General features: G+C 58.9%; 37 protein-coding genes, 1 tRNA gene and 1 other annotated feature. Of the genes, 9 read left to right on the forward strand and 29 right to left on the reverse strand.

Annotated elements, in window-relative coordinates:
- Positions 1-16: 16 nt before the first annotated feature.
- The 19 genes from U0L91_RS04250 to ylxM form a co-directional block, all read right to left on the reverse strand.
- Positions 17-1,282 carry a cell division protein FtsQ/DivIB gene (locus U0L91_RS04250; protein WP_330044975.1) on the reverse strand — a complete coding sequence of 422 codons (1,266 nt, stop codon included), beginning with the start codon at positions 1,280-1,282 and terminating at the stop codon, positions 17-19.
- A 45-nt stretch (positions 1,283-1,327) separates the two neighbouring features.
- The gene (gene murG / locus U0L91_RS04255; RefSeq protein ID WP_330044976.1) at positions 1,328-2,455 is read right to left on the reverse strand and encodes an undecaprenyldiphospho-muramoylpentapeptide beta-N-acetylglucosaminyltransferase; all 1,128 of its coding nucleotides are present in this window, start codon (positions 2,453-2,455) and stop codon (positions 1,328-1,330) included.
- Positions 2,456-2,491: 36 nt separating this feature from the next.
- Positions 2,492-3,757 carry an FtsW/RodA/SpoVE family cell cycle protein gene (locus U0L91_RS04260; protein WP_330044977.1) on the reverse strand — a complete coding sequence of 422 codons (1,266 nt, stop codon included), beginning with the start codon at positions 3,755-3,757 and terminating at the stop codon, positions 2,492-2,494.
- Between the two features lie 28 nt (positions 3,758-3,785).
- Positions 3,786-4,799 (reverse strand): phospho-N-acetylmuramoyl-pentapeptide-transferase, encoded by a 1,014-nt coding sequence (gene mraY, locus U0L91_RS04265; protein WP_330044978.1) that lies wholly within the window; start codon positions 4,797-4,799, stop codon positions 3,786-3,788.
- 17 nt (positions 4,800-4,816) lie between these two features.
- Positions 4,817-6,196 (reverse strand): UDP-N-acetylmuramoyl-tripeptide--D-alanyl-D-alanine ligase, encoded by a 1,380-nt coding sequence (locus tag U0L91_RS04270; protein ID WP_330044979.1) that lies wholly within the window; start codon positions 6,194-6,196, stop codon positions 4,817-4,819.
- Between the two features lie 32 nt (positions 6,197-6,228).
- Positions 6,229-8,790, reverse strand: a complete 2,562-nt coding sequence (locus U0L91_RS04275) for a penicillin-binding transpeptidase domain-containing protein (protein WP_330044980.1) — start codon at positions 8,788-8,790, stop codon at positions 6,229-6,231.
- A 151-nt stretch (positions 8,791-8,941) separates the two neighbouring features.
- Positions 8,942-9,421: a hypothetical protein gene (locus tag U0L91_RS04280; RefSeq protein WP_330044981.1), complete on the reverse strand. Its 480-nt coding sequence runs from the start codon at positions 9,419-9,421 to the stop codon at positions 8,942-8,944.
- A gap of 39 nt (positions 9,422-9,460) precedes the next feature.
- Complete coding sequence (rsmH, locus tag U0L91_RS04285) at positions 9,461-10,384, reverse strand: 16S rRNA (cytosine(1402)-N(4))-methyltransferase RsmH (protein WP_330044982.1); 924 nt, start codon at positions 10,382-10,384, stop codon at positions 9,461-9,463.
- 22 nt (positions 10,385-10,406) lie between these two features.
- Entirely contained in the window at positions 10,407-10,823 is a 417-nt protein-coding gene (gene mraZ, locus U0L91_RS04290; RefSeq protein ID WP_330044983.1) for a division/cell wall cluster transcriptional repressor MraZ, read from the reverse strand.
- Positions 10,824-11,065: 242 nt separating this feature from the next.
- Positions 11,066-11,548 carry an ATPase gene (locus U0L91_RS04295; protein ID WP_330044984.1) on the reverse strand — a complete coding sequence of 161 codons (483 nt, stop codon included), beginning with the start codon at positions 11,546-11,548 and terminating at the stop codon, positions 11,066-11,068.
- Positions 11,545-12,126: a 16S rRNA (guanine(966)-N(2))-methyltransferase RsmD gene (gene rsmD, locus U0L91_RS04300; protein WP_330044985.1), complete on the reverse strand. Its 582-nt coding sequence runs from the start codon at positions 12,124-12,126 to the stop codon at positions 11,545-11,547. Before rsmD ends, U0L91_RS04295 begins: the two co-directional genes overlap by 4 nt.
- A 47-nt stretch (positions 12,127-12,173) precedes the next feature.
- Complete coding sequence (uvrC, locus tag U0L91_RS04305) at positions 12,174-14,018, reverse strand: excinuclease ABC subunit UvrC (RefSeq protein WP_330044986.1); 1,845 nt, start codon at positions 14,016-14,018, stop codon at positions 12,174-12,176.
- Between the two features lie 88 nt (positions 14,019-14,106).
- Entirely contained in the window at positions 14,107-14,370 is a 264-nt protein-coding gene (locus tag U0L91_RS04310) for an HPr family phosphocarrier protein (RefSeq protein ID WP_113999630.1), read from the reverse strand.
- 243 nt (positions 14,371-14,613) lie between these two features.
- Positions 14,614-15,855, reverse strand: coding sequence for a tRNA (guanosine(37)-N1)-methyltransferase TrmD (gene trmD / locus U0L91_RS04315; protein ID WP_330044987.1), 1,242 nt, complete (start codon positions 15,853-15,855; stop codon positions 14,614-14,616).
- Positions 15,856-15,858: 3 nt separating this feature from the next.
- Positions 15,859-16,389, reverse strand: coding sequence for a ribosome maturation factor RimM (gene rimM / locus U0L91_RS04320; RefSeq protein ID WP_330044988.1), 531 nt, complete (start codon positions 16,387-16,389; stop codon positions 15,859-15,861).
- Positions 16,390-16,487: 98 nt separating this feature from the next.
- The gene (locus tag U0L91_RS04325) at positions 16,488-16,721 is read right to left on the reverse strand and encodes a KH domain-containing protein (protein WP_330044989.1); all 234 of its coding nucleotides are present in this window, start codon (positions 16,719-16,721) and stop codon (positions 16,488-16,490) included.
- 21 nt (positions 16,722-16,742) lie between these two features.
- Positions 16,743-16,982, reverse strand: coding sequence for a 30S ribosomal protein S16 (gene rpsP, locus U0L91_RS04330; RefSeq protein ID WP_330044990.1), 240 nt, complete (start codon positions 16,980-16,982; stop codon positions 16,743-16,745).
- A gap of 105 nt (positions 16,983-17,087) precedes the next feature.
- A complete protein-coding gene (gene ffh / locus U0L91_RS04335; RefSeq protein ID WP_330044991.1) occupies positions 17,088-18,431 on the reverse strand; it encodes a signal recognition particle protein in 1,344 nt (447 codons plus the stop codon).
- The gene (gene ylxM / locus U0L91_RS04340) at positions 18,421-18,822 is read right to left on the reverse strand and encodes a YlxM family DNA-binding protein (protein WP_330044992.1); all 402 of its coding nucleotides are present in this window, start codon (positions 18,820-18,822) and stop codon (positions 18,421-18,423) included. Before ylxM ends, ffh begins: the two co-directional genes overlap by 11 nt.
- Before the next feature lie 211 nt (positions 18,823-19,033).
- On the opposite strand from ylxM, the gene U0L91_RS04345 reads away from it, so the two are divergent.
- Positions 19,034-19,927 carry a PLP-dependent cysteine synthase family protein gene (locus U0L91_RS04345; protein WP_330044993.1) on the forward strand — a complete coding sequence of 298 codons (894 nt, stop codon included), beginning with the start codon at positions 19,034-19,036 and terminating at the stop codon, positions 19,925-19,927.
- Positions 19,928-19,972: 45 nt separating this feature from the next.
- Here the strand turns inward: U0L91_RS04345 and U0L91_RS04350 are convergent, their stop codons facing one another.
- A complete protein-coding gene (locus U0L91_RS04350; RefSeq protein WP_330044994.1) occupies positions 19,973-20,329 on the reverse strand; it encodes a DUF1622 domain-containing protein in 357 nt (118 codons plus the stop codon).
- 111 nt (positions 20,330-20,440) lie between these two features.
- On the opposite strand from U0L91_RS04350, the gene U0L91_RS04355 reads away from it, so the two are divergent.
- From U0L91_RS04355 to leuB, 7 genes are all read left to right on the forward strand, one after another.
- Entirely contained in the window at positions 20,441-20,722 is a 282-nt protein-coding gene (locus U0L91_RS04355; protein WP_330044995.1) for a sporulation transcriptional regulator SpoIIID, read from the forward strand.
- Between the two features lie 74 nt (positions 20,723-20,796).
- Positions 20,797-21,276 (forward strand): deoxycytidylate deaminase, encoded by a 480-nt coding sequence (locus U0L91_RS04360; RefSeq protein ID WP_330044996.1) that lies wholly within the window; start codon positions 20,797-20,799, stop codon positions 21,274-21,276.
- Positions 21,277-21,295: 19 nt separating this feature from the next.
- The gene (udk, locus tag U0L91_RS04365) at positions 21,296-21,913 is read left to right on the forward strand and encodes a uridine kinase (RefSeq protein ID WP_330044997.1); all 618 of its coding nucleotides are present in this window, start codon (positions 21,296-21,298) and stop codon (positions 21,911-21,913) included.
- A 117-nt stretch (positions 21,914-22,030) separates the two neighbouring features.
- Positions 22,031-22,298, forward strand: a binding site (T-box leader).
- A gap of 77 nt (positions 22,299-22,375) precedes the next feature.
- Complete coding sequence (locus tag U0L91_RS04370; RefSeq protein ID WP_330044998.1) at positions 22,376-24,046, forward strand: 2-isopropylmalate synthase; 1,671 nt, start codon at positions 22,376-22,378, stop codon at positions 24,044-24,046.
- 33 nt (positions 24,047-24,079) lie between these two features.
- Positions 24,080-25,339 carry a 3-isopropylmalate dehydratase large subunit gene (gene leuC / locus U0L91_RS04375; protein ID WP_330044999.1) on the forward strand — a complete coding sequence of 420 codons (1,260 nt, stop codon included), beginning with the start codon at positions 24,080-24,082 and terminating at the stop codon, positions 25,337-25,339.
- Between the two features lie 2 nt (positions 25,340-25,341).
- Entirely contained in the window at positions 25,342-25,830 is a 489-nt protein-coding gene (gene leuD / locus U0L91_RS04380; protein WP_330045000.1) for a 3-isopropylmalate dehydratase small subunit, read from the forward strand.
- Position 25,831: 1 nt separating this feature from the next.
- Positions 25,832-26,902, forward strand: a complete 1,071-nt coding sequence (gene leuB / locus U0L91_RS04385) for a 3-isopropylmalate dehydrogenase (protein ID WP_330045001.1) — start codon at positions 25,832-25,834, stop codon at positions 26,900-26,902.
- Positions 26,903-26,978: 76 nt separating this feature from the next.
- Here leuB and U0L91_RS04390 read toward each other — a convergent pair whose 3' ends face one another.
- From U0L91_RS04390 to U0L91_RS04420, 7 genes are all read right to left on the reverse strand, one after another.
- Complete coding sequence (locus U0L91_RS04390; RefSeq protein ID WP_330045002.1) at positions 26,979-28,022, reverse strand: acyltransferase family protein; 1,044 nt, start codon at positions 28,020-28,022, stop codon at positions 26,979-26,981.
- Between the two features lie 26 nt (positions 28,023-28,048).
- A complete protein-coding gene (locus U0L91_RS04395) occupies positions 28,049-29,008 on the reverse strand; it encodes a serine hydrolase (RefSeq protein ID WP_330045003.1) in 960 nt (319 codons plus the stop codon).
- A gap of 190 nt (positions 29,009-29,198) precedes the next feature.
- On the reverse strand, positions 29,199-30,617 hold the full coding sequence (gene glgA, locus U0L91_RS04400) for a glycogen synthase GlgA (protein WP_330045004.1): 1,419 nt from the start codon (positions 30,615-30,617) through the stop codon (positions 29,199-29,201).
- 152 nt (positions 30,618-30,769) lie between these two features.
- On the reverse strand, positions 30,770-31,894 hold the full coding sequence (gene glgD / locus U0L91_RS04405; protein WP_330045005.1) for a glucose-1-phosphate adenylyltransferase subunit GlgD: 1,125 nt from the start codon (positions 31,892-31,894) through the stop codon (positions 30,770-30,772).
- Positions 31,888-33,111, reverse strand: a complete 1,224-nt coding sequence (locus U0L91_RS04410) for a glucose-1-phosphate adenylyltransferase (protein WP_330045006.1) — start codon at positions 33,109-33,111, stop codon at positions 31,888-31,890. Before U0L91_RS04410 ends, glgD begins: the two co-directional genes overlap by 7 nt.
- A gap of 58 nt (positions 33,112-33,169) precedes the next feature.
- Positions 33,170-35,248: a 1,4-alpha-glucan branching protein GlgB gene (gene glgB / locus U0L91_RS04415; RefSeq protein ID WP_330045007.1), complete on the reverse strand. Its 2,079-nt coding sequence runs from the start codon at positions 35,246-35,248 to the stop codon at positions 33,170-33,172.
- 313 nt (positions 35,249-35,561) lie between these two features.
- Entirely contained in the window at positions 35,562-36,560 is a 999-nt protein-coding gene (locus tag U0L91_RS04420) for a GDSL-type esterase/lipase family protein (RefSeq protein ID WP_330045008.1), read from the reverse strand.
- Between the two features lie 235 nt (positions 36,561-36,795).
- Between U0L91_RS04420 and U0L91_RS04425 the strand changes: the two genes are divergently transcribed.
- Positions 36,796-37,635, forward strand: coding sequence for a DegV family protein (locus U0L91_RS04425; protein WP_330045009.1), 840 nt, complete (start codon positions 36,796-36,798; stop codon positions 37,633-37,635).
- A gap of 67 nt (positions 37,636-37,702) precedes the next feature.
- Here the strand turns inward: U0L91_RS04425 and U0L91_RS04430 are convergent, their stop codons facing one another.
- Positions 37,703-40,135 (reverse strand): hypothetical protein, encoded by a 2,433-nt coding sequence (locus U0L91_RS04430; protein ID WP_330045010.1) that lies wholly within the window; start codon positions 40,133-40,135, stop codon positions 37,703-37,705.
- Positions 40,136-40,477: 342 nt separating this feature from the next.
- Positions 40,478-40,552, reverse strand: a tRNA-Glu gene (locus tag U0L91_RS04435).
- Positions 40,553-40,635 lie beyond the last annotated feature (83 nt).

The raw sequence follows: 40,635 nt of genomic DNA on the forward strand, positions 1-40,635 counted from the left end.
ACGCCGCCTTGTTGGTTTATTCGGTCGGTTCGGGGGTCGGCTCTGTCTCGGCAGAGTCCGGGGCAGCGGAGTCTGCGCCGTCCTCCCCTGCCGTGCCGGCATCGTCCTGGGATTCCGGCTCGGTGGTCGTATCCTCCGCAGGCAGGAACCGGGCCTCAATCGAGCCGTCCTCCATCTGATTGGAGACATCCAGCGTGCCGCGGTCACTGGAGGTAAGACCGTCTCCGCCTGTATCGAGCACGATATAGGCGGCCAGACGCACCTTATAGTCCAGATTGTTGGAGGTGCCCAGTTTGATGGAGACACGGCCCTGATACAGCAGGTTCAGTTCGCTGAGGTCGGTCAGCGAGATGACCGATGTGCCATCCAGCAGGCCGTGGGAGTCCAGCTCATCCAGCACTTGATACAGCACCTCGTTGGCGGTCTCGGTGGGTTCTGCGGCTGTCTCAGGCGTTTTCTGGCCGGGTTCCACGGTGGGTACCGGTGTGGCCAGGGAGCTGTCGGATTCCAGGTTGAGCAGCGCTCCCGGGGCCACCGACTGACCATCCGGAAGATTGGCTTCCAGCAGAATCAGCCCGGAAGGGCCTTCCGCCTCGGTGCGCAGGACCTTGAGTTTGTCGCTGAGGATCAGCCAGCTGCCGTTGTATTCGAGCTTGAAGCGTTCCACGGCAGGCTGGACTTGCAGAATCACCGTTCCTGGCAGCTGAACGCGGACCTGCACCGAATCCAGATAAGGCAGCTGCGAAAGAATCTGGGCGGCTTTTTCTTTGGTGGAAAAGCCGAGCAGGTTATCCCCCACCTGGATGCCGGACGCATCGATGATCTGCTGTTCGGTATAGATGCCGGTATTGGCCGGGGTCACGCGGTCGGGGTTTTCGACCCGGAAATCCGTGACCTTGAACAGCAGATTGATGGAGAGGATGATGCCCACAATCAGGACGATGAGCACACAGATGGCACCGCCAAGGGCTTTGCGGCGGCGCCGCCGAAGCTGTTCAGCGCGGGTGACCCGGCGGGCAACGCGGGGTGCGCCGCTGCGGTATCCGGCTTTCTGAGGATTCTGCTGCGGGCGGGGCGCATTTCGATGCGCAGGTGTGTTCTGCATCCGCCGCGGCTGCGGGCCTGTGGCGGGGTGCCGCTTGGCGGACGTGCTGTTGCGGCGCGGCGGGGCCGGTCTGCCGGCAGCCCGCTGAAGCCCCACCCGATCCTGCATGCTGCGCGGTCTCTTTACCTGGGGAGGTACTCGGTTTTTCTGACGGCGGCTGCGCTGGTCGCGGTCCATGACGGAGCCTCCTTTGGTTCGGATTTATACATGGGGGTCTGCCTTTCAGAAGGAATCGCTGCCCATCAGTTCCCGGAGTCTGGCAATGATCAGCTCCAGGCTCTTGGGGTTGCCAAGGGTGGTGGCAGCTTTGCCCATCGCCGCCAGGCGGCCGGGCTGTTCCAGCAGCGTTTTGACCGTCTCGATCAGCTTGTCGCCGGTCAGATCTTTTTCCTCGATCACCACCGCCGCCCCGGCTTTCTGCAGTTCCAGAGCGTTATAGTACTGATGGTTCTCCGCCACATTGGGGCTGGGAATCAGGATGGATGCCCGGCCCATGGCTTCGAGTTCCGCCAGCGTCAGCGCTCCCGAACGGGAGATGACAAGGTCGGCCGCTGCCAGCATTTCGGGCATATTATCAATATATTCCCGCACCACGAGGTTGCGGCCGGTGGTAAAGCCCTCCTTGGCGGCCAGATCCTGGAACAGTTTGACGCCGCGGCTGCCCGTGGCATGCAGGTGCAGGATGGGCTGGGAGGTCTTCTGTTCCCAGGCGCAGAGCGAGGCAACGACCTCGTTGATGCGGCGGGCACCCAGGCTGCCGCCAAAGCTCAGGATCACGGTACGGTCGCCGGCATCCAGCTTGGCGCGCGCCGCCGCACGGTCCTGGGTGAGAATCTCGGGACGGACCGGATTGCCCACCACCACAGTCTTCTGGGGAGCGCCGAGTTTTTCCACTGCGGCAGCCGACGCCGCAAACACCACGTCCACTTCCTTGGCCAGGAGCTTGTTGGTCACGCCCGGGAAGGCATTCTGCTCATGGATGGCAGTCTTGATTCCCTTTTTGGCCGCCGCACGGACCACCGGGCCGCTGACATATCCGCCGCAGCCGATCACAAGATCGGGGCGGACTTCCCGCAGGATGGCCGCCGTGCGCGGTCCCGAAAGAGCCAGATGATACACCGCCACCAGGTTGCGTCCCACATTGCGCAGCGTCAGTTTGCGCTGGAAACCGTTGATCTCGATATGATGGAACGGATACCCGGACTTGGTGACCAGGCCGTATTCCATGCCTTCCCGACGGCCCGCAAAATGAATCTCGGCGGTCGGGTCGGCGGCCTTGATCGCCCCGGCAATGGCCAGGGCCGGATTGATGTGACCGGCCGTGCCGCCGGCTGCAATCAGAACACGCATCGTAACACAACTCCTATCCGAAAATTTCCGGTGTCATCACACCGTTTTGCGATGACGGCGCAGTCCGGGAGGCGTTCCGCCGTTCATTCTCCGGACCAGTTCCTGTTGTTCGCGCCGCTGCTGCGCCAGGGCCCGCGCATTGCCTGCCCTGGATATACTGAGCATGACGCCCATCTCACATAGCAGGATCAGCAGACTGGTGCCGCCCGACGAGAAGAAGGGCAGGCTGATGCCGGTATTGGGCAGCGTGGCGGTAACCACGCCGATGTGACAGAAAGTCTGCCAGGCGATCTGGGCCATGATGCCGATTCCGATCATGGTACCGAAATAGTCCGGCGCACGCAGCGCAATGAAGATGCCCTGGATGATGAGGGCCGCAAAGAGGCCGATGCAGAGCAGCGCCCCGATAAAGCCCAGCTCCTCGCACAGCACCGAGAAGATAAAGTCGTTGGTGGCTTCCGGCAGCCACAGATGTTTCTGACGGCTGTTGCCGATGCCGAGACCGGTCAGCCCGCCCGAAGCGATGGAATACAGACTCTGCTGGGTCTGGTACAGGACCTGTTCATCCTCGCCGCCCGAAGTCAGACCCCAGGCGCCCAGACGCTGCTGGACGTAGTTTTCCTGTCCGGTCAGCATCAGGTAGATGGCCATGGCGCCCAGTGCGGCCATGAGCGGCAGCCAGCGCAGACCGATGCCGCCGCAGACCATCATGGTACCGGCAATCAGCACGATCAGGATAATGGCCGAGTTGTGCGGTTCCTTATAGAGAAGGTAGATATACGGCAAAAGCGGCAGCAGCGTGCCAAAAATGCCGTACAGCAGGGAGCCGCGTTTCTCGTAATGGTTATCGGACCAGCAGGCGATGCCGAGGATTGTGGACAGCTTGGCAAGCTCGGAAGGCTGAAGCGAGGTGCCGAACATGTAGACCCAGCGGTTGCAGTTGTTCTGCGGTTCGCTGAACAGGGCCCAGACCAGCAGGACCAGCGTAAGTACATACAGGTACCAGTGCACATGCCGCAGACTGCGGTAGTTGATGTTGGAGATCAGGAACATCAGAACAAACCCCACCAGTGCCAGAATGGCCTGCTGACGGATGTAATAGTAGATGTCCCCTTCGCGTCGATAATACCCGGTGGCATAGCTGGCAGAAAACAGCATGATGAGTCCGTAAATCTGAACCAGCGCCAGGACGCCGACAAAGTTCCAGGAAATGGGACCGCGCTCTTCTTTGCGGAAACTGACTTCCTTGAAAAACCGAACAATATTGCCAAATGCCAAATCCAAGACCTGGGCAATCGTCATGCGCTGTCCCCTTTCTGTGAGAGCTGTATCAGCCGAGATAAATGTACATCAGACCCAGCACCACGCCGATCAGCGCAATGAGGCTGAAGAAGAAGTCAATCTTGACTTCCCGCCAGCCGCGCATCTCGAAGGCATGATGGATGGGGGTCATGCGGAAAATCCGCTTGCCGTGGGTGGCCTTGTAATACACACGCTGGATGACCACGGTCATGGCATCCCAGATATAGACGATGCCGAAGAAGAAAACCAGCTCGGGCCGGCCCATGATGAAGGCCAGCGCCGTGACCATACCGCCGAAGAACATACTGCCGGTATCGCCCATAAAGACCTTGGCGGGGTAGAAGTTCCAGACCAGGAAGCCCGCCGCCGCAGCCGCCGTGGCCGTGGCCAGCACCGCCACATGGTAGAAGCTGAGCATACTGGCCGCCAGCAGGTAGCCGAGCATCGAGACAAAGGTCACGCAGGAGCACAGGCCGTCGAGGCCATCCGTCAGGTTGACGGCATTGACCAGGAAGATAATGCCGAGGAAGGCGATCGGATAAAACGCCACGCCCAGATCCACGGCCCCCACGAAGGGCAGCATAACCACCGTCGTGAGCAGGCCCTGCATCTGAAGGCCCGCCATGAAGCAGCCCGTCACCGCCACCTGCATGACAAGTTTCTGCCAGGCCAGCAAGCCCAGGTTCCGGTGTTTGACGACCTTGATATAATCATCCAGAAAACCGATGAGGCCGGAACCGAACGCCAGGAACAGTGCCAGCATGGCTGCACGGACCTGAATGATGCCCAGCAGGTCGGCCGCGTACCGCTGGAACCCGGCGTAGACCAGGCCGCAGGACAGCAGAATGCCGAAGATGAAGCACAGGCCGCCCATCGTCGGGGTACCCTGTTTTTTGTTGTGCCAGGTCGGGCCGTCCTCACGGATGGTCTGGCCGAAATGCAGTTTCCGAAGAGCCGGGATCACGAAACACCCCGACAGTGCCGTAATGGCAAACGCACCGATCGCAGCCGCAATCAGCATCCAGGAGACAATCATCCCCATATGGAATTCCTCCAAAATCAGGTATTTGGCAGATCCTCATACAACGTATGAAGCACTTCGTCCAGTTTCATGGCGTGGCTGGCCTTGGCCAGGACGACATCTCCGGGACGGACCGTCTGCCGTAGATATTCTACTACTTCCTCGCTGGTTTGGCAATGGATGGTTGTGATTCCTTTTTGTCTTGCTGCGTCCGCCATAGCCGCGCTGCGGGGACCGAACGCGACCAGCAGATCTGCGGCCTGTGCGGCCCATTCGCCGGTCTGGCGATGGCCGGATTCACTGGCCGAACCAAGCTCGAGCATGTCGCCCAGAACGGCAATGCGCCGTCCGCCCGGGGCCGGTGTGCGGTCCCGCAGAATCTGCAGTGCCGCCTTCATGCTGTCCGGGCTGGCATTGTAGCAGTCCTCGATGAAGGTGACGCCGCCGTGCTGCACAATGTTCTGCCGCATACCGGTGGTACGGTAATTGGCAAGTGCCGCCGCACATTTGGCACGGTCCAGACCCAGCCGGGTCGCCGCCGCATAGGCTGCCAGCGCATCATAGACCGTATGGACGCCCGCCGAGGGAATCCGCACCTCAAAGCGGAAGGTCTCCCCTTCGGCGCGGTCCAGCAGCGTGAAGGCGGTCCCGTCACCGTCCGGACGGATGTTCTCGGCCGAGACATCCGCATTCCGGGACTTGATTCCGAACCAGACCGGGTTGAGCCGGCCGGGAAGTGCCGCGCCGGGCAGCAGGTCATCGTCGGCGTTGAGCACCAGCGGGGCACCGTCCGGCAGACCCTGACAGATCTCCAGCTTTGCTTTCAGTATATTCTCGCGGCTTCCGAGATTTTCCAGATGGGAGACGCCGATCATCGTGATGATGCCGGCCGAGGGCCGGGCCGTGCGGGCCAGGCGGGCAATCTCGCCGGCGTGGCTCATGCCCATCTCGACCACCGCATACTCGGTGGTATCTTCGAGGCGGAAGAGGGTGTTGGGCAGACCGATTTCATTGTTCTGGTTGCCCTCCGTCTTGAGGGTGTTGCCGAAAGCGGAGAGGATCGCGTAGCAGAATTCCTTGGTAGTCGTCTTGCCCACGCTGCCCGTCACACCGATCATGAGCGGGCTGAACAGCATCCGGTAATTGGAAGCCATCCGGATCATTGCCATATGGCTGGACGGCCAGATCACCAGATGATCCTGAGGGACGCCCTCCACGTCGTGGTTGGCAATGATATATTCCGCCCCCGCCCGGTAGGCTGCGGCGGCGTAGTCATGTCCGTCCACCCGTTCCCCGGGGAAACAGACGAAGATGCAGCCGGGTACCACTTTGCGGGAATCCGTCACCACGGCGGTGATCGGAACCGGACGGGCCAGGGTCAACCCGGCCAGCAGCTCGTTGGCGTTCATGGGTTTCATGGGGTCACTCTCCTTCTTTCGATGGCGGTCCTTCACTCCGAATCGGAGGAAGCCGCATTGTCACTGTCTGCATCCTGCGGGGATTCATCGGTTCCGGAGTCGGAGGTTTGCTGTGATTCCTCTCCGGACGTATCGGACGATGTGTCGGCGGACGACGATGCCGTGGAATCCGCCGCATCGGCGGAGGTGGTCAGGGTGACGACGGTGCCAAGAGGAACCGAGGTTCCCGCTGCCACATCCTGGGATATGACACGGCCGGATTCATCCCCCGCAATGCTGACGTTGACGCCCGCGGCCTTGAGCATCTGCTCGGCAAAACTGCCGGTCTTGCCGGCCGCATCGGGAACGGTGGTCATACTGCTGGTTTCGGACTGCGTGTAGCAGTAGACGGTGGACCCGGCCGGAACTTCGGTTCCGCCGGCCGGATACTGGAAGATCACATCGCCGTCGCTGCTGTCCACAAACCGGTGGGACAGGCCGGCGGCATTCAGCTTGACCTGGGCCGAGGTCCAGCGGGTGCCGATCAGGTTGGGCACCGTGACCGTGCCGTTCTCGTCATAGGACGGATCGCGCTCAATGCCAAGATACGGCGCGATCTGACGGATGATGTTGCCGGTGACCGGGGCCACAATCTGCGACGCATAGTCATAGATCCAGCGCGGGTCGTCCAGCATGACCAGAACCAGGATTTCCGGGTCATCGGCCGGCAGGATCGCCGCGAAGCTGATGGCCTTGCGGTAGTCTCCGTCCGGACGGTATTTGTAAGGCTCTTTCCAGTCCAGTTCCTCTGCCGTGCCGGACTTGCCGCCGATGCGGTAGCCGGCCACATAGGCATTGCGGCAGCTGTGGCTGGTATCATCAATGTTGTTGCCGACGTTGGCTTCCATCATCGTGCGGATCTGTTCGCTGACTTCCTCACTGATGACCTGGCGGCGGATTTCGGGTTCCGCCTGCCAGACGATGTTGCCGGTATCGTCGGTCATGGAGTCCACCACATAGGGGGTGAGCAGATACCCGCCGTTCACCGTGGCGGCCACGGCGGTGGCCATCTGCACCAGCGTGAGTTTCTGGGTCTGGCCGAATGCCGTGGAATACAGGTCGGTCACGACCTGCTCCATCTCTTCCTGCGTCTTGGAGATGCCCTTGGATTCGTAAGGCAGGTCAATGCCGGTGGTCTGGGTCAGGCCGAACGCCTGATAATAGTTGTAGAAGAATTCGGGGTCCATCTCCTCGGCCACCTGGATGAAATACAGGTTGCAGCTCTCGTTCAGGGCCCCCGCCATATCCTGCCACAGATGGGCTTTGCCCTCGGCGCAGCGATAGGTGTGTTCCCAGGGCGTTCCCTCAAAGACGGTCAGGTTGCCGCTGCAGTAGAACTGCTGGCTGGCATCCATCTTGCCGGAATCCAGCGCCGCGGCCGCCGTCATGAGCTTGAAAACCGATCCGGGGTAATACAGTTCAGTCACGGCTTTATTCTTCCACTGTGCTTCGCGCATATAACCCTGAAGCGTGGTATACTCGCTGGGAAGATCTGTTGTGGTTCCGTCCTCGTTGACCTCGGTGCGCGGCTCGGTGCCGATGACGCCGTCCTCGATGATGTCCTGGACCGCATCCTGTCCGAGCCGGCTCTGCAGCACCGCGATGGAATCCTCGGTCAGCACGCCGCCGGGCGAATTGAGGATGGAAAGCAGCGTATCGTCGGCGATGGTATACGGATCGTTGGGATCAAACTGCGGTTCGGTGGCCATTCCGTAGATGGCGCCGGTCTTGACATTCATGACAATGGCGCTGCCGCGGTTCTGGACGCTGTAATCGCTGATTGCGTTGGTCAGTTCGGTTTCCAGCACGCTCTGGATGTTGTCATCAATGGTCAGATGCAGGTTGTATCCGTTGGTGGGTTCATGGGTATCGGAGCTCTCGTTGGGCAGCTCATAGCCCCAGGCGTTTTCGCTGGAGATGCTCCGTCCCGGTGTTCCGGCCAGCTGTTCGTTGTAGGACTTTTCCAGACCGTACATGCCGTTGCCGTCACTGCCGCAGAAGCCCAGCACCGAGGCCAGGAAATCCCCGCAGGGATATTCCCGCACCGAGGAGGACTCCTTGTACATCGAGATGACCTTCTCCTTTTCGGCCTGCTCATCGTCCTCCGGCAGGCCGTTGACCACCCGCTCGGTGTTGGCGTAGTCCAGCACCTTCTGGGCGGTCACCATATCCACGCCCTTGGCAATGATTTTGTACTGGCTGGTCGTATCGCTGAGTTTCTCGTAGATTTCGTCAGCGGTGGGCGTGCCGCCCAGAAGATTGCTGATGTCCTCGCTGGCCTGTTTGGTGAAATCCTGGTTGCAGTACGAGGGGTTGGCGATCAGGTTCCAGACCACAGTGGACTTGGCCAGCAGTTTGCCGGTGGAGGAATAGATGGAACCGCGGGTGGCGGGAATCCAGTCATCGGAGAGTTGCTGCTCCGTCGCCTCGACCCGGTACTGCTCCGAGTCGCGGAGCTGCAGGACATAGAGCTGGTAAATCAGAAGGCCAAATCCGAAGATGACAAAGAACGCGACGAGAAGCAGCGTGCGCAGGCGGACAGCGAGGTCCGCCATGTGCCGCGTCTCACGCGGGCGGGAAGGCTTTCGGGGTTGTTTGCGGGAGTCCATGGGCATAGCAGTATTCCTTCCGGGTTGCACCAGATTTCAGGATAGAATGGAAAAAAAAGCGTGCTCCGACCGGGATGCACGCTTCAGGCGCAGGGAGTTATGGTTCAAAGATGGCCAGCAGGCTGAGTGCCGCCGACTTGAGGCCGGACAGCAGCTTATCGGCGCCGCCGCTGGCCCGTTCAATGACGCTTTGATCTTCCAGACGGATATAGGTCACCTGGCTCGGGTCCACCTTGACCAGGCCAAGGCGGCCTTCCGCCACGTCCTGCACACTGGTGAGGTTCGTGATGGTGTCCATGCTGGAAGACAGATAATCATAGTAGCTCTGGGCATTGGCCAGGCTGGTGCGGGTGGAATCAATCTCACCCGAGAGCTGGGTGATCCGGGCCTGACTGGCCACAATGCTGACCACCAGACCGATAAAGATCGCAATGGTCAGGACCGTGATGGTGCTGCGGGCAAACTGTCTGGCCTTGCTCAGGCCGTAGCGTCCGCCCCGGACCACCTTCATGCGGGGCTGCCCCGCAGTGTGTTTGTAACGTGCGGCGTACAGGTTGGCCGCTTCTGCGGTAGCCATGGGCGTCGCCCCCTTTCCGGCATCAAACCGATAGATTTGTCAAAGTTTCTCCAACACCCGAAGTTTGGCCGAGCGGCTGCGGCGGTTTTCCTGCAGTTCCTCGGCATCCGCTTCGATGGGTTTGCGGGTAATCAGTTTTGCTTTGGGCACGCCGCCGCAGGTGCAGATGGGCTGCTCCGGCGGGCAGGTGCACCGCTGTGCCCAGCGGCGGAACTTCTGCTTGACCAGCCGGTCTTCCAGGCTGTGGAAGGTGATGATGCAGAATCTTCCGCCCGGTGCCAGCCGGCTGAAAATGGCTTCCATCCCCTCATTGAGGGCGTCCAGTTCCCCGTTGACGGCAATCCGGATGGCCTGGAAGCTGCGGCGGGCCGGATTCTTGTTCTTGCGCCGTTCAGCCGGCGGGACTGCCGCGGCGATCAGATCGGCCAGCTGCAGTGTGGTCAGGATCGGGGTTTCCTGCCGGACGCGGACAATCTTGCCGGCAATCTGCCAGGCATACGGTTCCTCACCGTAATCGCGCAGAATCCGGGTCAGTTCCTCGCGGTCCAGCGTATTGACGAGATCCGCAGCCGTCGGGCCCTGCTGACTCATCCGCATATCCAGCGGCGCATCCGCATGGTAGGAAAAGCCCCGTTCCGCATCGTCCAGCTGGTGGCTGGAAACGCCCAGATCTAGTAGCGCGCCCTGAATGGCGGGGATTCCCAGCTCGTCCAGAACGCGGGCCGTCTCACGGAAATTGGCCTGAACCACGCGGGCGGGAAGACCCTTAAGCCTTTCGGTGGCGGTTGCCACCGCATCTGGGTCCTGATCGAGTGCGATCAGCCGCCCGGTGGTCAGGCGCTTGGCAATTTCTTTCGAGTGGCCCGCTCCGCCGGCAGTACCGTCCAGGTAGATACCGGCCGGATCGATGGCCAGCCCGTCAAGACACGGCTGCAGCAGAACAGGAATGTGGCTGAATTCCATGTTTTTCCTTCTTCCTGTGCTGTCAGAAATCCAGTTCCTCCATGGCCGCGGTAAAATCCTCATCGGAGTCGGCCTGGCTGGATTCCCAGGTCTGGGTATTCCAGATTTCGGCAAAAGTACGGTTGCCGATCACCGTTACATCATGGTCAAGATTTGCGTACTCCCGCAGTTTGGCAGGCAGCTGAATCCGCCCCTGCTTATCCGGCGTCACTTCCACGGCAGAAGAATACAGCATCCGGCTGACGCTGCGCCCCTTGACCAGGCCCTTCTCCGCGATACGCTCCGCGACCTTTTCAAACTCATCGGCGGGGAAGGCGGCCAGGCAATGGTCCAGCCAGCGGGTGACGATAAAGGTCTGCCCCATCCCCTCACGGAATTTGGCGGGGAAATTCAACCGTCCCTTGGCGTCGATGGCGTAGTCATACTGGCCGACGAACACAGTCGAAGTCTCCCCTTTCCCTGCGACGGAAGTCGTTTTTTTGACGGCAGGAAGAGAAATTGCGGTTAAGAACTCTGTGGAAAGTGTTAAGAACTACCCACTTTCAACCCTAGTTCACCACACTTCCCCACCTGCGTACTACTATAGTACCAAATCAACGCGCAAAAAGCAAGCCCGCGGCGCCAAAAATGCGCCGCGGGCGATAAGTTTTCACAAATCGTTCCCACTTATTGCAGCGAGACTCAACCTTTCTTTTTGCCGCCGCGCAGGTCACGGCTGGCCAGGTTGCGCAGGTTCATCCTGGTGCTCTTGATATCGGCCACGCTGCGGGCCAGCACCTCCTCGGAGTTTTTGAGAATGCTCTCACAGTAGGCCGTGGAAGCGCGGTTCAGCTCCTTGGCCTGATTCTGGGCGGCCGTGACGATCTCGACCGCCGCTTTCTGGGCACGACGGGTGATCTCCTGATCCGAAACCATGCCGCGCGCCCGTTCCTCCGCCTGTTTGATGACGTTGTCTGCCTCCTGCTGGGCGTTCTTGATGATCTGCTCGCGGTCGGCCACAATCTTTTTGCTGTCGCGCAGTTCATCGGGCAGGTTGTTGCGGACCTCGTCAATGATGTCGCGGCAGCGATCCACATCCACCACACGCTTGGAAGCGGCAAATGGAACCGCTGTCCCCTCTTCCAGCGTTTCCTCCATCAAATCAAGCAGTTCCTGTACGTTCATAGCTGTTCCTCTTTCTCATAGCGGCTCACAAGAATTTTGCCGTACTGATATTGTTTTGCCAGAACCAGGCCCGCTGCTTCCGCGGGGAGTTCGGCAGTTCGTTCGGTTTCGCACAGCACCACACCGCCCGGCACCATCAGTGGCGCCAGCAGCGGCAGCGCCCGGGCCACCGTGCCGTGATGAAACGGCGGGTCCAGCAATGCCAGGTCAAACCGTTCCTGGGTGGTGCTCAGAAAATGGAAGGCATCATCGGGAATCACCCGGCTGCGGTCAAAGACCCCTGCCGTTTTGCAGTTTGCCAGCACAATGTTGATGGCATCCCGGGAAGTGTCCAGAAACACGCATCGCGCCGCACCGCGGGACAATGCCTCGATGCCAAGCTGGCCGCTGCCTGCAAACAGGTCCAGCACCCGGGCACCGGGTACCAGGAACTGAACACTGGAAAACATGGCCTCCTTCACACGGTTGATCGTGGGGCGGGTCACGTCTTCGCCGGGCAGCGAAGCCAGGTTTTTGCCGCGGGCCGTACCCGCAATTACACGCATCATCAGGAGTCCACCTGCCTTTCGTCTTCTCATTATGAAGGGTTTGGGGTGCGTTGTCAAGGGAGAATTGCATTTTATTCTCATTGATGCAGCGCATTATAAATCTGTTCCGCCTTGGCGTGGCTGACCCCCTTGACCTCCTCCAGATCGGAAATGGAGGCTTCCTTGACAGCCGTCACGGTTTTGAACCGGGCCAGCAGTGCGGCGCTGGTCTTGGGGCCGACGCCGGGCAGTTCGGTCAGGGTGGCCGCGTAGGATTTCTTGCGCATCATCCGCTTGCGGTAGTCGTTGGCATAGCGGTGTGTCTCATCCTGAATGGCCGTCACAAAGGTAAAGATGTTGCGGTGACGGTTGATGGCAATCTCTCCGCCGGCATCATCCACAATGGCGCGGGTGCGGTGGTGGTCATCCTTGACCATGCCGAAGGTCGGAACGTGTTCCAGCGCCGTGCCGCGCAAGGCCTGTTTGACGGCGCTGACCTGGCCGCGGCCGCCGTCTATCAGCAGCAGATCCGGCAGGGAGGCAAACTGGTTGGATTCGGTATCGGGCTTCTCCCCGCGGCGGGCTGCCTCGTATTCCGCCGCACGGCGGGAGAGGGTCTCTGCCAGCGAGGCATAGTCATCGGTGCCGGCAACGCCCTTGATCTTGAAGCGGCGGTACCCGCTGCGGTAGGGTTTGCCATCCCGGAACACCACCATACCACAGACGCTGGAGCCGTCGCCCCAGTTGGAGATATCATAGCTTTCGATCAGATGCGGCGGCGATTTCAGGCCCAGGACCTGTGCCGCCTCCTCCAGCAGCTTTTCCTCCCGCGTATAGCGCCCGCTCTCACGGCCGAGGCGTTCGACCGCGTTGGTGTAGGCCATCGTGACCAGTTTGGCGATGTCTCCGCGCTGCGGGACATACAGCTCGACCTTGCTGCCGCGCGCCTCGTTGAGGGCCCGGTTGAGGGCCTCGGCGTCGGAAGGCAGCGCATCCACCGCGATGGTCTTGGGGATGGTCTCGCCGTCCAGATAATACTGGGGCAGGAACTCTTCCCGCACCGCGTCGAGATCGGTGGTATCGTGGAACAGGAATTCCCGTTTATCCGTCAGCCGGCCGTCCCGGTACCGCAGGACCGCCGCACAGACGGCGCGGGAGGTACCGGCCAGCGCGATGACATCCATCTCGGCGCCGGATTCCATGACGACCTTCTGGCCGGCAGCCACGCGGTCAATGGCCGCGATCTGATCGCGCAGCAGCGCGGCCGTCTCAAAATCCAGCCGTTCCGATGCGGCCTCCATCTTTTCCCGCAGCTGCTTGACGATGTCCTTCTTGCCGTAGCGGATCATCCGCAGCGCGCCCTGCACGGCGTCATTGTATGCCTGGCAGCTGATCTTGCCGCTGCAAACCGCCATACATTTGCCGATATGCGCATTGAGGCAGGGTCTTCCCTTCCCGATGTCCCGCGGGAATTCTTTGGCGCAGCGGGGCAGCAGGAAGCAGTTCTGCGCGGTTTCCACCATTTCCCGCACGGCAAAGGAGGAGGTGAAGGGGCCGATATAGTCGGCATTGTCATCGTCCTTCTGAAGAACCGCCGACAGCCGCGGCCAGTCGCCCCGCGTCACCTTGACATAGCTGTATCCCTTGTCGTCCTTGAGCAGGATGTTGTATTTGGGCGTATGCGCCTTGATCTGGCTGGCTTCCAGGACCAGGGCCTCAAACTCACTCTGGCAGACGATCACATCAAACGTGAAGGCATGATTGATCATCTGGGTGACCTTGGTATCGTGAGGAACGCCCTCACGGAAATACTGCGAGACACGGATGCGCAGACGTTTGGCCTTGCCGATATAGATGATGGTATCGCTTTTGTCGCGGATGATATAGACCCCCGGCAGCAGCGGCAGCATACAGGCTTTTTTGTAAAGTTCAGCTTTGGTCATGGCGTTGTCCTATCGTGTTGGTTGGTGGTCCGGCAATAAAAACAGCGGGTGAACAAATCACCCGCCGCAAGTGTGTGTATGTTGGGGATTATTCGGAGAAACCGGAGTTGACCAGCTTGACCAGGCCATCCACAGCAGCCTGCTCATCGGTACCGTCCGCAATGATGCGGATCGTGGTGCCGCCGACGATGCCCAGGCTCAAAACGCCGAGCAGAGACTTCGCGTTCACACGACGCTCTTCCTTCTCGACCCAGATGGAGGATTTGTACTCGTTTGCCTTCTGAATGAAGAACGTGGCGGGACGAGCGTGCAGACCGACCTGATTCTCAACGGTAACTTCTTTAACGTACATAATAATTCTCTCCTACTTATTGAAAATGTTACGCCCAAGCCTTCTACCGCGGGCTGTTTTCAGGCGGTTTTGCACCTTATCACGCCGCCTTAACTGACTCTATTTTATCCCATTTGTTCGACTTTGTACAGTGAAAAATTGCATTTTTGTCAGGATTCCGCATTTGGCACAAAATGACGCCACGCCGTTTGTACAAATTTACTAGTTAGTTTTCCACCATATTGTATATAGAATACAAAACTATTACAATTTCTTTTCCAAAGGCGTCTGAATCCGATAAATCTGCTGCCGGAATCCGACATTTTCCGACAGGATTCCGGTCATTTTGCCGGGATTTGCAGCCGTCTGCGCGCGAAAGTCCATGCGGATCAGCAGTCCGATGAGGGCCAGGTTGTCCTGCGGCACCGCCACCCAGGGGGCATCGTGCTCCGCAAGTTTTTTGCGCGCAAAATCCAGCAGCCGTGTTCCGATCCCGATTCCGCGGGAAGGCTCTGTCACCGCAAGATACCCGATCTGTCCGGTTTTGTGGCAGACGCCGACCAGGCCATCCTCCGTCCCGGACATGGAATGCAGATAAAAGGCCCATCCTTCGCGGCGTCTGTTTTCCAGTTCTTCCCGCAATGTCTGCGGGCTCGGTTCAGACCCGGGAACAACGCCGGCGGTCTGGTACAGTGTCCGGCGCGCCTCGGCCGCCAGCCGGGCCGCCGCCTCCATCTGTGCCGCGTCCCGGACCAGGCAGGCCCGTTCGGTCCGCTTCCAGCGCGGGATGCGGGTGATGGGGTGGGACTCGCACCAGGCAAGGTAGAGGTCCGGGCGCCGGGTCCGGGTGCGTTCCCGGCTCTGGCGGCCGCGCCATGCCTGAATCCGGTCGTGGTCTCCGGTCAGCAGCACCGGCGGAACCGGGCGGCCCTCCCACACTTCCGGGCGGGTATACTGCGGATATTCCAGCAGGTTATCCCAGTAGCTTTCCTCCTGATAGCCTTGCTCTTCGGCGAGCACGCCGGGCTGCAGGCGGAGAACACTGTCCGCAACCACCAGGCTGGCCAGCTCGCCGCCGGTCAGCACATAGTCGCCGATGGAGATCTCCTCATCGCCGAATTCCTCAATGACCCGTTCGTCAATGCCCTCGTAGTGGCCGCAGACCAGTGTCAGACTGTCGCAGGCTGCCAGGCGTCGGGTGGTCTCCTCCTTGTAGGGCTGTCCGGCCGCCGTCAGGAAGACGATATGCGGGCGGGGTCTCCCCTGTTCGGCGCACTGACGGATGACCTCCCGCAGGCAGTCGGCAATGGGCTGCGCATAGAGCACCATGCCGCAGCCGCCGCCATAGGGGTAATCGTCGGTCTGGCGCTGTTTGTTCTGTGTATAGTCCCGGATCTGATGGCAATGCGCCTCAAAGAGACCTTTGTTCCGGGCGCGTCCCAGAATGCTGGTGCTCAGAAACGTGTCACACAGTTCCGGAAAGAGCGTCACAATATCAATCCGCATGATTCAGCCCTCATCCCCGTTGACCGGCTCGTCAAACATGCCGCCGATGGGGCGCATCGTGACGGTACGGGCCTGCAGATCCACCCCGATGATGAATTCCGGAACCGCCGGGATCAGATGGTCCGTGCCGGCAGCATCCCGGACGGTATAGATGTCCTGTGCGCCCGGATGGTCCACCGCGGTGACCGTGCCCAGGACATGGCCGTCCCCGTCATCCAGCACCGTGCAGCCGATGAGGTCATCAATAAAATAGCGGCCCTCGGGCAGGCGGGCATCCGCCTTGGCAAAGTAGAACGTTTTGCCGATGCGGGCGCGGGCGGCGTCCATATCCTCCACGCCGGCCAGCCGGACCAGCAGCATATTGCCCTGGGCACGGACACCCAGCAGTTCGGTCTCGCCGCTGCCGTCTGGCGCCGTGAAGAGGCGGCGGAAACCGCGCAGGAAGTCCGCGCCGTCACACAGCGGCAGGGCTTTCATCTCGCCGCGGACGCCGTGGGTGGAAACAATCTTGCAGGCGGGCAGATAGTTTTGCATGGAAATTCTCCTCTTGATGAAGCGACGGACAACAGTCCCCGCGATTGATGCGAAAAAAGCACCCTGCCCAGGCAGGCAGAGTGCTCGAGGTGGCAAAATCAGCCGATCTCCACCACAACTTTTTCGTTCTGGCGGACGGCAGCGGCACGCATGACGACGCGGATTGCCTTCGCAATACGGCCCTGTTTGCCGATCACGCGGCCCATATCTCCCTCGGCCACCGTCAGGTGGTAGACGACCGTGCCGTCTTCACGCGGGGGGTCAACCGTCACCTGCACGGCGTCCTTGTCTTCCACAAGGCCGCGTGCAACAGCAATCAGCAGTTCCTGCATTTGACCTTCCTCCATTTAGAATTACAGAACGTTCTCTTTCTTCAGCAGAACGCGAACGGTGTCGGTCGGCTGAGCGCCGGTGGCCAGCCACTGCTTGGCCTTCTCGGCATCGATCTTCACAACGCTGGGCTCCTTGGTGGGATCGTAGTAGCCGATCTCCTCGATGAAGCGGCCGTCACGAGCAAAACGGCTGTCGGCAACGACAATGCGGTAGAAGGGAGCTTTCTTGGCGCCGATGCGGCGCAGACGAATCTTAACCATGGTTTTTTCCTCCAAAATTTGTTTTACGGCCCTTGCGGGGCTTTCTTTCTATATCACCCTGGGGCCGTAACGGCTTGCGGGTCATATCTTCATTCAGCGGGGCGATCAACGGAATCCGCGCAGCCCGCCCATGCTGCGCATAAAGCCCTTAGGATTGCGGCGTGCTTTCTTCATCATCTTCTGCATCGCCTCAAACTGGCGCAGCAGCTTGTTCACGTCCTCCACGGTCTGGCCGCTTCCGGCGGCAATCCGGCGCTTGCGCTTGGGATTGATGATGGAGGGATGGGCCCGCTCTTCGGGCGTCATGGAATAGATGATGGCTTCGATATGCGGCAATGCTTTGTCGTCGATCTGGTCCAGCTGCTCGGAACTGATCTGGTTGCCGCCGGGCAGCATGGCCAGCAGCGCCGAAGCACCGCCCATCTTTTTGATCTGGGCGAACTGGGTCAGCATATCGTTCATGTCAAACTTGTTGGACATCATCCGCCGGGCGGCCGCTTCGGCTTCCTGGTCGTTCTGCACGGCCTGGGCCTTCTCGATCAGGCTGAGCACATCGCCCATGCCGAGAATCCGGCTTGCCATCCGGGAGGGATAGAACGGTTCGAGCGCGTCCAGCTTTTCGCCGACGCCCTGGAAGTAGATCGGCTTGCCGGTTACGGCCAGCACCGAGAGCGCCGCGCCGCCGCGGGTATCGCCGTCCGTCTTGGTCAGGATGACGCCGGTGATGCCGACCTTCTCATTGAAGGTCTTGGCCACATTGACGGCTTCCTGGCCGGCTGTGGCATCCACCACGAGGATGGTCTCATCCACCTCAACGGCCTGCTTGATGCGCACCAGCTCTCCCATCAGTTCGTCATCGATCTGAAGGCGGCCGGCGGTATCGAGAATGACAATGTCGTTGCCGTGGTCCCGTGCGTAGGCCATCGCCTTGCCGGCGATGATCTCGGGCTTTTCGGTGCCCATCTCAAAGACGGGGACGCCGGCCTGCTCACCGACGATACGCAGCTGATCAATGGCAGCGGGGCGATAAATATCGCAGGCCACCAGCAGCGGGCGCCGGCCCTGGGCCTTGTAATAACGGCCCAGCTTGGCCGCATGGGTGGTCTTGCCGTTGCCCTGCAGGCCGCACATCATCAGGACGGTCTGGCCCTTGTTTTTGATATGCAGCGTCTGCGGGTCGTCGCCGCCCATCAGCTTGGTCAGTTCCTCGTTGACGATCTTGACAACCTGCTGGGCAGGCGTCAGGCTCTCCATGACTTCCTGACCCATCGCGCGTTCCGAAACCTGCGCACAGAAATCCTTGGCCACCTTGTAGTTGACGTCGGCTTCCAGCAGCGCCATCCGGACTTCCCGCATGGCCGTCTTGATGTCGGCTTCGCCAAGTTTGCCTTTTCCGCGCAGTTTTTTGAAAACGCCGTTGAGACGCTCGCTCAAAGATTCAAATGCCATCGGGCGTATCCTCCTGCGAATCCATGCGTCTGAGTATCGTGAGCATTTCCGTCGTGTCCTGCTGAATGCAGGGCGACGGTGTGAACAATCCGGTATTGCAGACACGCACTTCCATGACCAGCTCCTGCAGCCGCTCCAGATCCCGCCGCATGGCGGTCATCCGCCGGGCCGAGCCGAGTTTCTGCTCCATCTCGGTCAGGGTTGCTTCCCCGTGTTTGATCGCGTCGCGCACCCCCTGCCGGGTGATGCCGTAATTTTCCGCGATTTCGGCCAGAGAAAGGTCATCATTATAATATTCCGAGAGAATATTGCGCTGCTTGTCGGTCAGAACCGGGCCATAATAATCCAGCAGCACGGAAAATTCCAGGTTCTTGCCTGCTTTGGCTGCCACAGCGGTTCCTCCTTAGCGGATTGGTGTAAAGTAATTTTCTTTACAGCCTTTGAATTATAGCACCCGGCCCCCGCAATGTCAAGAGCAAAATCGCGTGCAACGGGGAAAAATCCAAATATAACCGGGATTTTTGATTTTGCTAGTGCACGATTTGGCAAGTTATGTTATAATGAGAACAGATTTGGAGAAATTCAGAAACGGAGGCCGGTTCGTGGCGATTTTACAGAGCTATTATCAGGACGTGTACCGTTCCCCTGTGGTCCGTCTTTCGGGGTATTCGGGGCGTCACGGCCTGGCTTCGAGCATCCTGGCGTATCTGGATTTCGGCGGCGCCACCGGCACCTCCAAGGACGGCCTGGCGGAAACCATGCTGGCGTTCGCCACCGAGCGGGGCGACCTCAAGCCCGGTATGCCGGTGGTGGAGGCCAGTTCCGGCAGTTTCGGGGCGGCGCTGGCGGTGAGCTGTGCCACGACGGGGCATCCCTGCATTCTGGTGGTTCCCAACACCCTGCCCATTTCCCGGCGCAAACATCTGCAAAGTCTGGGCGCCCGCATTGTGGTATGCGGCAGCGGCGGACGCCGGGCGCTGGAACAGGTGGCCAAGGACACCGCCTCCCGCTACAACGGCTACTTTACCAATTATTTTGCCAATGATGACAACCCCGAATACCATCGCCGGGTGACCGGGCCGCAGATTCTCAAGGCGGCGGGCGATTCCATTGATGCGGTTGTCGTGGGCGTCGGCAGCGGCGGCACCGTGACCGGCGTGGCCGAATATCTGAAAGCGTGGAACAGCATGATCCGCATTGTGGCGGTCGAGCCCAGTGAGTGCGCCGCCATTTCGGGCGGCTTCATCGGGCACCACGGCATTGCGGGCATCGGTCCCGGATTTGTGCCGGAAAACTACAATCCCTATGTGGTGGACACCGTCCTGACCGTCAACACGGCGGACGCCGAGCGGGCGGCGCGGGAAGTCCTCTTCTACGACGGCATTCCCGCCTGCACAAGCGCCGGCGCCACCCTGCACGCTGCCACCCAGCTGATGGGAACCGGCAAGAGCAACCGGCCGCTCTGCATCTTTGCGGGACGGCAGACCTATAACTGATTGACCGAACAGCGGCCCGGCGGAACATTCCGCCGGGCCGCTGTTTCAGGTTTCCCCGTTATTCCCGCCGGGATGGGAGCGTTCCTCGGCACGCAGTTCAAAATGGATCAGGATGCTGAGCAGTGCTCGCAGCACAATGACGGCCCCCAGCACCACCAGCTCGCTTTTTTCCCGCACGATGACGGTCTTGAGGATCTCGGCCGCCATCTTGAATTCCAGCGAGGTTGCCAGGCCGTTGGCCAGCTCCACCTTGAAATTGCCCTGCACGCTGCGGTGCAGGACCTGCAGTTTGACATAGTCCACAAAGGCACGCGCCGTGCTCCAGGTCACCACAAAGATTCCCATCAGCTCCAGAATGGGAATGATATAGCTCAGGAGCACTTCGATCAGACGATCCAGCATGGTCTTTCCTCCTTCTGTGTGATAGCGTACCACGTTCGCGGCAAAATAGCAACCTGTCATACACCGGCCTTTTTTCGCATACCGTTGAAAAAACGACGGGGAGGCGTGCGTATGAAGGGAGACCCGGAAGAGCGGGCCGTGCTGGTGGGACGGTATCTGGCAGCCAGCGGCGCCACGGTACGGGCAGCAGCCAAGGTATTCGGCATCAGCAAGAGCACGGTCTGGAAGGACCAGTGCCGTCTGCAGCGGCTGGAGCCGGGACTGTGGCGGGAAGTCCAGGCCGTACTGCAGCGCAACAAGGCGGAGCGGCATCTGCGGGGCGGCGAGGCAACGCGGTGCAAGTATCTGCGCCGGCATGCCGGAAGACCGCCCGGAAGAGCCGAAGAAATCTGAGCTTTTCTCTTGCGCACCGCGGTGCGCCCCGGTATAATAGAATGTGAAAATTTTGCAGGAAAGCCGGTGTTTTTATGAAACGCAAGGATTACATCAGCTGGGATGAATATTTTATGGGCATTGCCCTGTTGTCCGCCATGCGCTCCAAGGATGATTCCAGTCAGGTCGGGGCCTGCATTGTGAGTCCCGAGAACAAGATTCTTTCGCTGGGATACAACGGTATGCCGATCGGCTGCAACGACGACGACATGCCCTGGGACCGCGAGGGTGATGAGCTGGAGACCAAATATATGTATGTCTGCCATGCCGAGCTCAACGCCATCCTGAACAGCGCTCACAGCGATCTGACCGGTGCCCGCGTCTATGTGACGCTGTTCCCCTGCAACGAATGTGCCAAGGCCATCATTCAGAGCGGCATCCGGGAGATCATCTATCTGTCCGACAAATACCATGATTCCAACGCCAGCATCGCCGCACGGCGGCTGTTCAATGTGGCGGGCGTCAAGTACCGTGCCTACCACCCCCACGGCCGGGAAATCAAATTCATTGTCTGACAAAAATGAGGCGGGACGTATGAAAACCATCATTATCGGCATCGCCGGCGGCACCGGCAGCGGTAAGACGACCCTGACCCGGCGGATTCTGGAACATTTCGGCAAGGATGAGGTCAGTGTCATCACCCACGACAGTTACTACAAACGGCACGATGAACTGCCCTATTCGGAGCGGTGCAAGCTCAATTATGATCACCCGGATTCCTTCGAGACGTCGCTGCTGATCCATCATCTGCAGGAGCTGCAGGCCGGGCGCAGTGTCGAAGTGCCGGTCTATGACTACACTATCCACAACCGCAGTGACCGCACCGTCACCGTGCATCCGGCGCCGGTCATCATTGTGGAGGGTATCCTGATCTTCGACAGCCCCGAGCTGTGTCAGATGATGGACATGAAGGTCTTTGTAGACACCGACGCCGATGTGCGGATTCTGCGCCGCATTGTGCGGGATGTCAAGGAACGGGGCCGGACGCTGGACAGCGTGGTGAACCAGTATCTGACCACCGTCAAGCCGATGCACGAACAGTTTGTCGAGCCCAGCAAGCGCAAGGCCGATCTGATCGTACCGGAAGGCGGCCAGAATATGGTGGCGCTGGATATGCTGATCAAATGGGTCGCCACCCATCTGCAGAGCTAAGAATTTGGGCAGAGCTCACAAAATCCGGAGTGAAAATTTTATGCTTTGCTAAAATTCACACATTTTCTCTTGACAGTCTTTGCAAAAACTGGTAGACTTCATACTGTTATCAATTTACGAAATGCGATGACGGGGAAAAAGCAGTCCCCTTTCCAGCTCAAGAGAGCCGCCGGTTGGTGCGAGGCGGTGCGGAAGGTTCTGCGTCACTGGCCCCCGAGCAGCTGTGCTGAGCGCTGTGCGTTAGGTGCAGACGGAACCTGACCGTTATCATGCAGGAGCGATTCGCCGTAACCGGCTGATCGTACAGAGAGGCCGTCCGGTGATCCGGCGGCAATGAGAGTGGTACCGCGGGTAGAGTTTTAGAACTGTTTCTCCCGTCTCTCAAAGGCAGCAAGCCTTTGAGGGGCGGGATTTTTTTATTCCGTTTTTCGGAGGCGACACAACCCGAAGGAGGCAATTCAAATGATGGACGCAACCAAGTATCATGTAGGTTATTATCCCCCGCCGGTCGAGCCCGGCCATATTTACGAGTGGCCCCAGAAAGACCACATCGAAAAGGCCCCGATCTGGTGCAGTGTGGATCTGCGGGACGGCAACCAGTCGCTGATCGTTCCGATGAGTCTGGAAGAAAAGATCACCTTCTACAACATGCTGCTCAAGATCGGATTCAAGGAGATCGAGGTCGGGTTCCCCGCCGCGTCCGAAACGGAATATGAATTTCTGCGCAAGCTGATCGATGAACACCGCATTCCCGATGATGTGACGGTCCAGGTGCTGACCCAGTGCCGTGACCACATCATCCGCCGGACCTTTGAGGCCGTCCGCGGTGCACCGCGCGCCATCATTCATTTCTACAATTCCACCAGCGTCGCCCAGCGTGAACAGGTGTTCCGCAAGAGCAAGGAAGAGATCAAGCAGATTGCCGTGGACGGAGCCAAGCTGGTCAAGAAGCTGAGCGAAGAATACGAGGGCAATTTCCTGTTCGAGTACAGCCCCGAAAGTTTCACCGGCACCGAACCGGAATACGCCGTGGAAGTCTGCAACGCCGTGCTGGATGTGATGCAGCCCACCCCGGACCGCCCGATGATCATCAACCTGCCGGTCACCGTCGAGATGAGCATGCCCCATGTGTATGCCAACCAGATCGAGTGGTGCTCCAAGCATCTGAAATACCGTGACAGCGTGATTCTTTCCAGTCATCCCCACAATGACCGCGGCTGCGGCGTGGCGGATGCCGAGCTTGCCGTTCTGGCAGGCGCCCAGCGAATCGAATGCTGCCTGTTCGGCAACGGCGAGCGCACCGGCAACGTGGATGCCATTACCCTGGCCATGAACATGTACAGCCACGGTGTGGACCCCAAGCTGGATTTCAGCGACATGCCTTCCATCTGCGAAACCTACGAACAGGTGACCCGGATGCACGTCTATGAGCGCACCCCCTATGCAGGGTCGCTGGTGTTTGCCGCCTTCAGTGGAAGCCATCAGGACGCCATCGCCAAGGGCATGACCTGGCGTAAGGAGCACAACCTGCACGAATGGACCTGCCCGTATATCCCCATCGACCCGCACGACATCGGCCGGACGTACGACGCCGACGTGATCCGCATCAATTCCCAGAGCGGCAAGGGCGGCATCGGATTCCTGCTTCAGCAGAATTACGGGTACAATCCCCCGCCGCGGATGCGCGAGGATCTGGGGTATCGCGTCAAGGAAGTTTCCGACCACGAGCACAAGGAGCTCAGCGTCAAGGAAGTGCTGTACGTCTTTGAGCGCGCCTATCTGAACAACCGCGATCCGCTCAACGTCGAGTCCGCTCACTATACCCAGAATGCCGACTCCACCATCACGGCCGATGTCATGGTGACGATCCGCAACGGGGAGCCCATCCACTGCCGTGCGACCGGCAACGGACGTCTGGACGCCGTCGCCACCGCCATCGAGCAGGCCACCGACATGCACTTTACGCTGGTGCATTACAGCGAGCACGCGCTGGACTCTGACACCAGTTCCCGCGCCTGCTGCTATGTGGGCCTGAAATGGGCGTCCGGCAAGGAGACCTGGGGCTGCGGCACCCACACCGACATCATCGTGGCCGGCATCCGCGCCCTGGTGAGCGCCATCAACAACAAATAACGGCAGAACGCCGATCCAACGGAGGGAATCCAAATGGGAATGACCATGACACAGAAGATCCTCGCCGCCCACTGCGGTGAGCAGACGGTCAAGGCCGGGCAGCTCATCAACGCCAGGCTGGACATCGTTCTGGGCAACGACATCACCACCCCGGTGGCCATCAACGAATTTGAAAAGGCCGGTTTCGATTCGGTCTTTGACAAGACCCGGGTCAACATCGTGCTGGACCACTTCGTCCCCAACAAGGACATCAAGAGTGCGCAGCAGTCCAAGAAATGCCGCGACTTTGCCAACAAATATGACATCCTGAATTTCTACGATGTGGGCACGATGGGCATTGAACATGCCCTGCTGCCCGAAAAGGGTATTGTGACGGCCGGTGACTGCATCATCGGCGCCGACAGCCACACCTGCACCTACGGTGCGGTCGGAGCGTTCTCGACCGGTGTCGGTTCCACCGATATGGCCGCCGGCATGGCCACCGGTATGGCCTGGTTCAAGGTGCCCGCCGCCATCCGGGTGGAGCTGAAAGGCTCGATTCATCCACCGGTCGCCGGCAAGGACGTGATCCTGCACCTGATCGGCCAGATCGGCGTTTCCGGCGCGCTGTACCGCAGCCTGGAATTTACCGGCGAGGGCGTGAAATCGCTGACGATGGAGGACCGGCTGTGCATCTGCAACATGGCCATTGAGGCCGGTGCCAAGAACGGAATCTTCCCGGTTGACGAGACCTGCGAAGCCTATCTGAAAGGCCGCAGCCAGCGCCCCTGGACCCGGTACGAGGCTGACCCGGATGCCGAATATGAGCGGACCGTCACCATTGATCTCGACGCGCTGGAGCCGACGGTCAGCTACCCGCATCTGCCGGAAAACACCCACCCTGCCAAGGACGGCGCCGGCATCACCATTGATCAGGTCGTCATCGGTTCCTGCACCAACGGGCGCATTGAGGACATGGAAGCCGCCTACAAGATCCTGAAAGGCAAACACATCGCCAAGGGTGTGCGCGGCATCATCATTCCCGCCACGATGGCCGTCTACAAGGAGTGCATCCTGCGCGGTTACACCGAAGCCTTCATTGATGCCGGCTGCATTGTCTCGACGCCGACCTGCGGTCCCTGCCTGGGCGGCTACATGGGCATCCTGGCAGAAAACGAGCGCTGTGTCTCCACCACGAACCGCAACTTCGTGGGACGGATGGGCCATGTGAGCTCGGAAATCTACCTTGCCAGTCCCGCAACCGCCGCGGCCAGCGCACTGACCGGCCACATCACTGACCCGAGGGAGGTATGAGCATGAATGCCAAAGGAACCGTTCTGAAATATGGGGACAACATTGACACCGATGTCATCATCCCCGCCCGTTACCTGAACACCCAGAACCCGGCCGAGCTGGCGGCACACTGCATGGAGGATATCGACAAGTCCTTTGTCACCCGTGTTCAGCCCGGGGACATCATGGTGGGCGGAGAGAACTTCGGCTGCGGTTCTTCCCGCGAGCACGCTCCGGTCGCCATCAAGGCGGCGGGCGTCAGCTGCGTGATTGCCAAGAGCTTTGCCCGGATTTTCTACCGCAACGCCATCAACATCGGTCTGCCGATTCTGGAATGTCCCGACGCCAGCGAGGCCATTCAGGAAGGCGATGTCGTGTCGGTCAATTTTGACACCGGCGTCATCACCGACGAGACCACGGGCCGGCAGTTTGAGGCCGCCCCCTTCCCCCCGTTCATTCAGAAAATCATCAAGGCCGGCGGCCTGATGAAGAGCATTCAGGAGGGCCGGTAAGATGCAGAAAACAATCGCGCTGATTTACGGCGACTGCGCCAGTCCCGAGATTGTCACCCAGGCGGTCCGGGTCCTGGACAAGATTGCCGAGAAATACGGGCACACCTTCACCTACACGCGCGCCTACATGGGCGGCGAGGCCATCGACAAGTTCGGTGATCCCCTGCCGCAGAGCGAGCTGGACAAATGTCTGGCTTCGGATTCGGTGCTGCTGGGCGCGGTGGGCGGTCCCAAATGGGAAGGCCTGGCCGGCGAGAAGCGGCCCGAAAAAGGGCTTTTGCGGCTGCGTGCCGGCATGGGGCTGTACGCCAACAACCGTCCGGCCAAGATCTGGCCCCAGCTGGCGGACGCCTCCCCTCTCAAAAAAGAGATCGTGGACAAGGGCATTGATTTCATCGTCGTGCGTGAACTGATCGGCGGTGTTTATTTCGGCGAGCACAAGACCGTGGAAGAAAACGGCGAGAAGGTCGCCATCGACACGATGCCCTACTCTGAGCATGAGATCGAGCGGATCGGCCGGATTGGTTTTGAGACCGCCAGAAAGCGCCGTCACAAACTGACCTGTGTGGACAAGGCCAATGTGCTGGACACCAGCCGTCTGTGGCGGGCCGTGATGCACCGGCTGCAGGCAGAGTATCCCGATGTCGAATACAATGAGATGTTCGTGGACAACTGTGCCATGCAGATCTGCAAGAATCCCAGCCAGTTTGATGTGATCGTCACCGAAAACATGTTCGGTGACATCCTGAGCGATGAAGCCAGCGAAATCACCGGCAGCATCGGCATGGTGCCCTCCTCCAGCCTGGGCGCGACTTCCTGCGGTCTGTATGAACCGATCCACGGTTCTGCCCCCGACATTGCCGGCAAGGACCAGATCAATCCCATCGCCTGCATTTTGTCCGCTGCGATGATGCTGCGGTACAGCTTCGGCATGGCCGAGGAAGCGGACACCGTGGAGGCCGCGGTGAACGCGGTTCTGGACGAAGGGCTGCGCACCGCCGACATGATGGCGGAAGGCTGCACCTGCGTCGGGTGCTCCGCCATGGGTGATGCCATCCTCGCACATCTGTAATCAACAAAGTTCGCCACAAAAAAAGGACGTTTCCCGCCGTTTTCCGGTTCGGGAAGCGTCCTTTTTCTTTGTAAGGTCAGGAGCGCCGGACAAGTCCGGGCAGAGTTTTATACCACAGGTTGGCCACGGCGTTCACCGCTGCATTGACCGGAGCGGAGGCACAGAGGCTGACCACCGCCGGGATGATGAACACCAGCCAGGTCACGGCTGCTGCCAGACCGCGCTGGCCTGCGGCTTCGTAGCATCCCAGCTGGACCAGCAGCGCATAAAGCGGCATATGCAGAATATAGACCGGAAGTGTCCGCCGCCCCAGGGAGGCCAGCGCCTTGCTGCGCCCTGCCAGATAGCAGATGGCCAACGTGGAAAGGAACCCGATCAGGTAGAACAGGGCCCGGTCCCCGACGGTATAGCCGCCGACCGCATAGGAATCCGTCTGGAAGATCCGGGCTCCCTCATAGAAGGGTTCCGGCGCCGTCAGGATTCGCCAGGCAATGCTGCCGTAAATACCAGCCGCAGCCGCCACCAGAACCCAGTTCGCAGGATGATGCTTTTTCTGCCACTGATCCAGCGGGGCGGCAAACAGGACGCCAAAGGCGAAGAACGGGTAAAAAGAAAACACACGTCCGAGGCTGAACGGCCATTCCACCAGTCCGCCGGCCAGGCCCAGCGCCACGGCCGCGGCGAACCCGAGCCAGCGTCCCGGGCCTTTGAGGAACCTGGTCAGCAGATGCAGCAGCGGCACGGTCAGAGACCAGAAAATCAGGGCATACAGGTACCACATATGCCGCCAGGGCATCATCAGGTTGAACCACGCTCCTCCCTGCTCTGCGAGATTTTCCTTCAGAGCAACAACCCGGAAGGCTAGGATGCCTGCCTGGCTGATCAGGTAGAGCCACAGCTGCTGCCCGATCAGCTTGCGAAGACTGAACTTTGCCACCAGTCCGCTGGCGGTGCAGAATAGCGCCATATGGAACAGGTAAATGCAGGTGAACAAGGCATTGATGGCGGGCGCCGTGCCGCGGTTGTATTCGATAAAATGGCCGATGACCACGCAGAAGATACCCAGGCCTTTCATGGCGTCGATGTATCCCCGGCGGGCCGTGTTGGGTGTGTTGGGCAAAGCGGAACTCCTTTCCTGAGGCAGACTCATCCGTTCAGCCAGTCATAGACAATCTGGCCCAGCGTCTGCATGGCGGCGGTGGGTTGTGCCGGGAAATCCACCTCTTCATCCCCCTGATCGGTCATACAGACCAGAAGATACGGATGCGCGGCATAGACAATGGCCGCGTCGTGGTAGGCGTAATCCCAGCTTCCGTATTTCTTGGCAGCGGAGACACCCTCGGGCACATAGAGGATGTCATGATCGGCTGCGAGGAAGCACTGCTGCAGGCAGGCGGCATTTTCGCTGTCCGTCTCAAAATAGGCGTACAGCGCCTCCATGGCCAGGCCGAGGTCCCGGGCGCTGATGGCACCGAGGATGCCGGTATCCGGTGTGATCAGGCAGGTCTCCGGTGCGGAGAATCCCAGCTCGGCCAGGAAGGACTCAAAATTTTCTTCCGCAGGCCAACGGGACGTGAGCATGGTGACGGCGTTGTTGTCGCTGTATGTCACCATGGCATGCAGAAGGTCTCTGACCGGGATGGTCGGCAACGCATCGTATGTTTCGAGCGTCGTTCCGGCCAACATTCCTGCAAACTGGTTTGGCAGCTCTTCGTCAAGGTCCAGCGTTCCGTCATCGGCCATCCGGCAAAGCCACAGCGCATAGGGTGCCTTGAGGGTACTGGCGGGATAATAGAGCGTATCAGCCGCGTGAAGATAGACAGACCCATTCTCAAGGTCCTTGAGGTAGACGGAAAATCCTCCCGGCTGTGCGGCACAGAGTTCGTCCAGGCGGGCAACCAGCTCGGCATCTTCCACCGTTCTGGGTACCGGCGTCGCGGTGGGCTGCGGCGTGCTCTGGGGCGTCAGGGTCGGCATCAGTGCGGTCAGCCACGCTGGTTCCTCCTCGGTGAGGATGCAGGAGGCGTCTGCCGCCGTCTGTTCGGCAGCCGGCTGTGCCCAATGGGCCGAAGTTGTGTAGCTGGTCAGCAGCAGTACCGACAGCATACAAAGCATCCCCGCACCGCCGCGTCCCATAAGACGACCTCCCTTTTCCGGTATTTTTTCCACATCCTGTCAGGTTTATTATACAACAAGATTCGACACTCCGCAGCAAAATCCGCAAAAACTCACCCAAATTTTACAAAAAATGCCCCGCTGAAGCTTTCTGCAGCGGGGCGAAAATCAGATGCGGATATTACCAGAGATTGACAACTTCGTTGTACAGGCCTTCATAGCTCTTGGCGGAGTTAGACCAGCTGAAGTCGCACTCCATCGCGCGCTTGACCAACACCATCCAGCCGTCATGGTTCCAGTAGCCTTCCTTGGCACGCCAGCAGGCCTCATACAGTTCATGGGCGTTGTAGTTGGCGAAGGTAAAGCCGTTGCCGAAACCGTCACCGGAATCGCGGATGGAATCCCGCAGGCCGCCGGTTTCGCGGACAACGGGGATCGTGCCGTAGCGGCAGGAAACCATCTGGGCCAGGCCGCAGGGTTCCGAACGGGACGGCATCAGGAAGATATCGGCGCCGGCATAGATGCGCTGGGCCAGCTTGGCATTGAAGCCGATATACACGCCGACACGGCCCGGATTGCGGGCAACCAGCTCATTGAAGAAGTTCTCGTACTGCGCTTCACCGGAGCCGAGAACCACCAGCTCGATGCCCTGCTGCAGCAGGCCTTCCGCAATGCTGCGGACCAGGTCAACACCCTTATGACCGACCAGACGGGTCACCATGGCCATGACAGGGCTGCCGTCCTTGTTCAGGCCCAGTTCATCCTGCAGGGCCGCTTTGCAGACGGGCTTGCCTTCCGCCACGGTGTTCACATCGTAATTGCGGGCGATGTCGGGATCGGTGGCCGGGTTGAAGACGTCCACATCAATGCCGTTGAGGATGCCGCAGAGTTTGTACTGCTTCTGACGCAGCAGCGCATCCAGGCCATGGCTGAACCAGGGATCGAGGATTTCCTGGGCATAGGTGGGGCTGACGGTGGTGACCTTGTCGGCCGTCTCGATGGCGCCCTTCATGAAGTTGGCGCAGCCGTCATATTCCACGATGTGCGCGTCGCGCGCACCGATGCCGCAGGTATCTTCCAGGATATCCAGGCCATACTTGCCCTGGTAGGCAATATTGTGAATCGTGAAAACCGTCTTGATGCGGTTGAACTTATCCAGATGACGGTAGTAAAGATTCAGATATACCGGCGTCAGCGCGGTCTGCCAGTCGTTGCAGTTGATGATGTCCGGCTCGAAATCGGTGTAGAACAGCATCTCGAGAATGGCACGGGCAAAGAACGCAAAGCGTTCGCCATCATCATAAAAGCCATAAAGGCCGCTGCGCTTGAAGTAATATTCGTTGTCGATGAAGTAGAAGGTCACGCCGTCATGCTCCGCCTTGAACAGGCCGCAGTACTGGCTGCGCCAGCCGACCGGAACGCTGAAGTTCGTGACATAGGTCAGGGTTTCCTTGAATTTGAGATCGCCGTACAGCGGCATAACGACACGGCAGTCAATCCCGTCGTGCACAAGCGCCTTGGGCAAAGCTCCCGCGACATCGGCCAGTCCGCCGGACTTGGCAAAGGGCGCTGCTTCGCTGGACGCATAAAGAATTCTCATGTGTACCTCCTTCGTGGGGCAGCGGCAAGCCGCTTCCCGGCCCCGTCACGGGGCTTTGCAAAAAGAAAAAGGGGCGGGAGCGCTATACAGCTCTCCCGCCCCTTTCGACAAACCATCCGCCGGGGAGAGTTGGCGGCATAGTTTCAGGCGATTCAGACCGTATGTCCCTTGGCGACGAACACCGGGAAGGAATCCGTGCCGCTGAGCTGCTTGCCCGCCGTGATGTGAACGTTCTTATCGGTCACAACATACTCGACCGTAGCGTTCTCCTCCACAACGGTATCCTGCATCAGCACGCAGTTGCGGACCACAGCGCCCTTCTTGATCTGGCAGCCGCGGAACAGCACGCTGTTCTCCACAATGCCTTCGATCGCGCAGCCGTCGGCCAGCAGGCTGTTCTTGACCTTGCTGCCCTCGAGATACCGCGTCGGGTTGTCGTCACGGATCTTGGTGTAGATGGGATTGGAAGGATCAAACAGCTTATCCACGTTGCCGGGCTGCAGAAGCCGCATATTCTCATCGAAATAGCTCTTCATGTCGGCAATGCGGGCCGCATAGCCTTCATACTCGTAAGCCTGGACATTCAGCAGGCTCAGGTTGCGGGCGAGGATGTCCCGCTCAAAGTAGACCAGTCCGCGAACGGCGGCATCCCGGATGAGCTGGATCAGGCTTTCCCGCTCGATGATGTACAGGTTCAGAGACAGATTCTGGATGCCGGGACGATAATCGTTGGACAGCAGCTCGGTCACGCGGCCGTTGTCGATGCGGATGGTGTAGTTATCGTTGCGGGCGCCGTCGGGGATCTCGGAACGGTTGTAGACCATGGTCACGTCCGCACCGGAGGAGACATGCGCCTCGATGAGCTTGTTGAAATCGAAGTTCATCGCGATGTTGGTATCGGAAAGGATCACATAGCGTTCCTTCTGGGCCTGCAGCCAGGAAAGCACGCTGGCCAGGGCATCCACACGGCCGCTGTACAGCTTGACGCTGCGCTCTGCGAAGGGAGGCACAATGTTCAGGCCGCCGCGCTTGCGGGTCAGGTCCCATTCACGGCCGGAGCCCAGATGATCCATCAGGGAATGATAGTTCTTGCGGACGATCACCGACACGTTGTCGATGCCGGAGTTGGCCATGTTGGACAAAACAAAGTCGATCATGCGATACCGGCCCGCAAACGGGATGGAGGCCATCGTGCGCTCCGCCACCAGTTCGGGGACAAGGTTATCATAAGAGTTGGCGAAAATCACGCCGAGGGCATTCGCGTTGCTGCTTACCATTGTTCCTCACCATCCTTCACATCATTGGATACCATTGCCTTGGGGCCGACAGTTGCGCCTTTGCCGATGGTCACACCGGAACCGACCGTGGCGACATCACCGGGTTCGGCAATGTTCAGACCGGTTTCGGGCATCTTGCCAACCGTAGCGCCTTCCTCGACCTTAACGTTCTCCGCCACGATGCAGTGCTCCACTTTGGCGCCCGCCTTGATCACGGTGCCGCCCATGACGACAGCCGCTTCGACGGTGGCACCCTTTTCGACCACAACGCCCGGGAAGAGGATGGAGTTCTTGACCGTGCCGTCAACCTGGCAGCCTTCGGTAATCATCGAGTTCACGATATCGGCATCCGCACCAATGCGCTGGCAGGGACGGCCGGAGTTACGGGAGTAGATCTTCCAGTTCTCATCAAACAGGTTGATGCCGGAATGCGCGGGGTCCAGGACCTCCATGTTGGCCTGCCACAGGCTGGAGATGGTTCCCACGTCCTTCCAGTAACCCTGGAAGCGGTAAGCATACATCCGACGATTGTCACGCAGCAGCGCGGGAATGACGTTCTTGCCAAAGTCGTTCTCGCTCTCGGGATCGTTTTCGTCGGCGATCAGGTAGCTCTTGAGGACATCCCAGTTGAAGATGTAGATGCCCATCGAAGCCAGGTTGCTCTTGGGATTTTTGGGCTTTTCCTGGAATTCATTGATGCGGTCGGTGTCATCGGTGACCATCAGGCCGAAGCGGGACGCTTCGCTCCAGGGCACTTCCATGACAGCCACAGAGAACTCGGCGTTCTTCTCCTTATGGAAGCGGAGGAAGTCGGCATAGTCCTGCTTGCAGATCTGGTCACCGGACAGGATGATCACATACTGAGGATCATAGCGATCAATGAAGGAAATATTCTGATAGATCGCGTTCGCGGTGCCTTTGTACCAGTCCGAACCGGAGGCCTGCTGATACGGCGGCAGAACATGCACACCGCCATGCAGACGGTCAAGGTCCCAGGGCTGACCATTGCCGATATACTCATTCAGAACCAGAGGCTGATACTGGGTCAGGATACCCACAGTATCGATATCCGAATTCACACAGTTGGACAGCGGGAAGTCGATGATACGATACTTTCCGCCGAACGGCACGGCAGGCTTGGCGAGCTTTTGGGTCAGCGCATAAAGACGCGAACCTTGGCCGCCGGCCAGGATCATTGCGATCATTTCTTTAGCCATAATTATTCTCCCCTTAAAAATTGGTGTTTTGCCATGAGTTTATCCTAAACACACGCAGTTACTTTTCAGTCTCTGGTGTTTTGGCCTTGGTGGATTTGACAGCGCGGGGCTTTTTCTCGGCGGTCTTTTCGGTTTCGGTGCTCTTGGCACGCGGCTTGCAGGCGCGCTTTTTGGGGGCGCTGGTCTTGGCGGCTGTCTGGGCTGCATCATCCGCAGCGGCAGGTTTTTCCGCCTTCTTGCGGGCGGCCGGCACGCTGAAGTAGAGGGTGGACAGCGGGGGCAGCGTTACCTTGATATGCTGGTCAAAGCCATGCATCGGTCCCTTGACGCTGCGCAGGCTGCCGTTCGTCACACCGGTTCCGCCATATTTCACATCATCCGAGTTGATCAGTTCTTTATAGGTACCGGGATTGGGAACGCCCATCTCGTACCCTTCCCGCAGGACGGGGTTGAAATTGCAGACGATCAGGATCATCTTGCCCTTGGCATCCCGCCGCAGGAACGCGATGACGCTCTGTTTGTTGTCGTCCGGCACAATCCACTGGAAGCCTTCCCAGCTGTAGTCGACCTGCCACAGGGCATCGTTCTCACGATAGAAATGGTTCAGGTCCTTCACATAGGTCTGGAGCTGATGATGCTTGTCATAGCCGAGCAGCATCCAGTCGAGCTGCTTTTTCTCATCCCATTCAATGAACTGGCCGAACTCCTGGCCCATGAAGAGCAGTTTCTTGCCGGGATGCGCCATCATATAGCCGTAGAAGGTGCGCAGATTGGCGAACTTGGCTTCATAGTCGCCGGGCATCTTATTGATCAGGCTGCACTTACCGTGCACCACCTCATCATGGCTGATGGGAAGGATAAAGTTTTCGCTGAAAGCATAGAAGAAGCTGAACGTCACCTTGCCGTGATTGCCGGCACGGAACAGCGGGTCGGTCTTCATGTAGCTGAGCATATCATTCATCCAGCCCATGTTCCACTTGAAGTTGAAGCCCAGACCGCCGTCCGCTGCCGGCTTGGTCACGAGCGGCCAGGCCGTGGATTCCTCCGCAATCATCATCTTGTGGGGATGGCGGCCGAGAACGGCGGTGTTGCATTTCTGCAGGAACGCAATGGCTTCGAGGTTTTCCTTGCCGCCCTTGACGTTCTGTTCCCACTCGCCGTCGCGGCGGTTGTAGTCCAGGTACAGCATACTGGCCACCGCATCGACGCGCAGACCGTCAACGTGGTACTGCTCAATCCAGAACAGTGCACTGGAGACGAGGAAGCTCTCCACTTCGGGCATACCGAAGTTGAAGACCATCGTGCCCCATTCCTTATGCTCACCGCGGCGCGGGTTGGGGTCTTCGTAGCAGGGAGCGCCGTCAAACATGTACAGGCCGTAGGCATCTTTGGGGAAATGCGCCGGCACCCAGTCGAGGATCACGCCGATGCCCGCTTCATGCATCTTGTCCACAAAGGTCATGAAGTCATGCGGCGTACCGTAGCGGCTGGTCGGAGCAAAATATCCGGTGACCTGGTAGCCCCAGCTGCCGTCAAACGGATATTCGGTGATGGGCAGCAACTCCACATGGGTGTAGCCCATCTCTTTGATGTAAGGAATCAGCTGGTCGGCCAGCTCGGCGTAGTTGTAGGGAACGCCTTCCTCCTTCATCTTCCAGCTGCCGGCATGCATTTCATAGATGCTGACAGGTCCGTTGATCACGTCCTTCTTTTTCTGGGCTTCTTCCCAGGCACCGTCATGCCAGGTAAAGTTGGAAATGTCGTACACCTTGCTGCCGTTGGAGGGACGGGTCTCGGCATGGAACGCATACGGGTCCGCCTTGTAGATCAGTTCATCCGCCGGGGTGGTAACGCAGTATTTGTAAACATCATAAAGCTGGATGCCGGGAATGAAGAGTTCCCAGATGCCCGGGCTCACCGTCTTCATCGGGTGGCTGGTCGGTACCCAACTGTTAAAATCGCCCACCACCGAGACGGCCTTCGCATGCGGTGCCCAGACACGGAACACCGCACCGGATGCGCCGTCTTCTTCGCACAGATGCGAGCCGAAATAGCGGTAAGCTTCATAGTTATTGCCCTGATGGAACAGATACACCGGCAAATCGGACGGCTTGGCCGTTGGTTGTGTTTGTTTCACCTTTGATCTCCCCTTCTTGTAACGACCGGATCGCCGAACGCATTCTCCGGTACGGAATCATCCGATCCGCCAAATTATTTGCCAAAAACACACAGTTCGGCGGATCAAATTTTAGCTATTTCTATATTACCTGTTTTGAAAGGGAATTTCAAGGTTTTTCTGTAATAAACCGCTAAAATTTTCGTAAGCTATTCTGTCGATTTGTGTAAAATAGCCATATAATACGGTCTGCCCTTGTCGTTTTGCCGAAAAATGATTTTATTATCGAAAAAAGCTGCCGCACATAACCGTGCAGCAGCTTTCTGTGTTCTGTTCAGGTTCCGAGAATATACAGCGGATTTGTCCCCGCGTACTGGTTGCGCCGATCCCACGCGGTATGGGTGGCAAGATAATTGCACCAGGCCGTGTAGGCGGACGGCTGCAGATGGATGCCATCGGTGACCGCGTAATCATCAATCTGGCTGCCGTCGGGGTAGTTGAGCACCTCGGCGATGTTGACAAAGTAGCAGCCCTTGCGCAGTGCCATGTTGGCCAGCAGATTGTTCACCGTCCGGATACGGTCATTATCCAGTCCGGGTTTGGTGTCCTTGACCCATTCCTGTACGCCGGGAATGGACTGGACATAAATCGGAACACCGGGCAGACTTTCGTGGAACATATCGATCATCCGCTCGTAATAGGCAATGAACTTGTCCTCATTGTTCTGGTTCACCATACTGTTGGTGCCGAACAGGATATACAGCGCGTCGGGCTGCGTCGCCACCGTCGCATCAAAGACGGCTTCGCTGACATGGCGGACCTTGTCCTCCGTCGTCACGTTGTTGACGACACTGTCCGGGCCGGCGCCGCGGTAGGCGCGGATCTGGGCATTCTGGTAGCCGGTCGCGTAGCATTCCATGCCTTCGGTGATGGAGTCTCCCAAGAAGGTTACGGTGTCAAAATGACTGCGTTCGACCTCCCCCAGTGCCGGCAGCGCGGCCATGCGGGCGTCTGTATTCAGATAATCAAAGTCAATGGTCTGTTCCACCGGTGTGGAAGTATCCCACACGGTGTTGTCGATGGCCGGCAGAAGACGCTGCGGGTCGGCCGGCTGCGTTCCCTCCGTCAGGGGAACCGCCGATTCCTGGGTGGCAGGGGTCGGAAGCGCGGTCTCGGGCGTCATCGGTTCCGGTTTCTGGTCGGTCTGGCGGGTCATCCAGAAATAGCCCGCCGCCGCACAGAGCAGAACCAGAACGATCAGCAGCGCCACCACCGCGCGGCGACGACGACGCTCCTTTTCTATTTGATTGCGGTAGCGGTAATAATCAGACATGAACCGGGGTACTCCTTATTTGAAATCACGCAGAACAATGTATCGATATTATACCTCTTTCCGTCAAGAGGGCGCAAGACATCGCGCAAAAAATTAACAAGGAATTTGCAGATGAACTGTGACGTTTCCCGGTGAATTTTGGCAGCTTCCCTTGACGCGTTTCCCGCCGCCCTATATAATGTACATAAGAAAATGAAAAATGCCCCGCCGGTCGGCGGGAGCAGGAGGGCTGATTATGGCATGGATGATCGTTTCCGATACCTCTTGTGAGATCCGCGAACTCCCCCATCTTGCGCCCGGCGTTCAGTTCGCACTGGTTCCCTTCAAGATCCGCGTCGGTGAACGCGAGTATGTGGACCTTCCGACACTGAACACCGCCCATATGCTGCAGGCCATGACGGACTACAACGGCGCCAGTTCCACGGCCTGCCCCAGTCCCGAAGAATGGGCCGAATACTTTCTGCAGGCAGATTGCTCCATCGCACTGACGATCAGTCACAATCTTTCCGGCAGTTACAATGCCGCTATGGCCGCCCGTGAGATGATTCTGGAAGAGCATCCCGAGAAGCAGATCTTCGTCATGGATACGCTAAGCTGCTCCGGAGCGCTGGCCGGTGCAGCCGCTCTGGCCAACCGCCTGATCGGCGAAGGCAAGGACTTTGCGACCATCTGTGAAGAGCTTACCAGATGGTGCGAGGCCGGACATATCCTCTTTGCCCTTGCCAGTTTCGACAACCTTGCCAAGGCCGGCCGTGTGAACCGGGTCGTCGGATTCATTGCCGGACGCCTGAACATGCGTGTTTTGGGACGCCGCACTGCGGACGGCAAGATCGACTTTTTCTTCAAGACGCGAGGAGAAAGCCGCGTTCTTGCAAAGATCCTGGAGCAGATGGATGAGGACGGCTATGACGGAACGCGCCCGGTGCTGATCAGTCAGTGCAACAATCTCAATGCCGCCGAACTGCTGGAGCACGGCATCCATGCCAAGTGGCCGGATGCGCAGGTTGACATTGTCCCCTGCAGCGGTTTGTGCAGTTTCTATGCTCAGGACCTCGGCATCATCATCACCTATTGATCATTGAACCGCAAAAGCGGCGTTTTCCCCGGCAGAAGCCAACGGGAAAACGCCGCTTTTTCTTTTCTTAAAGCCAGAACTGCACCAGTCGGCTTACCGTCTGGTACAATGCGGGATTCTGCCCCAGCAGACCGGGTTCGGCCGCAAAATAAACGCAGGCCGTATACCATGCCGTCACACCGACTACCATACAAAATGCCGCCCGGAATCCCCGTTCCAGACGCCGCATCCCGGCGAAGGCATCGCGATGCTCCGCCAGTGCCGTTTCTCCGCACAGCCACAGCAGCATTGCAGCAAACAGCAGCGGCGCGAGAAAGTCACTCAGATACCGATACAGTACACCGGCCATCTCGCAGTCCACAACTGCCAGCAACACCGCCAGCAGGAACGGGAGGATGATCATGGCCCGAAGGTCTCTGCGACGGGACAACCGGCCCCGGACCACCGGCAGAGCTGCCAGGCTCCAGCTCACCGGAAGGGACGCAAAAACACCGCCGTATCCGATTTCGGTGATGGTCATACCAACATAATTGGTCAGCATCTTGCTGCCGCTCAGATAAGGGAACACCGCCTGGACCACCGGGAGTGACAGAAAGTATGTAAACAAAGCCGGTGCAATCCGGCCCGCACTGAAGCCGCGGCGGGTCATATCGTTGCTCGTCAGGTTGTAGTTGGCGCCAAAATCAAACGCTGACCCGAACCGTGCGGCATTGTAGGCCATCAGGCCCGCCGCCACGATGAGAACCGGAACGGCGAAAGCCAGCAGCTCCCTGCGTCCTGCTGCACGCTTCAGGCGCCTTTCCCTGACATACCGGGGCCAGAAAATCGGCAGGCAGAGGACGGCGAATACTTCCATCTGGGGACGGCAGCCGGCCACCAGTGCCATACAGAGGCTTCCCAATGCCAGGTGCAGACAGATGCGTGCACCGCTGCGGTCCGGCAGATTGGCTGCACAGAGCCACTGCCACAGCCCAAGCATGACGAAGGAAGCACCGCACAGGATGGCGTACTCGTACACGGAGGGACGCAGCAGCAGATAGTAAATCTGACTTCCTGCCACAAGACCTGTCGATGCCAGCAGATACGCCGCCGCAGAAGCACCTGGGAACCAGCGCCGGACGGCCTGGTTCATCAAACCGAAGGCGGCAAAGATCATCAGCCAGGCCATCACAATCATGCCGATGGAGGGCGGCAGATCCGGAACACCGGTCAGCCACTCAAAGGGAAGCTGGAACAACAGACACGGCACGATGCCGAAGTACACATAGTATCGACCTTCAAAGTACGCAACATCCCACAGGGCATCCGGTGCCTGTTCCGCACGGGCTGCCGTATCGTAGGGATTTTCCATTTCCAGCATAGATGCCGGAGGGTCGCGTTCCAGATCCAGTCTGCCGTTCAACAGGCTGTGTGCCAAGCTCCCATACTGTGCCGCCGAGTCGTTCTGCCAGTCGCTGATATGCTGGGTAAAGGTGATGCGACTGACACCGTCCCAGTTTTCAACATTATAAAAAGAAGTGGCAATGCCGGAGTTCCTTGCATCCGCGAAGGGAGCAAGTGTAGCGGCAATTCCCAGCAGCAGAACTGCCGTGATGACCGCAGGGCGATATTTTCTTTTGTGTGTCAGATAGCTCTCCCGCCAGGCTGACCCTGCCGGGCGCAGTGTCCAGCCCGCCAACAGCAGGATGCAGCACAGCAGCATCCGAACCCAGGAGAACGCCATCGGACGCGGTGTGTTTGCCACAATCCGATCAACCGTATAGGTCAACGGGTATTGCCGATACTCCCCTTGGTAGCCTTCTGCTTGCAGGGTGAGCGTTGAAACAGCTCCCGAAAAATGCAGTGTGCGGTACTGGCTGCGCGGTGAGCGCTGGGCCACCTCCCACCGCCAGCTCTGACGGGCAGCGGAGCTGGCTTCATCCGTGCCGGAAATCTGCAGAATCATCAGCGGATTCTGGTCCTGCGGATACTCCCCGTCATACAGAAAGGTTAGCCCCTCCAGCTGAAGATTGTAGATCGGCTGGTCAATTCCTTCAAAGGTCAGGGTATTCTGTTCCTCGTTCAGCTGATACGGCGTCCCGGAGTGGACGTTTTGTGTCGCGCAATACGCCGCCAGATCTACCGGCTGATAACTGTGGGTCACAAAATATGAAGAATTGAACAAGAATATTTCAGCCCAGAGTGCTGCAAAGACCAGCAGAACTGCCGTACCAAGGTGGTAAAGCTTTGCCGGGAAGAGCATCCTGCGAAGTCTGAACAGAGCCGTCAGCAGGCAGGCCGTTGTGGTTGCGGCGGTCATTGAGAGGAACCGGAATCCGTCAAACTGCACTGCCAGGCCCGGCTGCTCAAATGCCAGAAATGCAAAAATCCAGATGAGGGCCGCCACACCCGGTCCGGCCAGCCCATCCCGGCTGGTAAATTGCCGATGAGATAGCCTGGCAGTGCCCATGGCAATCGCCAGGGATATGGCAGCGTTCAGAAGCAGCGCAGCAGCCATCATACAAAATCCCCCAACTCACAACATCAGTCTATGGGGGTATTATACTATGATTTCAAATCTTTGTCGATATGGTGACATACCCGACCGCGGCATTAGTATTCCTTATTACAACCCGCATTCTTGCCGTTTGCCGTACAAAGCGTAAAACATTCCAGGCGGCCGAAAGGGCATACAGCGGGAACAGACTGAGTAAGGAATACAAGCCCAGCACAGAAAAAGCCGGCAGCTCTTACAAGCTGTCGGCTAAAATTTGGCTGGGACATCCATGGAGACTGAACAGCCAAAAAGATTCTATAAAGCAAAAATCCGAACCTCTCAGACTGAGAAAGTTCGGATTTTTGTTGGTGACCCGTGCGGGAATCGAACCCACGTTAACGGCGTGAGAGGCCGCTGTCTTAACCGCTTGACCAACGGGCCATAAAAGAGAAGCCGGCATCTACCTATTTTCACAGGCCGTTTCCAGCCAACTATCTTCGGCACGAGTGAGCTTAACTTCTGTG

It is taken from the genome of Gemmiger sp. (genome assembly GCF_036306485.1).
Lineage (GTDB): Bacteria > Bacillota > Clostridia > Oscillospirales > Ruminococcaceae > Gemmiger.

Coding starts and splice junctions, on each gene's coding strand:
- U0L91_RS04250 (WP_330044975.1), bottom strand. CDS start 1,282: ATGGACCGCGACCAGCGCAGCCGCCGTCAGAAAAACCGAGTACCTCCC.
- murG (WP_330044976.1), bottom strand. CDS start 2,455: ATGCGTGTTCTGATTGCAGCCGGCGGCACGGCCGGTCACATCAATCCG.
- U0L91_RS04260 (WP_330044977.1), bottom strand. CDS start 3,757: ATGACGATTGCCCAGGTCTTGGATTTGGCATTTGGCAATATTGTTCGG.
- mraY (WP_330044978.1), bottom strand. CDS start 4,799: ATGGGGATGATTGTCTCCTGGATGCTGATTGCGGCTGCGATCGGTGCG.
- U0L91_RS04270 (WP_330044979.1), bottom strand. CDS start 6,196: ATGAAACCCATGAACGCCAACGAGCTGCTGGCCGGGTTGACCCTGGCC.
- U0L91_RS04275 (WP_330044980.1), bottom strand. CDS start 8,790: ATGGCGGACCTCGCTGTCCGCCTGCGCACGCTGCTTCTCGTCGCGTTC.
- U0L91_RS04280 (WP_330044981.1), bottom strand. CDS start 9,421: ATGGCTACCGCAGAAGCGGCCAACCTGTACGCCGCACGTTACAAACAC.
- rsmH (WP_330044982.1), bottom strand. CDS start 10,384: ATGGAATTCAGCCACATTCCTGTTCTGCTGCAGCCGTGTCTTGACGGG.
- U0L91_RS04295 (WP_330044984.1), bottom strand. CDS start 11,548: ATGAACGTACAGGAACTGCTTGATTTGATGGAGGAAACGCTGGAAGAG.
- rsmD (WP_330044985.1), bottom strand. CDS start 12,126: ATGAGAAGACGAAAGGCAGGTGGACTCCTGATGATGCGTGTAATTGCG.
- uvrC (WP_330044986.1), bottom strand. CDS start 14,018: ATGACCAAAGCTGAACTTTACAAAAAAGCCTGTATGCTGCCGCTGCTG.
- U0L91_RS04310 (WP_113999630.1), bottom strand. CDS start 14,370: ATGTACGTTAAAGAAGTTACCGTTGAGAATCAGGTCGGTCTGCACGCT.
- trmD (WP_330044987.1), bottom strand. CDS start 15,855: ATGCGGATTGATATTGTGACGCTCTTTCCGGAACTGTGTGACACGTTT.
- rimM (WP_330044988.1), bottom strand. CDS start 16,389: ATGCAAAACTATCTGCCCGCCTGCAAGATTGTTTCCACCCACGGCGTC.
- U0L91_RS04325 (WP_330044989.1), bottom strand. CDS start 16,721: ATGCAGGAACTGCTGATTGCTGTTGCACGCGGCCTTGTGGAAGACAAG.
- rpsP (WP_330044990.1), bottom strand. CDS start 16,982: ATGGTTAAGATTCGTCTGCGCCGCATCGGCGCCAAGAAAGCTCCCTTC.
- ffh (WP_330044991.1), bottom strand. CDS start 18,431: ATGGCATTTGAATCTTTGAGCGAGCGTCTCAACGGCGTTTTCAAAAAA.
- U0L91_RS04350 (WP_330044994.1), bottom strand. CDS start 20,329: ATGCTGGATCGTCTGATCGAAGTGCTCCTGAGCTATATCATTCCCATT.
- U0L91_RS04355 (WP_330044995.1), top strand. CDS start 20,441: ATGAAGGGAGACCCGGAAGAGCGGGCCGTGCTGGTGGGACGGTATCTG.
- U0L91_RS04360 (WP_330044996.1), top strand. CDS start 20,797: ATGAAACGCAAGGATTACATCAGCTGGGATGAATATTTTATGGGCATT.
- udk (WP_330044997.1), top strand. CDS start 21,296: ATGAAAACCATCATTATCGGCATCGCCGGCGGCACCGGCAGCGGTAAG.
- U0L91_RS04370 (WP_330044998.1), top strand. CDS start 22,376: ATGATGGACGCAACCAAGTATCATGTAGGTTATTATCCCCCGCCGGTC.
- leuC (WP_330044999.1), top strand. CDS start 24,080: ATGGGAATGACCATGACACAGAAGATCCTCGCCGCCCACTGCGGTGAG.
- leuD (WP_330045000.1), top strand. CDS start 25,342: ATGAATGCCAAAGGAACCGTTCTGAAATATGGGGACAACATTGACACC.
- leuB (WP_330045001.1), top strand. CDS start 25,832: ATGCAGAAAACAATCGCGCTGATTTACGGCGACTGCGCCAGTCCCGAG.
- U0L91_RS04395 (WP_330045003.1), bottom strand. CDS start 29,008: ATGCTGTCGGTACTGCTGCTGACCAGCTACACAACTTCGGCCCATTGG.
- glgA (WP_330045004.1), bottom strand. CDS start 30,617: ATGAGAATTCTTTATGCGTCCAGCGAAGCAGCGCCCTTTGCCAAGTCC.
- glgD (WP_330045005.1), bottom strand. CDS start 31,894: ATGGTAAGCAGCAACGCGAATGCCCTCGGCGTGATTTTCGCCAACTCT.
- U0L91_RS04410 (WP_330045006.1), bottom strand. CDS start 33,111: ATGGCTAAAGAAATGATCGCAATGATCCTGGCCGGCGGCCAAGGTTCG.
- U0L91_RS04420 (WP_330045008.1), bottom strand. CDS start 36,560: ATGTCTGATTATTACCGCTACCGCAATCAAATAGAAAAGGAGCGTCGT.
- U0L91_RS04425 (WP_330045009.1), top strand. CDS start 36,796: ATGGCATGGATGATCGTTTCCGATACCTCTTGTGAGATCCGCGAACTC.
- U0L91_RS04430 (WP_330045010.1), bottom strand. CDS start 40,135: ATGATGGCTGCTGCGCTGCTTCTGAACGCTGCCATATCCCTGGCGATT.